A 57671-nucleotide genomic window follows, 5' to 3' on the forward strand; every position below is an offset into this window, starting at 1 on the left:
GAGGCTGGGCTGGTGGAATACATCCAGTACTACAACCAGGAGCGCATCAAACCGAAACTGAAAGGTCTGAGCCCGGTAGAGTACCGGGAGCGGGCCCAATCGGCCGCCTGATCCCGTCCAAGTCTCGGGGGTCACTTCACCCTGGGGGCTTGGCCGCGGCATCCATGCCGCGGACACCCCGCCATCCGACACCACCCCACCTTCGACAGATTTCCGGTGACGGCGAGATGCATCAGGGGTCAGATCCGTTTCCTCCGGGAAACGGATCTGACCCCTTCCATGTTCATGGAGGCCCATGAAGTGCATCCACGCATGGCGTGGATCTACACAAGCATGACGCCGGGGCGGCCCGGACTCAGCCGTTGGCCATCCACTTCAGGATCAGGCCAGTGACATAGGCCAGCCCGGTGCCGGTGGCGTAGCCCACCGTGCCCAGCAGCACGCCCACCGGAGCCAGCGTCGGATGGAACGCCGCAGCCACCACGGGGGCCGAAGCGGCTGCGCCGATGTTGCCCTGCGAACCGATCGCGAAGAAGAACAGCGGCGCGCGCAGCAGCTTGGCCACCACCCACAGCACCAGCACATGCGTGGCCATCCAGATCGCGCCGAGCAGGAACAGCCACGGCCGGTCCAGCAGCGACAGCAGGTTCATCTGCATGCCGATGCAGGCGATCAGGAAGTACAGGAACACCGTGCCCAGCCGCGAAGCGCCTGCGGCTTCCAGCCGGCGCGCACGAGTGAAGCTCAGGCCCAGGCCCATCGCTGTCGACAGCAGGATCACCCACACGAACTGGCTGTCCAGGCTGAACTGGCTAGCCCAGCTGACATTGGTCTTGAACCAGCCCGCCAGCGGCGCGGCGATGGCATGGGCCAGGCCGACGCCGCCCAGTGCCACGCCGACGATCACCATCAGGTCGGTCATGCTGGGAATGCGCGCGTTCTGCGCCTCGTAGGCGCTGATACGCGCCTTCATCTCGTCGATGGCACGGGTATCGGCACCGTTGCGGGTATCGATCTGCTGCGCGCGGTTGGCCAGGAACAGCAGGATGGCCATCCACAGGCTGGCGCAGGCCACGTCGACCACCGCGAACTGGCCGAAGGTGGTGGCATCGGTGCCGAACACTTCACGCATGGCCACCATGTTGGCGCCGCCGCCGATCCAGCTGCCGGCCAGCGCCGCCATGCCGGCCCAGGTATCACCGGCCACGGTTTCGGGGTGGATCAGCTTCATCAGCTGGAACGAGACGATGGCGCCGAGCATGATGCCGGCGGTACCGGCGCAGAACACGATCAGCAGTTTCGGGCCGAGCTTGGCAATACCCTTGAGGTCGATCGACAGGGTCAGCAGGACCAGCGCGGCCGGCAGCAGCACGTCACGCGCGACCGGGTTGTACAGCGAGGTGTTGTGGCCGTCGATGACACCGGCGGTGTTGTAGATGGCGGGGACGAAGTAGCACAGCAGCAGCGCCGGCACCCAGGCGAAGATCTTCTTCAACAACGGGGTCGGGCCACTGGCGGCCCAGAAGATCAGGGCCAGGGTGGCGGCAATCAGGCCCAGGCCAACGATGTCGTTGCTGATCAGGGCAGTAGCGGGTTCGGTCGGCATGGGATCCTCTGTCGATCGAAAGAGCGGGAAAAAAAAGCGCCGCATGAAGCGGCGCACGCCGAGATTAACATTGTCTTCACGCCGGGTCATGCTGCAGTGCCGGCTGCCCTTTCCCGGAGCCACTCCCATGCAGCTCGGCGCCTTCTCCGTCAGCCTCTCGGTCAGGGACCTGGCGGCCTCCCGCAGCTTCTACGAAGCACTGGGCTTCTCGGTGACCGGCGGCGAGCCGGCGCAGAACTGGCTGGTGATGCGCAACAACGGCGTCATCATCGGCCTGTTCCAGGGCATGTTCGAGGGCAACCTGCTCACCTTCAACCCGGGCTGGGACCAGCACAAGCAGGAACTGCCCCACTTCCAGGATGTGCGTGAACTGCAGGCGGAACTGGATGCGAAGGGCATTGAACTGACGGTGCGTATCGACCCTCATGGGCGGGGCACCGGCTACCTGCAGTTGGCCGATCCCGACGGCAATGTGATCCTGATCGACCAGCACGTGGCGCGGCCGAACGGCCGGTAATGCGAACGGACATTGCGTGGGCAGGCGTCGACCTTGGTCGACGGGCAGCATGCCAACCAAGGTTGGCATCTACCAGGACGGCCGGTTCAGGCCGGACGTGAAGCGCTGAAATCGAGCGTGGCGCGCGTGCCACGCGGCTCGCAGGGCTGCAGCTGCAGGGTCCAGCCAAGGTGCTCGCAGAGCCGGGCGATCAGGTCCAGGCCGATGCCGCCGCCACGGTCGGCGCGCTCGCCGCGGGCCATCCGCGCGTGGATCGCCGCAATCTCCTCCGGGCTCATGCCATGTCCCGGGTCCTGCAGGGTCAGCACCGCCGACGAGCTCAGGCGCAACTCAATGTGGCCACGCCCGCTGTTCTCGATGGCATTGCGCAGCAGGTTGCCGATCGCGGCCTGCACGACGGCCAGCGGCGCGACAATATCCACCGGGGCCGCCTGGATGCCGATGCTCAGGTCCTTGTCACCGAGCAGGTGGCGATGGTCGTCGACGATTTCCGGCAGCAGCTGGTCCAGGGCGATGCGCTCGGCGCGCGCGGCCAGGCGCGCCGGGTCACGCGCCAGCACCAGCAGCAGTTCGATCAGCTGCTCCACGCTCTGCGCGGTGCGCAGCACGCGTTGCATCTGCTGGCGCGCGCGCTCGGGCAGGCCCGGCTGTTCCAGTGCCAGCTCTGCGGCACCGGTCATCACCGCAATCGGCGTACGCAGCTCGTGGCTGGCGGTGCTGATGAACACCCGCTCGCGTTCGACAAACTGCTCGTTGCGGTCCAGATAGTCGTTCAGTGCATCGGCAATGGTGTGCAGCTCGGAGCTGCCGCGCGGGTCGACCTCGATGCGCTGGCCCTCGACGCCCGGCCGCAGCGCGGCGATGTGCTGCGCCAGCAGGCTCAACGGGCGCACCATGCGTTCCATGCCGAACGACGCCATCAGCACGGTGACGAAGATCATGATCACCCCGGCCAGCATCACCCAGCGCGTGGCGAACTGTTCCAGGTCATGGAAGTCGGAAATGTCCAGCGCCAGCGCCACCCGCCCCATCGAGCCGGTGTCACGCACCATCACCGCAGTCTGCCGCCCGTTGATTGGCACCCCGTCATGCAGCCCCGGGTGCAGCAGGCGCACGCTTTCCGGCATGTTGCCTTCATCGAAGCGGAACAGGCTGAGCGTGTCCGAGTCCTGCCAGCGATAGTGCGGCTCGTGCTCGGTGTGCTCGACGATGCTGTCCAGTTCGGAATTGAGCAGCGCGCGCCAGGCAGCGTGCTCCGCATGTTCATGCACGTAGTTGCCGACGCTGAACACCGCGATCGACAGCAGCGCCAGATAGCCCAGCAACCACCACACCACGCGCCGGTACAACGGCCCCGGCTTACTCGCCTTCATCATCATCCTTGCCGGCATCGCTGGGCGTGGTCACGGCCAAGCGGTAACCCACCCGCGGCAGGGTATGGATCAGCTTCTCGGCGAACGGTCCGTCCACACTGCGGCGCAGCTCGTAGACATGCGAACGCAGCAGGTCGCCATCCGGTGGTTCGTCGCCCCACAGAGCGAATTCCAGCTGCTGGCGGGTCACCGCGCCGGGGCTGGCGCGCATGAGCACTTCCAGCAGCTTGCGGCAGGCCGGGTACAGGTGCAGCACCTGGGTGCCGCGCTGGGCTTCCAGGGTGGCCAGATCCAGCACCAGATCGCCCACCTGCAGGCGCTTGCGCGGGTTGCGGCCCTGCGCACGCAGCAGCAGCGCTTCCAGCCGCACCTCCAGCTCCGGGAGTGCGAACGGCTTGGTCAGGTAGTCGTCGGCACCGGCGCGGAAGCCGGCAATCTTGTCCGGCAGCTCGTCACGCGCGGTCAGCATGATCACCGGCACTTCCGATGCATGCTCGGCGCGCAGCCGGCGCAGCACCTCCGGGCCCTCCATGCGCGGCAGCATCCAGTCCAGGATGACGGCGTCATACGGATGGCTCCCGGCCAGGTGCAGTCCGGTGATGCCATCCGGCGCCACGTCGAGCACGTGCCCGCGCGACTCGAAATAGTCGAACAGGTTGGCCACCAGCTGGCGGTTGTCCTCGATCACCAACAGACGCATGCACGAAACATCCACGGAAGTTCGTACCATGGTAGCGCCGCACATGTCGGAATGCGGTCGCCCCGGCGCCGCTCTGACGCTTTTCCCACCCCTGCCACCTCAGAATGGCCGTTTTGCTCCCGGAGCCTGCCGTGCCCGTAGCCCTGCCCCGCCGTTGGCGCCTGCCCCTGTTGTGGCTGCTGATCATTGCTGCGCTGGCAGCGGGGATCGGCCTTCGGCAGCCGCAGCCGCCGGACGAGCCGCGCTTCGTGCTGGCGGCCCGGACCATGGTCGAGAGCGGGCAATGGCTGCTGCCGCACCGTGGCGTGGAACTGTATGCGGAGAAGCCACCCGTCTTCATGTGGCTGCAGGCCGCCGCCTACGAGATCGTCGGCAGCTGGCAGTGGTCCTTCCTGCTGCCGTCGTTGCTGGGCGCCCTGCTCAGCCTGTGGCTGGTGTCGGACCTGGCGCGGCGGCTGTGGTCGCCACGACATTCCATCTACGCCCTCGCTGCGCTGTTCTGCACCCTGCAGTTCGGGCTGATGGCCAAGCGTGCGCAGATCGACATGGTGCTGGTGGGCATGACCACCGTGGCCCTCTGGGGCCTGATGCGTCATCTGTGTGAACGCCGCAACCTGCCCGCCCTGTGGCTGGCCGGCTTCGCCGCAGGCGTCGGCACGGTGACCAAGGGCGTGGGGTTCCTGCCGCTGCTGATGGTGCTGCCCTGGTTCGGCTGGTGGCTGTACCAGCGCCGCCGCGGACGCACGGTGGAAGGTCCGCATCCGGCAACCCTGCTCTGGCTGATCCCGGCCTTCCTGCTGGGTGTCGGGGTGTGGCTGGCGCCGCTGGGCTGGGCCCTGCTGCACACGCCCAGTGCCGAACTGCAGGCTTATGCGCACGAGCTGCTGTTCAAGCAGACCGGCACCCGTTATGCCAATGCGTGGCACCACCGGCAGCCCGCCTGGTATTACCTGCAGGTGATCCTTACCCTGTGGCTGCCGGGCAGCCTGCTGCTGCCGATGCTGTTCAAGCCCTGGTGGCGCCGTATCCGCCGTGGCGACCGCCGCCAGTGGCTGCTGCTGGGCTGGGCCGTGCTGGTACTGGTGTTCTTCAGCGCCAGCCCGGGCAAGCGCGAGGTGTATCTGTTGCCGATGCTGCCGGCGATGGCACTGGCGGTGGCGCCGCTGCTGCCCGGCCTGCTGCGCCGCCTGTGCGTGCGCCGCTACCTGTTCGGCTACAGCGTGGTGCTGATGCTGGCCACTGGCACGCTGGGCGTGATGCTGCTGACCGAACACGCTTGGGCGGTGGCCCAGCTGGAACGCCGCGCCATGCCCGATACCCTGCTGCCGGTGCTGGGCGATGGCCTGCTGACCTTCGCCATCGCGCTGGCCACGCTGATCGTGTGGTTGCGGGTGCGCCGCGCGGCGACGCTGGTGCTGCTGACCCACGGCATGCTGTGGATGCTCTACGGCCTGGTACTGATCCCGGCGCTGGATCCCTATGCATCGGCGTCAGCGCTGATGCGCCGGGTCGGCGCGCGGATCGGACCGGATGCCGAACTGGCGCTGGTGGCCTGGCGCGAGCAGAACCTGCTGCAGGCCGACCGCCCGGTACGCGAATTCGGCTTCAAGCGGCCCTGGGCAGAGCAATGGCATGACGCCGGCCCTTGGCTCGCTGAGGCGCCGGACAAGCGCTGGCTGCTGGTGCTGGACGATGCGATGAGCCCCTGCGTGGATCCGGCCAAAGTGATCGACATCGGTGTTGCCAACAGGAATCGTTGGCAACTGCTTCCCGGTACCGCATGGAACCCGGAGTGCCACGCCGAGCGGACAGGATCGACCGCCGAAGAAGACTGAACGTTGACACGTGCCGGACGAACATTAACCCGGCACGAACGAGCATCCGACCCTTCTCCGACATCCAGGTGACGAGCATGACTGCGGATTCCCGAACCGCCCCTTCCCAGCATGCCCGTCCGTCCCCTTGATTCGGTAGCGCCGCTTGCGACATCACCACTGGCGTCTCGATTTGCCGTAACTCACCTCTGGCTGCCTGTCGCAATCGGTCTGCCATTGTTTACGCTGCTGATGCACTTCGGCGGCGATCAATGGGTGGCCGATCACCTGTTCCGTCTTGAAGGCAGCCACTGGGCGCTGCAGGACGCCTGGATCACCCGCAGCGTCGTGCACAAGGCCGGCAAATGGTTGAGCACGGCGGCGGCGCTGGTCGTGATCCTGCTGTGCTTCCACCACTGGCGTAAGGGTCGCGATCGCACCCTGCAATGGGCGCTGCTTTATGTCGTGATTGCCATGGCACTGGGCACCGGCGTGATCTCCCTGCTGAAGTCGCTGGTGCCGATGGAATGCCCGTGGGACCTGCTGCGCTACGGTGGCCACCAGCCTTTCATCGGTCTGTTCACCCTGCGCCCGGAAGGCATGCCAGCACAGGCCTGCTTCCCGGCAGGCCACGCCAGCGCAGGCTATGCGTGGCTCTGCCTGTACTTCTTCGCGTTGCTGTGGCGGCCGTCCTGGCGCTGGACCGGGCTCTGGATCGGCCTCGGCACCGGCCTGGTGTTCGGGATCAGCCAGCAGTTGCGGGGCGCCCATTTCCTTTCGCATGACATTGCCAGCGCGTTGATATGTTGGCTGCTTTCGTTGGGCCTGTATGTTCTGATCCACCGTCAGCTGGACCGTCCCCACCGCCAGGAGGCAAACGCATGAGTGCATCGGTCCAACGCCCCGCCCGCCTCCCCGCCCTTGCGGGTCTTCGCAACTGGCGGCCGCAGCTCTCCACGGAAGCACTGATCGCGCTGACCAGCCTGTTCTTCGCGGTGGCCGGCAACGGCCTGTTCTGGCACAGCGCGATGGCGAGCCATCCGGGCAGCCTGCGTTACGCGCTTTCGCTGCTGCTGTTGCTGCTGGGTGCGCACGGCGTGCTGCTGGGCATCCTGGTCTGGCGCTGGAATGCCAAAGTGGTAATCAGCCTGTTGCTGCTGGTGACGGCGTTCGCTGCGCACTACATGAGCCGCTACCACATCTATCTGGATGCGGACATGCTGCGCAACGTGCTGGCGACCGACCCCAAGGAGAGCCGCGAGCTGATGACCGTATCGCTGCTGTGGCCGGTGCTGCTGCTGGCCGTACTGCCGATGGTGGTGCTGTGGCGCGTGCAGCTGCGCCGACGCAGTTGGGGCCGCAGCCTGCTGTGGCGACTCGGCTTCCTGGTCGTGGCGGCGACGACCGCAGTTGGCGGTGCGCTGATCTCGTTCCAGGATGTCTCGGCGCTGATGCGCAACCAGCGCGAAGTACGCTATCTCGCCACCCCGGCCAACGTGCTGCTCGGTATGCCGCGCGCGCTGCGTGGCGACAACCCGGTGCAGCGCGCGCCGAAGCTGCCGATCGGCACCGACGCCAAGGCCACGCCACGCGCCCCGGTCAGCAAGCCGCGCCTGCTGGTGATCGTCATGGGCGAAACCGTGCGCGCGCAGAACTGGGGGCTCAACGGTGGCCGCAGCACCACCCCGGAGTTGGCCCAGGCACCGGTGATCAACTTCCCCGACATGCACTCCTGCGGCACCAGCACCGAAGTATCGCTGCCGTGCCTGTTCTCGCCGTGGGGACGCCACGACTACGATGAAAAGAAGATCCGCGCACACCAGTCGCTGCTGCACGTGCTGAACCGCGCCGGCATCGCGCCGTTGTGGCGTGACAACCAGTCCGGCTGCAAGGGCGTCTGCGAAGGGCTGGAGTTCCAGTCGCTGTCCGATGCGACCACGCCGGGGCTGTGCGCCGATGGCCGCTGCATGGACGAGATCCTGCTGCAGGACCTGGCCACCCAGGTGCGTGCCAAGCCCGGCGACCGCGTGGTGGTGCTGCACCAGCTGGGCAACCACGGCCCGGCCTACTTCGAGCGTTACCCGGCAGCCTTCGCGCGCTTCAAGCCAACCTGCGACACCCGTGACATCGGCCGTTGCTCTCGCGAAGAGATCACCAACAGCTATGACAACGCGGTGTTGTACACCGATCATTTCCTGAGCAAGACCATCGGCACCCTGCAGGGCATGCAGGATTACGACACGGCGATGATCTACCTGTCCGACCATGGTGAATCGCTGGGCGAGAAGGGCCTGTTCCTGCATGGCGTGCCGTATGCGATCGCTCCGGCCGAGCAGACCCGCGTACCGATGACGATGTGGTTCTCGCCGGGCTTCGCCAGCAGCCGTGGGTTGGACCTGCAGTGCGTGCGCAAGCGTTCGGCGGCGTATACCGACCACGACAACCTGTTCCCGTCGGTGCTGGGCCTGATGCAGGTGAAGACCTCGCTGTACGAGCGCGATCGCGACCTGTTCGCCAACTGCGAAGGTTGAGGGTTGTTCGGCAGGGCTTGCAGCCCTGCACCTGCGGTAGTGCCGGCCGCTGGCCGGCAGCCTCGACAGCAACAGCAACAGCAACAGCAAAAGCAAAAGCAAAAGCAAAAGCTGGCATTCCGTGGATTGGCGGGGTGGGTCCGGTTGCGGGGGACGCTGCAAGTACGTCCATGTAAGCTCGGTCGCCGCATCCATGCGGCTCACGCCCCCGCAACCGGACCCACCCCGCCTTCGACAGATTTCCGCGATCTGTTGGAACGACCTTGGGGTCGGATCCGTTTTCCTGAGGAAAACGGATCCGACCCCATTTTGATTTTCGATACCTGACAGATGTGTCGACCAAGGTCGACACCCACCAACGGCCGCCGCGATCTGTCAGAGGTGGGGCGGTGTGGGCTTGCAGGACCGTTGGCGCCATGGATGGCGCCATCGAGCCCCCATGGATGGGTTTACGGCGTGTCCTGCAAGCCCACACCGCCCCGCCATCCCACGGATAGCCCGCTTCTGCTGTTGCTTTGGCCGTTGCCGTTGCTTCTGCGGGTGCAGGGCGCAGCCCTGCCGAACCCTACCGACTTCCGCCACTTGCGGTCGCAGCCACTGCCCACTAGCCTTCGGCCGTCGTTCACCACCCAAGGACCGCCCGTGAAACACCGTCATCTCCTGCTGGCCTCGGCAATCGCCGCCGCCACGCTGGCCCTGGCCGCCTGCAAGAAGGAAGCTGCCCCAGGCACCGATACCGCCAGCAGCAGCGCCCCGGCCGGCGAAACCGCCGACCAGTTCGTGGCCCGCATCAATGCCGAATTCAAGGCCGCCTACCCGGAGATGACCTCGGCGCAGTGGCTGTCTTCCACCTACATCAACAGTGATTCCGAACGCATCGCGGCCAAGGCCAACGAGCGCTCGCTGACCCAGCTCAACAGCTGGATCGAGCAGGCCGCCAAGTTCGATGGCAAGCCGATGAGCGAGGACAGCAAGCGCGCGATCCACCTGCTGAAACTGATGTCCTCGATGCCGGCGCCGCGCGATCCGGCCAAGCTGGCCGAGCTGACCCAGATCGCCACCCGCATGGAAGGCAGCTACGGCGCTGGCAAGTACTGCACCGACGCCAACGATCCGAACTCCTGCCGCCAGCTGGGCGAGCTGGAACAGGTACTGGCGCGCAGCCGCGACTACGACAAGCAGCTTGACGCCTGGCAGGGCTGGCACAGCACCACCAAGAGCATGCGCGGCGACTACCAGAAGTTCGTCGGCCTGGTGAACGAAGGCGCCAAGGGCATGGGCTTCACCGATGCCGGCCAGATGTGGCGCAGCGGCTACGACATGCCGCCGGAGCAGATCGGCCCGGAAACCGACCGCCTGTGGGAACAGGTCAAGCCGATGTACGAGCAGCTGCACTGCTACGCGCGCGGCAAGCTGGACAAGACCTATGGCAAGGACAAGGCCGAAGTAGGCAATGGCCTGATCGCCGCGCACCTGCTGGGCAACATGTGGCAGCAGGACTGGTCGAACCTGTGGGACCAGCTGGAACCGTACCCGGGCGCCGGCAGCCTGGACATCACCGCGGCGCTGGAAAAGCAGTACCAGACCAACCTGAGCGCGGCGCTGGCCAAGGCCGGCAAGGATGCCAACGTGGCCGCGCAGTACAAGGCGCAGCGCGAGGCCGAACTGCGTACCGCCAAGCAGATGACCGAGCGCGCGCAGGACTTCTACGTGTCGCTGGGCATGCCGTCGCTGCCGCAGTCCTACTGGGAAAAGACCCAGTTCATCAAGCCTGACGACCGCGACGTGGTCTGCCACGCCAGTGCCTGGGACATGAACATGGAAGGCGACGTGCGCACCAAGATGTGCATCAAGCCGAACGAAGAGAACTTCACCACCATCTACCATGAGCTGGGCCACATCTATTACGACCTGGCCTACAACCCGCTGCCGCCGCTGTTCCAGGGCGGTGCCAACGATGGCTTCCATGAAGCGATCGGCGACACCATCGTGCTGGCGATGACGCCCAAGTACCTCAGCTCGATCGGCCTGGTCGATGCGCCGACCGAAAGCCGCGAGGCGGTCATCAACAACCAGATGCGCATGGCGCTGTCAGGCGTGTCGTTCCTGCCGTTCGGGCTGATGATCGACCGCTGGCGCTGGGGCGTGTTCGATGGCTCGATCACTGCCGACAACTACAACAAGGCGTGGTGGGACCTGAAGGCCAAGTACCAGGGCGTGGCGCCGGCCAGCACCCGTGGCGAAGAGTTCTTCGATCCGGGCGCGAAGTACCACGTGCCGGGCAACACTCCGTACACCCGCTACTTCCTGGCGCGCATCCTGCAGTTCCAGTTCTACAAGGGCCTGTGCGACGCGTCCGGCTACAAGGGCCCGCTGCATGAGTGCACCTTCTACGGCAACAAGGAAGCCGGCCAGAAGTACTGGGCGATGCTGAGCAAGGGTGCCAGCCAGCCGTGGCAGGCCACGCTGAAGGAGCTGACCGGTACCGACAAGCTCGATGCCGGCCCGATGATCGAGTACTTCACCCCGGTCAACGAGTGGCTGAAGCAGCAGAACGAAGGCCAGATGTGCGGCTGGCAGGCCAACGCGGCCCCGGCGGCGAAATGAAAAAAGGGGCGGGTCCGAAAGGATCCGCCCCTTTCCGGTAGTGCCGGCCGCCGGCCGGCAACTGCACGGTGGAAATCCGTCTGGCAGCCAGCCAGCGGCCGGCTCTACCGCAACAGCGGTCAGCTGTTCTTCTTCGCGGCCATCGCTGCGGCCAGCTCGGCCTTGAATTCCTCGAAGGTCTGGCCCTTCTCCCTGGCTTCGGCCTGTGCGGCATCGCGCAGCGCGTCGGAGTACATCAGGCGCACCGGCGTGCCATTGCGTTCGTGCAGCTCACCGGCCTGCATGATCAGCGCCAGCACCTGTGCGGCGCTTTCGCTGTGGCCGGCAATGCGGCCATCCATGCCCAGCACCCATTCGCCGTCGCGGCGCACGACACCGGCCAGCAGGGTGCGCTGTGCATCGCGCAGTTCCGCATGCGGCTCCACCGGCGAGGCCTGCGCGGCGGCCTTGTTGGCGGCCTGCTTTTCCTGGCGACGGCGCTGGTCGCGGCGGGTCTTGGAGCTGGTGGACATGGTGCGGTACCGCTGCGAAGGGGGGCGCAAGGATAGCGCACCCCGCCCGCAGCACCGCTTCACACCCCTCAGTCCAGCACTTTGCCGTGCCGCCAGTAGCCCATGAAGGTGATCGCGCGGCGGTCCAGCCCGCAGTCGCGCACCAGATGGCGACGGATCGCCATCACCGCCCCCGCCTCGCCCGCCACCCAGGCGTACAGCGGCCCGGTCACCCGGGTATCGGCCTGCTCCCAGAGGATCTGCGTATCGACGTCGATCTCCTCCAGCGCATCCCCGGCAGTCACGCCCGAGGTCGCTGCCAACCGCGCCTGGACCGCCTGCAGCAACCGCTGTCCGTAGGCGGCCTGCCCGCGCGGCAGCCAGACCAGCTCGGCGCTGGAGGGCGCCCTCAGGTGCACCGCATCACCGGCCTGCGCCACCTCCAGCAGCGCCAGCGTGCGCGGTGGGTCGACCATGGCCGCCAGCTCCTCGAGGATGCCGGCCACCGCAGGCAACGCGGTTTCATCGGCCACCAGCAGCACCTGGCCGACACCGGCCGGTGGCTTCCACTCCCAGCCCTCGCTGCTCCCGGCACAGTCGGCGTCCGGGGCCAGCAGCACCACGCGGTCGCCAGGGCGGGCGTGCATGGCCCAGCGCGAGGCGGGGCCGGTTTCGCCATGGATGACGAAATCGACGTCGACCTCGCCCTGCTCGGCGCGCAACTGGCGGATGGTGTAGGTACGCATCGGCGGGCGCTTGTCGTCCGGCAGGGCCCGGTAGCGTGGGTACCAGTCTTCACCGCTGGGGACCTGCGGCACCTCCTGGCCGGGCAAGGGGAAGAACACCTTGATGCGCTGGTCAGGGCCTTCGGTCTTCATCCGCGCCACGTCGGCACCGGTGAACACCATGCGGTCCAGGGAAGGGGAAAGAACGCGGCGCTCCTTCAGCGCCACCTCGAACAGGCGGTAGGTCTGCTGCGCAGCCATGGGGAACCTCATGCAACGACATCGGATTGGCTGGCTGTCGTGCATCCACGCACCGGCTGGCTGGAGTGCCCAGCCTAGTCCGGTCGTTCCTCTTCGCAAGCGTTGCGGGCAAAGCGGCCGGCCCTACCCCTGCGCGCTGCTCAATGGCCCGTGCAGGCCGCCTGTGCCGCGCGTTCACGCTGGTGTTCCCAGTACCAGAACACGAAGCCGGCGGCGAAGAACGCGGCCTGCCCCAGCGCCAGGTGCAGCGGGCTGGCGCTGAGCAGCGGCGACACCACGCCGGCCACCACCGTGCTGATCATCAGCTGCACGAAGGCCTGCAGCGACGAGGCCAGGCCGCGCTGATGCGGGTACATGTCCAGCACCGCCAGCGCCAGGATCGGGAAGATCAATGCCATGCCCATGCCGCCCAGGAAGATCGGCAGCACCGCCCACGGCAGCACGAACTGCGGCGACAGCGCCACGTAGCCGACATTCAGCAGCACCGACAGCGCACACAGGCCGAAACCAATGGACACCTGGCGGGTGGGCGTGGTGTGCCCGGCCATGCGCCCGGACAGGAACGAGCCGGTGGTCATGCCGCCGATGGTGGGGATGAACAGCCAGGCAAAACCACCCTCGCCCAGATGCAGGTGCTGCATCACGAACACCGGCGCCGAGGAGATGTACAGGAAAATGCCGCCGAAACCGATGCTGCCGGCCAGCGCCAGGCGCAGGAACCGCGGGTTGAAACCGATGCGCACGTAATCACGCAGCAGCACGCGCGGTGACAACGGCACCCGTGCCTCCACCGGATGGGTTTCCGGCAGGTAGCGTGCGGTGGCCGCCAGCAGGAGCAGCGCAAACATCACCAGGAACCAGAAAATCAGTGGCCAGCCGGCGCCACTGAGCAGGATCCAGCCGCCGATGATCGGTGCGATGGCCGGAGCGATGCCGAACAGCATCGATACCTGGCTCATCAGGCGCTGCGCGTCGTGTCCGTGGTACAGGTCGCGGATCACCGCGCGGCCGACGATCATGCCGACGCCCGCTGACAGGCCCTGCAGCGCGCGGAACGCCAGCAGCGTGGTCAGGTCGGTGGACAGCGCGCAGCCGACCGAAGCGCCGACGAACACCACCAGGCCACCGAGAATCACCCGCTTGCGGCCCCAGGCGTCGGACAGCGGGCCGTGCGCAAGGCTCATCAGGCCGTAGAACAGCAGGTACACGCTGATGGTCTGCTGCACCGCCACCTCGTCCACAGCCAGGCGCTGGGCCAGCTGCGGGAACGCCGGGAAGATGGTGTCGATCGAGAACGGACCGAACATGGCCAGGCCGGCGAGCAGCAGGGCCATGCGGCGGGTGGAGGGAGCAACAGCGGCGGTCATGGGAAAGGCGTCCGGCAGGGCCATGCGCGGCACGCACGGCGGGCGCCGGTCCCCTGCAGCAGGGACGGCGCCAGATGAATTCGGGTATCCGCCCATCATAGGTGGGGATTGCGCCTGATGCCATGCAGCAGTGCACAAAACGCACGGACGGGCCATCGGCCATTCAGGCGCGGCCTCCAGGACCGAAGGCGGCCGCCGCGCCCGCAACGGGCTATAATCGGCGGGCAACACGGTGGGAGAAGCGGAATACCGCTGCCGAAGGCGCAACGCCCGTAATCGCTCAGGCCCGATACCACCCGTAACACAACTCTGGAGAGACCGGTTCGATCCGGCGCCGAAGGGGCACGAAGCTGCGGTCCGCCGCGCTTTTAAACTCTCAGGCAAAAGGACAGAGGGGCGCCCCGCAGACCGCCGACCGGCGGCTTGTGCCCGTGCGTGTGCCCTTTCCTGACGGATCCTTCGCCATGTCCCAGAACACCCCTTCCCTGCGTGAGCTCGAGCACCACAACGCGTTCGTCGAGCGCCACATCGGCCCCAACGACGCCGAGATCGCGCAGATGCTCGACGTCGTCGGCCACGCGTCGCTGGATGCGATGACCGACGCCATCGTGCCGGCCAAGATCAAGTCGCCGGCACCGCTGGCACTGCCGGAGTCGATGACCGAAGTGCAGGCACTGGCGAAGATCCGTGCGATCGCCGACAAGAACACCGTGCTGCGCAGCTTCATCGGCCAGGGTTACTACGGTACCCACACGCCGAACGTGATCCTGCGCAACATCCTGGAAAACCCGGCGTGGTACACCGCCTACACCCCGTACCAGGCGGAAATCTCGCAGGGCCGCATGGAAGCGCTGATCAACTTCCAGACCCTGTGCGCCGACCTGACCGGCATGGAAATCGCCAACGCCTCGCTGCTGGACGAAGCCACCGCCGCCGCCGAAGCGATGACCCTGGCCAAGCGTTCGGCCAAGTCGAAGTCGGACACCTTCTTCGTGCACGACGCCGTGCACCCGCAGACCCTGGAACTGCTGCGTACCCGCGCCGAGCCCATGGGCATCGTGCTGCGCGTCGGCACCCCGGCCGAAGCGCTGGAAGCAGAAGCCTTCGGCCTGCTGCTGCAGTATCCGGACACCTTCGGCCAGGTCGGCGACTACAAGGCGCTGGTCGATGCCGTGCACGCACGCGGCGGCCTGGTGGCCGTGGCCACCGACCTGCTGGCCCTGACCCTGCTGGCTGCCCCGGGCGAATGGGGCGCGGACATCGTGGTCGGCAACAGCCAGCGTTTCGGCGTGCCGTTCGGCTTCGGTGGCCCGCACGCCGCCTTCATGGCCTGCCGTGACGCCTACAAGCGCTCGATGCCAGGCCGCCTGATCGGCGTTTCGATCGATGCCCAGGGCAACCCGGCCTACCGCCTGACCCTGCAGACCCGCGAACAGCACATCCGCCGCGAGAAGGCCACCTCCAACATCTGTACCGCGCAGGTGCTGCTGGCGGTGATGGCCTCGATGTACGCCGTTTACCACGGCCCGGAAGGCCTGACCCGCATTGCCCGCCGCACCCATCGACTGGCCTCGATCCTGGCCGCAGCGCTGCGCAATGCCGGCGTGCAGGTCGGTGGCGACTTCTTCGACACCCTGCACGTCACCGGCGTGCATGCCGATGAAATCCATGCCAAGGCACGCGCCGCCGGTTACAACCTGCGCGCGATCGACAGCGACTCGGTCGGCATCAGTCTGGACGAGACCACCACCCGCGCCGACATCGTCGCCGTGGCTGCGGTGTTCGGTGCCTCGCTGGACGTCGACGCGCTGGATGCCAGCACCGCCGACGCGCTGCCGGCCGGCCTGCTGCGCCAGTCCGCGTTCCTGACCCACCCGGTGTTCAACACCCACCACAGCGAGCACGAACTGCTGCGTTACCTGCGTTCGCTGGCCGACAAGGACCTGGCGATGGACCGCACGATGATCCCGCTGGGTTCGTGCACCATGAAGCTCAACGCCACCGCCGAGATGATCCCGGTGACCTGGCCGGAGTTCTCGCAGATCCACCCGCTGGTGCCGGCCGACCAGGCGCTGGGCTACAAGGAACTGATCGACACGCTGGAAGCGATGCTGGTCGAATGCACCGGCTACGACGCGGTCAGCCTGCAGCCGAACTCCGGCGCACAGGGCGAGTACGCCGGCCTGCTGGCGATCCGCGCCTACCACCGCTCGCGCGGCGAAGGCCACCGCGACATCTGCCTGATCCCGGATTCGGCGCACGGCACCAACCCGGCCTCGGCGCAGATGTGCGGCATGAAGGTGGTGGTCACCAAGACCGATGCCAACGGCAACGTCGATGTGGAAGACATCCGCCTCAACGCCGAGAAGTACAGCGACCGCCTGGCCGCGATCATGATGACCTACCCGTCCACGCACGGCGTGTTCGAGGAAGAGGTGGTCGAGATCTGCGAGATCATCCACCAGCACGGCGGCCAGGTGTACACCGACGGCGCCAACATGAACGCCCTGGTCGGCGTGGCCAAGCCCGGCAAATGGGGTTCGGACGTTTCGCACCTGAACCTGCACAAGACCTTCTGCATCCCGCACGGCGGCGGCGGCCCGGGCGTCGGCCCGTGCGCGGTCAAGGAGCACCTGGCCCCGTTCCTGCCGGGCAAGCTGGGTGACAACGGCCCGGTCGGCATGGTCAGCGCCGCCAGCTTCGGCAGCGCCTCGATCCTGCCGATCAGCTGGATGTACATCGCGATGATGGGCCGCGAAGGCCTGCGCAAGGCCACCCAGGTCGCGCAGCTCAACGCCAACTACATCGCCAAGCGCCTGGCCCCGCACTTCAAGACCCTGTACACCGGCCGCAACGGCCTGGTGGCACACGAGTGCATCCTCGACGTACGCCCGCTGGAGAAGACCAGCGGCATCGGCGCCGAGGACGTCGCCAAGCGCCTGATCGACTTCGGCTTCCACGCCCCGACCCTGAGCTTCCCGGTGGCCGGCACGCTGATGGTCGAACCGACCGAGAGCGAATCGCTGCACGAGCTGGACCGCTTCATCGACGCGATGATCCAGATCCGCGAGGAGATCACCGCGATCGAAGACGGCCGCCTGGACCGCGAGGACAACCCGCTGAAGAACGCGCCGCACACCGCCACCGCGGTGACCGCCAGCGAGTGGACCCACGCCTACCCGCGCGAACTGGCTGCCTTCCCGCTGGCCAGCCTGAAGCAGAGCAAGTACTGGCCGCCGGTGGCACGCGTCGACAACGTGTACGGCGACAAAAACGTGATGTGTGCCTGCATCCCGGTCGATGCCTACAAGGATGATGAAGTCGAGGCTTGATTCCTCGCGGTATCGGTAAAGAGAACGGCCCGCGCAAGCGGGCCGTTTTCATGAGGGCGGGTGGACCAGGGTCCACATCCACGGTAATCCCGATCACGGGTCCGGCATCTGCCCCAGGCTCAACTGCCACGACACGCCGAAGCGATCCTGCACCCAGCCGTAGCGGTTGCTGAAGTCATAGTCGCCCACCGGCATCAGCCAGTGGCCGCCCTCGCCCAGCACGCGCGCGGCGCGCTCGAACTGCTCGGCGCCGGAGCACTCGACGAACAGCGAGATCGACGGGCTGAAGGTGAAATCGTGCACGTCCAGGCTGTCAAAGCACAGGTAGTGGGTGCCACCGAGCAGGAAGATGGCCTGTCGGACCTGCCCGGGCACGCCGGCACCGGCGCCGTCCGGATGGCGCTGCATTGCCAGCAGGCGGAAATCGGCGAAGGCCTCGGCGTACAGGGCCAGCGCGGCCTCGGCCTGGCCGGTAAACATCAGGAAGGGGCGACTGCGCAGCATGCGGTACTCCCGGTCGACGGGCCGATGACGGCCCACACGATCAGGATGGCACGGCAGATGTGCAGCCCCCGTGGTAGTGCCGGCCGCTGGCCGGCAGCTTCAGTCACGCCTCGCGCATGCGCCGTGCGATGGCGCTGCCGGCGGCGATCGTGGCGGTCAGCGCCACCATCGACAGGAACTGCAGGCGGGTGTGCGACTCGCTCAGCAGCAGGCCGAAGATCAGCGCCAGGATCGCCAGCGCGCAGCAGGTCAGCCACGGGAAGCCCGCCATGCGGAACGGCAGCCGGGTACCCAGGCGATCCGCGCGGCGGCGCAACACCAGTTGCGAGACCAGCGACAGCGTCCACACCAGCAGGCAGGTGGAACCGACGATGTTCAGCAGCACCGGCAGCACCCGGTCCGGGAACAGCAGTTCCATCACCGTGGCGGCGAAACCGAACAGCACGCTGGCCAGCACGGCAATCACCGGCACCTGGCGCGGATCGGTCCAGCCCAGCACGGCCGGGGCTTCGCGGCGCTGCGCCAGTGAATACATCATGCGCGAGGCGCCGTAGAGGTTGGCATTGAGTGCCGACAGCAGCGCGATCACCGCGATCAGGGTGATGGCGGTGCCGGCGCCCGGAATACGGGCAATGTCCAGCACGGCGGCGAACGGCGACTTCAACGCTTCGCTGGTCCACGGCACGACGGCGATGATCACGCTCAGCGAGCCGATGTAGAACACCAGGATGCGCCACGCCACGGTGCGGATGGCACGGGCGATGCTGCGCTCCGGATCTTCGGTCTCCGCCGCCGCAACGGCCACGATCTCGGTGCCACCGAAGGCAAAAACGACAACCAGCAGTGCAGCGCCAATACCCGCCAGGCCCTTCGGCGCGAAGCCACCATGCTCGGTGAAGTTGCTCAGGCCCGGCGAGGTCACCTGCGGCAGCCAGCCCATCAGCAGCGCCACGCCGATGGCGATGAAGGCCAGGATCGCCGCCACCTTGAGGATGGCGAACCAGAATTCGAACTCGCCGAAGTTCTTCACCCCGAGCAGGTTGATCGCGGTGAAGAACAGCATGAAGGCCAGCGCCGCCATCGGTACAGGTACTGCTGGCCAGACCGTGGCCAGCAGCCCGGCCGCTCCCACCGCCTCGGCGGCGATCACGATCACCAGCTGCACCCACCACAACCAGCCGACGGTGGCACCGGCGGTGGCGCCCATGGCATCGGCGGCATAGACCGAGAACGCGCCACTGGTCGGTTTGGCCGCCGCCATTTCGCCCAGAGCGTTCATCACGATGATCACCAGCGCGCCGGCGACCAGATACGACACCAGGACCGCCGGACCGGCCGCCTGCACACCCACGCCCGAGCCGAGGAACAGGCCGGCGCCGATGGCGCTGCCCAGGCCCATCATGATCAGCTGGCGGGGCTTGAGCGAATGTCCGAGGCGGGACGGCGAAGCGGTCGGAATCGAGTTGGGCATCGGCAGGGCTGGCGGCGGGCTACAGGGGCGACACCTTACCCTGTCCCATGCCCGCGGGGATAGGCACAGCGCAGCAGGCGGCTCAGGCCAGTGCCGGCTCTCCGACACTGCCACCAATACGGGCACGGTAGGCACGCGGCGAGAAACCGGTTTCAGCCTTGAACTTGCGGGTAAAGGCGCTCTGGTCGCTGAAACCGCAGGCCTGGCCGATGCTGGCGATGCTCTCGTCACCGTGCAGCAGGTGCATGGCCATCTGGATCCGCAGCCGGGTCAGCACCTGCTGCGGGGTCATCTGGAACACCTTGCGGAAGCTGCGCTCCAGCTTGGACAGCGAAAAGCCGGTGATGTCCAGCAGGGTCTGCATGCGCACGTTCTCGGCGTAGTGCGCGTTGAGGTGGGCCAGCGCCAGCCGCAGCTGCTCGTACTGGGTACCCAGGCTGTCCTTCTGGCCAAGGTCGCGGGAAATGCCGATCAGGCCCTCGATGGCCCCATCGACCACCAGCGGACGCTTGCAGGTCAGGCACCAGCCCGGTTCGCGGTTGGCGAACAGGTGCAGCTCCATCAGATTCTCGATCACCTCACCGGCCAGCACGCGGGCGTCCTGGTCCACGTAGTCGGCGCTCAGCCCGGTCGGGTAGATCTCCGCCGCGGTACGCCCGATCACGTCCTTGCGGGCGCGCAGGCCCAGCCGCCGCAGCATGGTCTGGTTGACGTGGGTGTAACGCCCCTGAAGGTCCTTGATGAAGAACAGCACATCCGGGATGGCGTCGAACAGGGCTTCGATGTCGGCGGGCTCGACTCGCATGGAACAAGCATACCCGAGCCTGCTTTTGCCTGTACGTTCACCTTTGCCGGACCTCGGTTTAACGGGCCCGGTTCCAGTGTCGTGGTTCTCTTTGAGCATCCGGAGCCAACGTCAATGGCCGCCAGCAAGCCGACCGGCAAGCGCGCAACCACCCACGCCGAGAACCACCACCGCGGCAACGGCGATGAACTGCACCAGCAGGCCGGGGGCAGTCATCCGGCGATGACCACCGATCAGGGCATCCCGGTGGCAGACAACCAGAACTCCCTGCGCCAGGGACCTCGGGGGCCTACGCTGCTGGAGGACTTCATCCTGCGCGAGAAGATCACCCACTTCGACCATGAGCGCATTCCCGAGCGCATCGTGCACGCCCGCGGCAGCGCTGCGCATGGCTACTTCGAGTTGACCCGATCACTGAAGGCGCATACCCGCGCGCGCATCCTGACCGAGGTTGGCGTGAAGACACCCGTGTTCACCCGCTTCTCGACCGTGGCCGGTGGCGCAGGTTCGGTGGACACCCCGCGCGACGTGCGCGGCTTCGCGGTGAAGTTCTATACCAGGGAGGGCAACTGGGACCTGGTCGGCAACAACATCCCGGTGTTCTTCATCCAGGACGCCATGAAATTCCCGGACCTGGTGCACGCGGTGAAGATGGAACCGGACCGTGCCTTCCCGCAGGCCGCGTCGGCCCATGACACGTTCTGGGACTTCATTTCGCTGATGCCCGAATCGATGCACATGATCATGTGGGCGATGAGCGACCGCGCCATACCGCGTTCGCTGCGGATGATCGAAGGCTTCGGTGTGCACAGCTTCCGCCTGCTGAACGAGGCCGGCGAGTCAACGTTCGTCAAGTTCCACTGGCGGCCCAAGCTGGGTATCCAGTCCACGGTCTGGGACGAAGCGCTGAAGCTGCAGTCGGCCGACAATGACTTCCATCGCCGTGACCTGTTCGAGGCCATCCAGCGCGGCGACTTCCCGGAATGGGAACTGGCGGTGCAGTTGTTCACCGAAGAAGACGCCGACGCATTCCCGTTCGATCATCTGGACCCGACCAAGATCATTCCCGAATCGCTGGTGCCGTTGCAGGTCATCGGACGCATGGTGCTGGACCGCTGGCCGGACAACTTCTTCGCCGAGACCGAGCAGGTGGCTTTCTGCCCGGCCAACGTGCCACCGGGCATCGACTTCAGCAACGACCCGCTGCTGCAGGGGCGCCTGTTCTCCTACCTGGACACCCAGCTGCTGCGCCTGGGCGGCCCGAACTTCCACCAGATCCCGGTGAATGCGCCCAAGTGCCCGTTTGCCAATCATCAGCGCGACGGCCACATGCAGATGCAGGTTCCCAAGGGCCGGGTGGCCTACGATCCCAGTTCGCTGCAGGAGGACACCCCGCGCGAGACGCCTGCCGGATTCCGCAGCCATGCCAGCGCCGACGATGGCCGCAAGGGTCGCACCCGCGCGGAGAGTTTCGCCGACCACTACAGCCAGGCCCGCATGTTCTTCCGCAGCCTCGAAAAGCCGGAGCAGGCGCACCTGGCATCGGCGCTGGTGTTCGAGTTGTCCAAGGTGGAAACGCTGAAGGTGCGGGTACGCACCGTCAGTCACCTGCGCAACATCGATGACTCACTGGCGCAGCGCGTGGCCGATGGTCTGGCGTTGCCTGCACTGCCCGACCCGGCGCCGACCGCTACCCCAGTGCGGGACATGCCCCCCGCCCCCGAAGTGCGGGTGATCGGTCGCAACAAACCCACCCTGCAAGGGCGCTGCATCGGCATCCTGTTCGATGAGGGTTCTGATGCCCGGATCATTGCCAGCCTGAGCAAGGCAGCCAGGAAAGCAGGTGCGGATGTGAAGCTGGTCGCCCCCAGAGTGGGTGGCGCCACGCTCAGCGATGGCGCGCTGCAGGCGGCGGATGGGCAACTGGCGGGCACCCCGTCGGCCGTGTTCGATGCAGTAGCCGTGGTGCTCAGCCCGGAAGCGGCGAAGGCCTTGTCGAAAGAGAGTGCAGCCATCGAATTCGTCAGCCAGGCGTGGGCGCACCTGAAGGCCATCGCCAGCGATGCGGGCGGCCAGACGCTGCTGAAGGCGGCAAGGGTCGGCAACGACGCCGGCATCGTCGAAGCGGAAGACGCCAAGGCATTCCTGGCGGCGGCCGCCACCCGCCAGTGGGCGCGCGAACCCAAGCTGCGCCTGCTGGCCTGACTACAACAACAGGAGAACTGTCATGCCCCGTGGTGACAAATCCGCATACTCCGATAAACAGAAGCGCCAGGCCGAGCACATCGAGGAAAGCGAGCGCGAGCGCGGTGCCAGCGAAGGCACTGCCGAGCGCATTGCCTGGGCGACCGTGAACAAGCAGGATGGTGGTGGCAAGCGTAGCGGCAGCGCGCGCAAGGGTACGAAGAAGGCGACCAGCAAGAAGGCTGCCAAGAAGGCGCCTGCCAGGAAGTCGGGCACAAAGAAGGCCACGACCAAGACGACGGCGGCGAAGAAGGCACCGGCTCGCAAGACAGCCACAAAGAAGACCGCAAAGAAGACAGCGGCCAAGAAGGCCGGTACAGCCGCCTCGCGCAGTGCTGCAGCGAAGAAGGCGGCGAAGACACGTGCGGCGAAGAAGACCGTGCGCAAGGTGGCGGCGAAGAAGGCCGCGCGTACCCGCGCGCGCGGCTGAGTCCTTCGATCAGGGCGACAGCGTCCTCATCCACGCGGCAACTTCGGCTGCGGCTGCGTCAGCGCGTGCCTGCAGCAGCAGATGCGGCCCTTCCAGCGAAACATGCCGGGCATCCGGCAAAAGGGCCTGCAGTTCTGCCACGCTGGGCGGCCACAGCAGGCGGTCATGGCACGCGTGCAGGCACAGCGTCGGCACGTCGATTGCCGGCAGCAATGCGCGTACGTCGACGCGCAGGGTCGCTGCGGCGCGTTGCCGCAGTGTGGCCGCCGGAATCCGGGCCAGCGCATCGCGCAGCATCGACAGGTGCTCGCGGGTGCGCCACCGCCCCAGCAGAAGGCGCGCCAGCAACGCCACGGGAGGCAGAGGCCAGGCCGGCGTCAGCAGGGCTGCGCTGGCTGCCGGCAATGGCACCGGCCGACACGCAAAGGTCGCGGCAAGCACCAGTCCGCGCAGCCCGGCGGGCTGTCGCGTGGCCAGTTCAACCGCCAACGGGCCCGAGAAGGACTCGGCAAGCAGGATGAAGGGATGGCCGGGCAGCTGCGACCACAGCCGTTGGGCCAGCGTGGCGTGATCCTGCCCTCCCTGCGCAGGCAGCGTAATCGCCTGCGTCGTCAGCCCATGAGCCTGGAGTGCTGACAGAAACGGGATCGACAGCCTGCCGGAGCCATCCAGCCCGGGCAGCATCAGCACGTGCTGCGGCGTGGGTGATGCTGAATCACAGCCCGGCTTTTCCTCGCTCCCGATTCCCATGTCACCTCCTTTGCTGGCAAGCATCGCCCACATCGGCAGGCAGCGGAACCTCCGCTCCGGCTCTTCTGCTGCTTTGCCGGTCAAGGTTGAGCGATACTCCCCGCTCTGCCGCGGGACGCGGCTGCCAAGGAGAGCCTCTGATGCGATGGACCTACGCGCTGGCCATGATGGCCATGATGCTGCCACTGAACAGTTCCGCCAACGATGGCTGGATAAACGGGGCAGGCAAGGCGATGCCGGAGACCGATGCCATGAAATCCAGCGGTGGCTTTGCGGCATCGCTGCTGGTCACCTCCGATGCCGACTGGCAGGCCAAGTGGGAGACCCCGCCAGAGACCACTCCCGGTTTTACCCAGGCCGACGAAGTCCAGCCGGGCGGTGAATTGTTCCTGCTGACATTCCTGTCCAACCCGCAACTGGATGAGAACCGCGTACCCAAGGTGCACTGCGATCTGCGCATGCTGCGCCCGGACGGCAGTACCAGCATCGACGAACGCGATGTTCCCTGTTTCACCGCTGCCCTGCCCGGCCCGCCAACCCTGTTGTACATGACCAACCTGCACCTGAAGTTCGTGGCCGAGGCCAGTGATCCGAAAGGCACGTGGACTGCGCAGGTGGTGGTCAGGGATCTGCTGCGGAATGTGAGCCTGCCTCTGCAGGCTCACTTCGACGTCCGTTGAACGGAGGCATGCGGATGAAGATGCGGCGATTACTGAGCTGGACCGGTCTTGCGCTTTGCGTGGTCTACCTGCTGTTGACCGCATGGCTGGTTCACGGCGCGCAGTCGGATGCGGACCCGAAGGGGGCCTATATCCTGATGTCGCTCCCCATCACCCTGCAGTCTGCTGCACTCGATGCCATCGGCGCAGGCAGCCTGCTGTACGGCAAACCCTGGTCGACCGCGTATGCAGTACTGGTTCCGCCAACACTGCTGTTGCTGTACGCAGCCGGCTGGCTGATCGAACGCGCCGCGCGCGGCCGCTAGCCAGCGGCACCGACCGGTTGCGTGCATGCGGTGCCCTGCATGCGGGGCATCACATGCAGAGCGTCATCCAACATCCAGTCGCAGGTTGCTTACGCCGCCTGCGCAGGCACGATGGGCATGCGCGCGCCCTGCTCCACCTTGAACACCGCCACCGACGTGGTCAGCGCATGCGCCTGTTCCTCCAGCGCGCGGCTGGCGGCGGTGGCTTCTTCCACCAGCGCAGCGTTCTGCTGGGTCACCTGGTCCATCTGCACCACCACCTGGTTGACCTGCTCGATACCGGCGGCCTGTTCCTTGCTGGCCGCTGCGATGTCGCTCATCAGCTGCGTGGTGCGCGAGCTGGCCTGGGCCACGCGGGCGATCGCGGCTTCCGATTCAACGGTCACCGCCAGGCCACTCTTCACCTTGGCAGCAGCGTCTTCGATCAGCTCCTTGATCTCCTTGGCGGCGACACCGGCACGCTGTGCGAGCGTACGTACCTCGCTGGCGACCACGGCAAAACCACGGCCCTGCTCACCTGCACGCGCGGCTTCAACCGCAGCATTCAGCGCCAGGATGTTGGTCTGGAACGCGATGCCGTCGATCACGGTGGAGATTTCCGAGATGCGTGCCGAGGACTGATCGATCTCACCCATCACCGACGCCATCTGCGCCATCGCCTGCTCGGTTTCGCGTACGGCGGCACCGGCGGCATGCGCTTCACTGTCGGCCTGACGAGCGAGCTCGGCATTCTGGCGCACAGTCGAGGTCAGTTCCTCCATCGATGCGGCGGCTTCTTCCAGGTTGGCGGCCTGCTGCTCGGTGCGGCGCGACAGGTCGTTGTTGCCGGCAGCCAGTTCCTGCGCCGCGTTGTTGATGCTGTCGGCGGCCACCTGGATGCCACGCACGATGCCGGTCAGCTGCGCGGTGGTGGTGTTGGCGTCGTCACGCATGCGGGCGAATACACCGTCGTACTCGCCGTCCATGCGTGCAGTCAGGTCGCCGTGCGAGATCGCACGCAGCACATCGGAGACATCAGCGATGCTGGCCTGCGAACTGGCCATCATGCCGTTGAGGTGCTCGACCATCGCCTTGAACTGGAACTGGAACGCAGCGGCGTCGCCACGCATGCTGAAATCACCGGCGCGCGCGGCCCGGGCCAGTGCGTCGATCTGCGCGTTGATCGCCATCAGGCTCTGCTTCACTGCGGCCAGAGTGCGGGTCAGCGTACCCTTCTCGCCCGGGTAGTCCGGCAGGTCGCGGCTGAGGTCACCGATGGCGTAACGCTGCATCACTTCAGCCATCAGCAGCTCCACCTGCACGTGCGATTCGACCAGGCTGTTGGTGGCCTGCACCATGCGGCCGAAATCGCCGGGGAAGGCGCTGGCGTCCATGCGGTAGCGGATCGCACCCGCCTCGTGCTGTTCGGCCATCTGCAGCTGTGCGCCGATCGCCGCCTGCACACTCTGGCGCACGCTGGCCATCGCCTCACCCAACTGGGTCAGTTCGTCACGGCCGCCGAGGCGGAACTCCTGATCCAGCTGGCCCCTGGACAAGCGCTCGGCCAGGTTCACCGCGCGGGCCAGCGGGCCGGTCAGGCTGCGCCCGATCATCACCGAGGCGGCGATGCCGACCAGCAGTGCAACGCCGCCCAGCACCAGCAACTGCAGCAGGCTACGCTCGCCCAGGCGGATTGCCTCGGCAGCAGCCTCACGGCTTTCCTTCTCCTCGAAGTCCACGCCATCGGACAGCGCCTTGTTCCAGCCGTTGGCGGCTTCCTGCACCGGGCCCAGGGTCAGCGCCACGGCGCCCGGGTAGTCGCCCTGCTCCATCAGTTCGCTGGTCTGCTTGTTGAGCGGACGCGCGATGGCACGCTTGGCGGCGATGGTTTCGGCAATGGCCTTGCCCTCGGCGTCGCTGGGCAGCGCCTGGTAGGCCGTCCAACTGGCCTCATAGCGCTTGACCAGATCGGCGATGCGCTGCTCATCATGGCCACGGTCATCGCCCTGGCGGATCAGCATCTCGCGGCGAACGACCATCATCTGGTTGTTGGCATCGAGCATCTGCGACAACAGGCGCACCTTGGCCACGCTGACATCGACCACCTGCTGCATCGCGCGCTTCTGCACGACACTGGCGGTGGCGCCGGTGGCCACCACGGCCGCAACCAACAGCAGCAACAGGCCAAAGCCCAGCCCAAGACGCCAGGCAACCCTGACATTCCTCAAGTAGTTCATCGGTACATCCAAAACGGGGGGATGTGGCGTTATCGGCGGCCCGCCAGGCAATCTTGATCGCCAACCGCCAACGGCGTGGGGCACCATTCACCTTGGTGAGCCCTTGGCCGGCGGCACCCGCGCGGGGACGGTGGCGCAACGACCCGACTGCTCATGCAGACGTCAGATCTCTTTCACGGCGGCTCGGCGCGGCCTGCAGGCAAGGTGGTGGCGTCATCTGCTGGAGTTCCCAATGCCATTACCCGTGTACCGATCCACCCTGCTCGCTCTCTCGCTGCTGGCATCGCCGGCGTTCGCGCAGGCACCGCCGCCTGGACTGCCCGCCCCCATCGCCGAGAAGGCCGGACCGGACACCGCAGCACGTTCCGCCCTGCATGCCCAGGTGCTGCTGGATCGCGCGAATTTCTCGCCCGGCCAGATCGACGGTGAAGTGGGCAGCAACCAGCGGCGCGCGGTGTCGGGTTTCCAGGCAGCGCACGGCCTGACCGTCACCGGTGAACTGGACGACGCGACCTGGCAGGCCCTGCAGGCTGATACGGTCACCCCCCTGGCCAGCTACACGCTGACCAGCGAGGATGTCGCCGGGCCGTTCCAGGCGGTGCCGAAGGGCCCCGCCGCACAGGCCAAACTGAAATCGCTGGGCTTCAACAACGTCGAAGAGTCGCTGGGCGAACGCTTCCACGCATCCCCTGAGCTGTTGAAGCTGCTCAATCCGGGCGTGGATCTGAGCAAGGCGGGCAACCGCATCCAGGTGCCCAATATCGCACCATCGCCGCTACCGAAGGCGGCCAAGGTGGTCGTCGACAAGTCCGATTCCAGCCTGCAGCTGCTGGATGCGCAAGGCAAGGTGATCGCTCAGGTGCCGGTTTCCTCCGGCAGCCAGCATGATCCGCTGCCGATCGGCGAATGGAAGATCCTGGGCGTGTATCGCGACCCGCCGTTCCACTACAACCCCAAGCTGTTCTGGGATGCGCGCAAGGGCGAAAAGAAGGCGACACTGCCGCCGGGCCCGAACAATCCAGTCGGCCGGGTCTGGATCGACCTGTCCAAGCCACACTACGGCCTGCATGGCACGCCCGAGCCCGGCCATGTCGGCAAGACCGAGTCACATGGTTGCGTGCGCATGACCAACTGGGATGCGCTGCGCGTGGCCGATGCGGTGGATACCTCCGTCCCCGTGGTGATGCAGGAGTGAGCCGATGCGTCTTTCGCAGCTGATCGTGCTGGGCGTGCTGCTGGGACTGGGGGCCGGCTGGTGGCTGCGCCGCGATGCAGGCGAGCCGGTAGCCGCCTCGCTGCCGGAAGCACAACCGGCAGCCGCTGTGGCGCCGGCCAAGGGATCGGTAGCGCCGCTCGACACGGCCCCTGCCCCCGCCGCCATCGCACCGTCAGCCGCGCGGACTGCGGATGCGCCGTCGGGTCTGCTGCTGCCGGTACAGGGCGTCCTGGCCTCCCAGCTGCGCGACACGTTCACCGATGCGCGTAGCGAAGGCCGCGTGCACGATGCCATCGACATCATGGCCACCGCCGGTACGCCGGTGCTGGCAGTGGCCGATGGCACGGTGGAAAAACTGTTCAACAGCGAGCGCGGTGGCCTGACGATCTACCAGTTCGAGCCCAGTGGCCGCTGGTGCTACTACTACGCGCATCTGCAGCGCTACGCCGATGGCCTGGCGGAGAAGCAGGCAATCAAGCGCGGAGACGTCCTCGGCTATGTCGGCAGCACCGGCAACGCCAGTGCCGAGGCTCCGCATCTGCACTTTGAAGTGCACGTGCTGGGGCCGGAGAAGCAGTGGTGGAAGGGGGAATCGATCAATCCGTATCCACTGCTGAATCCGCCTGCTTCGAAGCCCGGTGCTGCCAGCGCCGCAAGGTGAACGTGAACACCGCCAAGGCAGCCCCTGGAATCAACAGGAGCAGTGCCGCCACTTTCCAGAAGAAGAACGGCCACAACCAGACATAATCCAGGTGAGTCAGCTTCAACAGGTCCAGTGGCGGCTGCAGCTCGACGGTGGCCGCGCGATCGGCCAGCGCCGGGTCCACCTCCAGCACGGTTACCCGCATCCATGAGCGGCCGCGTGGCAATGCGTCGCCACGGCCATAGCCGAAGTAGGACGCCATGAGGCCGCTGGACTCAACCGAAGCCAGCCCACGATTGATACCCTGCCCGGCCACTCCCGAACGCTCCCCTGCGCGGAAGTCTCCATGATCGGTCGGAGTTTCGATGCGCAGCAGCACCTCGGGGTCAGCCTCCGTACCGTCCGCGGCATAGCGCAGGTGCAGCCGCAGTTGATCATCGATGAGGCGGTAGACGGTGATCTGGGCGGTTGCGCCAGGGCTCAGCACCAACGGCACCGTCTGCGTGCGCGAAGCCAGGGTATTGGCAGCCGCGCCCAGCACCAGTACCAGGCAGGCGATGCCCCACAGGCTCCACACCATCCACAGGGTGATCCGCACGACCGTCTCGCCCTTCACGCTGACGTCCTGGTCATCGCTTTGCTTCCCCGCTGGCCCTGGCGACACAGTAACGAAAAAGCCCCGCTTGCGCGGGGCTTTTCCTGTCACCTACGCCGGGCAGCGCCCGGCGTTATCTCAGGCAAACGGATCCTGCAGGACCATGGTGTGGTCGCGGTCCGGGCCGGTGGAGACGATGCTGATCGGGCAGCCGGCCAGCTCTTCCAGCGAACGCAGGTAGGCGCGCGCAGCCGGCGGCAGGTCGTCCCAGTTGGTGATGCCGTGGGTGTTCTCGCTCCAGCCCGGGAACTCCAGGTACACCGGCGTGCACTCTTCCCAGCCCTGCGCGTCCAGCGGCGCGTACTCGGTGCGCTTGCCGTTGTATTCGTAGGCGATGCAGACCTTCAGCTTTTCCATGCCGTCCAGCACGTCCAGCTTGGTGATGCACAGGCCGCTGATGCCGTTGATGGCCACGGCACGCTTCAGCGCGACGATGTCCATCCAGCCGCAACGACGCGGACGGCCGGTCGACGCACCGTACTCGGCGCCGCGGTCACGGATGCCCTGGCCGACTTCGTCGTCCAGCTCGGTCGGGAACGGGCCACCGCCGACGCGGGTGGCGTAGGCCTTGGCGATGCCCAGCACGTAGTCGATCGAATCGGCGCCGACGCCGGAACCGGCCAGCGCGCCACCGACGGTGGTGTTGGAGCTGGTGACGTACGGGTAGGTGCCGTGGTCGATGTCCAGCAGCGCGCCCTGCGCGCCTTCGAACAGCACGCGCTTACCCTGCTTGCGCAGGTCGTGCAGGATGCCGGCCACGTCGGACTTCATCGGCTGCACGTATTCGCCGAAGGCCAGCGCTTCGTCGAAGGTCTTCTGGAAGTCGACCGCATCGGTGTTCAGATACTTGGTCAGCACGAAGTTGTGGTAATCCAGCGCGGTGCGCAGCAGCTCTTCCAGCTGCTTCGGGTAATGCAGGTCGGCGATTCGGATGCCGCGACGCGCCACCTTGTCTTCGTAGGCCGGGCCGATGCCACGGCCGGTGGTGCCGATCGCCTTGCCACCGGCAGCGCGCTCGCGCGCCTGGTCCAGGGCGATGTGGTACGGCATGATCAGCGGCGCGGCCGGGGAGATCTTCAGGCGCGAACGCACTTCCACGCCGGAGGCTTCCAGCTCGGCGATTTCCTTCTGCAGCGCGGCCGGCGAGATCACCACGCCGTTGCCGATCAGGCACAGCGCGTCGTCACGCAGGATGCCCGACGGGATCAGGTGCAGGACGGTCTTCTTGCCATTGATGACCAGGGTGTGGCCGGCGTTGTGGCCGCCCTGGAAGCGCACGACGGCGCCGATTTCCTCAGTGAGCAGATCGACGATCTTGCCCTTGCCTTCATCGCCCCACTGGGCACCCAACACTACGACAGACTGACCCATGACGGGCTCCTCGATTTGTTGCGGCCATCGGGGCCGCGGACGGGTAAACCGTGGCAGGGCTGGCCAGCACCTGCAAGGCGGCTCCAAACGGGGAGCGGCCGGCGATGGAAGGCCCAGACACGGAAAAAGCCGAACGGGGAGGCCCGTCCGGCTTTTGTGCATTATCCGGGTTTCCGGGGTCGGGTGCCACCTTTCCGACGGGCGGCTTTACCGGCCGGTCAGCCGCCCCGCCCGGTCGTGCCGGCCGCTCAGGCCCCGCCCGGTAGTGCCGGCCGCTGGCCGGCAATCCCGGGTTGCCGGCCAGCGGCCGGCACTACCCTTTCAATGCCGCACCCACCACAGCAGGCTCAGGCCGGCCAGCAGCACCAGCCCACCGAAGCTGCGCAGGGCCGGGCTGGGCAGGTCCAGCAGACGTTCGGCCATGCGCTTCCAGGCGAACGGTGCGACGAACAGGAACAGGCCTTCCAGCACCGCGACCAGGCAGACAGCGGCAAACAGATCTTTCATGGGGGACTCCGGAAAAAGCACGGGGCCCGGCATATGCCGGGCCCCGTGGGGTACTGCCCTGCGACCTCAGCGGTCGTTCTTCAGGTACTGCAGGAACGGGTCGTTCTTGTCCAGCACGATCACGCCGTTGCCGTCGGTCATGGAGCCACGGTAGGCCTCCAGGCTGCGGTAGAACGCATAGAACGACGGATCGGCCGAGCCGGCCTTGCCGTAGATGCGCGCCGCCTCGGCATCGCCTTCACCGCGCAGGCGCTGGGCATCACGCTCGGCCTCGGCGATCAGCACGGTGCTGTCACGGTCGGCCTGGGCGCGGATGGTCAGCGACTGCTCCTCGCCCTCCGCACGCAGCTTTGCGGCTTCCTGCTTGCGCTGGGCGCGCATGCGCTCGTACACGTCGTTGATCACCTGGCTGTCGGTCGGCAGGTCCACCTGCTTGATGCGCAGGTCGATCATCTGCATGCCGAGGCCGGCCACCGCTTCGTTGATCCCCTTCAGCTGCTCGGCGATCAGCTCGCTGCGGTCGCCGGAGACCAGCTGCTGCAGGGTGCGCGAGTTGATCTGGTTGCGCAGCGAGTCGGTGATGATCGGTGCCAGGCGGGCGTTGGCGATGCGCGGATCGCCGCCGGTGGCACGGAAGTAGTCACCCACGTTGGAAATGTAGCCGATGGCGAAGAAGTCGACGCTGACGTCCTTCTGCTCGGCGGTGAAGTAGCGCGCCGGCGCGGTGTCGAGCACCTGGAAGCGGCGGTCGAAGACCTTCACCGTTTCCACCACCGGCACCTTGAAGTGCAGGCCCGGCTTGATGTCCGAACGCACCACCTTGCCCAGGTTCAGCACCATGGCGGTCTGGTCCTCACGGACCACGTACACCGAGCCGAGCAGGCCCAGCACCACCGCCACGATCACGGCGATCCAGATAGGACTCTTCATCGGCTGCCCTCCTCACGGCCGCTCGGTCGCCCGGTCGGGCGGCCCACCGGCCGGCCCGGATCACGGGAAGCTTCCGTCGCTGCACCCGGCAGCGACGGCATCACCACGTCCGGGTTGGCCACTGCGGCCGGAGCCGACGTGCTCGGACGGGTATCGCCGCTCATCGGCACGTAGATCAGCTGGCGGCCATCGCCACCGATCACCTTGCGGTTCTCGCTCAGTACCTGCTGCACGGTCTCCAGCCACAGGCGCTTGCGGGTCACTTCCGGGGCGTCCTTGTACTGGGCCTGCAACAGGCTGAAGCGCTGCGCGTCACCCTCGGCCTTGGACACCACGGCCTGCTTGTAGCCTTCGGCGGTGGTACGGGCGCGCGAGGCCTGGCCCCGGGCTTCCGGCACGACCTTGGCGGCGTAGGCCTGGGCTTCGTTGATCAGGCGTTCCTTGACCTGCTGGGCACCGTTGACCTCGTCGAAAGCCGGCTTCACTTCTTCCGGCGGACGGGCATCCTGCAGGGTCAGGCCAGTCACGGTCAGGCCGGTCTTGAACGCCTTCAGCAGCGCCTGCAGGCGCTCCTCGGCGGCCACGGCCAGCGGGCCACGGTTGTTCAGCACGGCGTTGAGATCGGCGCGGCCGACTTCCTCGCGTACGGCGCTCTGCGCCGACTGCTCCAGCACCTGGTTGGCATCGACGGTGCCGAACAGGTACTGCTGCGGGTCGTCGATGCGGTACTGGACGTTCAGCGAGACGTTGACGATGTTCTCGTCGCGGGTCAGCACCGGCACCTGGATCGAGAAGGTCTTGATCTCGGTGGCGTTGACCTTGGTGACCGATTCGATCGGCCACGGCAGCTTGAAGTTCGGGCCGGGCTGCAGGATGCGCGAGAACTGGCCGAAGCGCAGCACCACGCCACGCTGCTGTTCGCCGATCAGCTGGAAGCTGGAGAACAGCACCAGCAGCACCACGGCTGCCACCACCCAACGCACGATGCCGCCGTCGAACAGGTCCTTCAGCGGCCCGGGCAAACCGCCCCAGCCACCACCATTGCCACCGCCGCGTGACCCGAACGGCCCGCGTCGATTGTCCTCGGGGCCTTGTCCGCCCTTGTTGCCGCCGGGTGTATTCCAGGCCATGCACGCTCCATCAAGATTTGGGCTGCGGCGCGGGCCCTTCCCGCACCGCCAGCCGTGAAACCATCACCGATCATACAAGATGGGGCGGATCGGCAGGATCGAAAGGGGGGCAACGGGGTAAGGTGGCGTTTTCCTCGAAGTCAGGCAACGCCGATGGCCCCCACCACCCCGTTCACCGCCTTCCGCATCGAAAACGACGACGCCGGCTACCGCAGCGGCCTGGTCCGGCTCGGGGTCGACGACCTCAACCCCGGCCAGGTGCTGATCCGCGCCCACTGGTCCTCGGTCAACTACAAGGACGCGCTGGCCGGCACCGGCAAGGGGAAGATCCTGCGCCGCTTCCCGCTGGTGGGCGGCATCGATGTGGCCGGCACCGTGGTCGCCAGCACCGACCCGGACTGGCGTGAAGGCGACGCGGTGCTGGCCACCGGCTGCGGCCTCAGCGAGACCCGCGACGGCGGCTACAGCCAGTACGTGCGGCTGGAATCGCGCGCGGTGATCGCCCAGCCGGCCGGGCTGACCCCACGCGAGGCGATGGTGCTGGGCACCGCCGGCTTCACTGCGGCGCTGGCCCTGCTGCGCATGCAGGACAACCGCCAGACCCCGGAACTCGGCCCGCTGGCGGTCACCGGTGCCAGCGGCGGTGTCGGTGCGCTGGCGCTGTCCATCTTCAGCCGTGCCGGCTACAGCGTGCACGCGGTCAGCGGCAAGCCGGACCAGGCAGGATTCCTGCGCAGCATCGGCGCCACCGAGGTACTGCCGCGCGACGCGCTGGCCGACACCGGCGCGCTGCAGTCGGCCCGCTTCGGGGGTGGCCTCGATAATGCCGGAGGCGACATGCTGGCCAGCCTGCTGGCGCAGACCGTGCCCTACGGCAGCGTGGTCAGTGCCGGCCTGGCTGCCAGTCCGACGCTGGACATGACGGTGATGCCGTTCATCCTGCGCGGTGTCTCGCTGCTGGGCGTGTCCTCGGCCAATGCGCCACGCGGACTGCGTGAGGAAGTGTGGTCGCGGCTGGGGAGTGACTGGAAGCCGCAGCACCTGGACCGCATCTGCACCGCCGAAGTCGGCCTCGATGGCCTTCCTGCCGTATTCGAACGGATGCTGGCGGGCGGTTCGCTGGGTCGCACCGTGGTGCGGATCGACTGAACGTCGCAGGCAGGCGACGGACGGCAGACGCGGCCCTCCCGCCGGTAATGGGCCCGCACTACACTGCGGGCATTACATGGGGAACAACATGGCACGCATTCTGATCGTCGACGACTCACCGTCGCAGCTGTTGGGGATACAGCGCATCGTCGAGAAGCTCGGGCACCAGATCCTGACCGCCACCGATGGCGCCGCCGGGGTCGAAACCGCCAAGGCCGAGCTGCCCGACCTGGTCCTGATGGACGTGGTGATGCCCAACCTCAACGGCTTCCAGGCCACCCGTACCCTCGCCCGCGACGAGGCGACCCGGCATATCCCGGTGATCCTGGTGACCACCAAGGACCAGGACACCGACCGCATGTGGGGCATGCGCCAAGGCGCCAAGGCCTACATCACCAAGCCGTTCTCGGAGGACGAGCTGTCCGAGGTGCTGGAGCGCGTGTTCGCGGGCCAGGGCTGAGACGCGCGCGGTAGTGCCGGCCGCTGGCCGGCAACCACGCATCACCGTCCAGGGCAATGAAGTTGCCGGCCAGCGGCCGGCACTACCTTCAAATGGTCTCGCCGAACGCCTTGGCCAGATTGCGGTACGCCTTCTTCTGCGCCTCATCGGTCGCAGCCGGGGCCACGATCTCGATCTCGACGATCTGGTCGCCATCCGGGTTGCCCGGCAGGCCACGCCCGCGCAGGCGCAGCTTGCGGCCGGCATCGGAATCGGCCGGAATCTTCAACTCCACCGCACCACCCAGGGTCGGCACGCTGATGCTGGTGCCCAGCGCGGCCTGCCACGGCGTGAGCGGCAACGTATAGAGGATGTTGCGGCCATCGACCTCGAACTGCGGGTGGGCGGCGTATTCCACTTCCAGCAGCAGGTTGCCGCCATGGTTGCCCTGCCCTGCCAGGCGGATCACCTGGCCCGGGCGGATGCCCTTGGGCACGCGCACGTCCAGCTGCTTGCCGTTGACGGTGATGCGCAGGCTGTCGCCGCTGTAGGCCGCTTCCAGTGGCACCGACAGCTTGGCGCGGGTATCGCGGTTGGGCGCATGGCCCTGGCTGCTGAAGCCCGGACCGGCCCCCGCGCCCGCTCCACCGCGCTGGCGCGCGAACAGGCTTTCGAAGAAGTCGCTGAAGCCGCCGTTGGGGCCGCCGCCACCGAACACTTCCTCGAAATTGAAACCACCGGCGCCGCCGTAGTTCGGCGGCACGTTGAACTCCTCGCCCGGGCGATAGCCCTGCGCGCGCAGCTGGTCGTAGGCCGCGCGCTTTTCCGGATCACGCAGCGCCTCGTAGGCCTCGTTGACCGCCTTGAACTTGTCTTCGGCCCCAGCCTCCTTGCTGACGTCCGGGTGGTACTTGCGTGCCAGCCGGCGGTAGGCGGTCTTGATCTCCGCCTCGCCCGCGCTCGGTTCCACCCCCAGGGTGGCGTAGTAATCCTTGAATTCCATCCAGCTACCTCGATTCGCTTCGGCCGCGCCGGTGGCGCCGCCCCGGGTTCATTCTACGCGCCTGCGAGGCTACGCCGCCCCTCGTGCGGCCCCGGTGAGGCCGACTGATCCTGCGCAATGCGGCTGCCATCCCCGTGCGCCACGCTGTGGCTGGAAGCCCCTGCCACAACGCCGGAAGATGGGGCCTGCACACCGGGTTTCCAATGTCTTGACGCCCCTGTCCCATCCGGCCCACTAGCCTGCCCCAGCAAGGAGTTCCCATGACCATCCATGTCGGCGACCGCATTCCGGAAGTGACCCTCAAGCGCATCCGCGAGGGCATTGAAACGCTTGATACGCATTCGTTGTTCGATGCGCGCAAGGTGGTGCTGTTCGCCGTGCCCGGCGCGTTCACCCCGACGTGCTCGGCACGTCACCTTCCCGGCTACGTCGAAAAGTTCGAGGCCTTCCGCCAGCGCGGCATCGACGTCTACTGCATGGCCGTCAACGACCCGTTCGTGATGAAGGCCTGGGCCGCCGACCAGAGCGTGCCCGACGGCCTTCTGATGCTGTCCGACGGCAATGCCGAGCTGACCCGCGCCCTGGGTCTGGAGCTTGATGCGAGCGCGTCGGGCATGGGAATCCGCTCGCGTCGTTTTGCCCTGTACGTCGACGACGGCGTAGTTCGAGAGGCCTGGGTTGAACAGCCCGGCCAGTTCGAAGTGTCTTCGGCCGAGTACGTGCTGGAGCATCTCCCCACCTGATTCCCCACCGCAGAAGGAAACGGCCAGCCATGTCCAGCAAGCCAGCCAAAGCCAGCAAGCCCGCCGCGAACGTTCCTGGCATCAGCGATCGCGCAACCCTGCGCGAGCGCGCCCGGCGCAACCTCGAAGACGGCGCGATCACAGACAGCTACAGCGCTGACCGCGAGGTGGTGATCAAGCTGCTCAACGACGCACTGGCCACCGAGTACGTCTGCGTTCTGCGCTACTACCGGCACTACTTCATGGCCAAGGGCATGCTGGCCGACGCGGTCAAGGCCGAGTTCCTGGAACATGCACAGCAGGAACAGGCGCATGCCGGCAAGCTGGCCGAGCGCATCGTCCAGCTGGGCGGCGAGCCCGACCTCAATCCGGATACGCTGACCGCGCGTTCGCACGCCGAATACAAGGAAGGCAGCGACCTGCGCGACATGGTGCGCGAGAACCTGGTGGCCGAGCGCATCGCCATCGACAGCTATCGCGAGATGATCAACTTCATCGGCGACCGCGATACCACCACCAAGCGCATCCTTGAAGAGATCCTGGCGCAGGAGGAAGAGCACGCCGACGAGTTCGCCGACCTGCTGGATGGGTGGATCGGGGAATAGCGGCCCCGCACACGCCTTGGCAGATGCCCACCCTGGTGGGCGCATTCATCGCGTGCCAACCAGGGTTGGCACCTACCGCAGGACGTTGAACCTTACCTGTGTCCACGCGCCATCTGCCGCCAGCGCGGTCAAGGTGTGCGCGCCCGGCTCGGCGAACTCGCGCTGCATCAGCTGCGCACCGCGCGTCTGCGCGATCCAGCGTCCATCGAGCAACCAGTCCACCGCCTGCTCGCTGCCCAGCGCGCGCAGCTGCAGGCGTACGCCATGTTCCGAATTCGGCGCGCGCGCCAGCGTGGCGCCATCGTTGAGCCCATCGATGTGCAGCGCGACGCTGGCCTCGCGGCCATCATCACGGCAGTCCGGCGACAGCGCCGGCAGCTGCGAGGCTTCGCGCGTGGCCTTGGACAGCCACGGCGACAGCAACGCTGGCCAGCGCGCGATCTCGCGCGCGACTTCTTCGTGCGGCAAGCGGCAATCGGCTGACACGCGCAGACCGGTACGCGCATCGGCAAGGTAGCGCTGCCGACCCGGTTGCCAGCGCCGTGCCTCGCGTTCGGGGAAGGTCGGTGGTGCCGCGCCTTCCAGCAGATAGGCTGGCATCAGCCGCTGGCAGAGCGCAGCAGGCAGGCCTTCGGCACGCTCACCGGTCGGCCAGCAGATGTCTTCCTGGCTGACGCTGGCCGGCATCGGCGCAGCGGCCGAGTCACCGCGCTGGCGCGGCAGGCTGTCCACCACCTCGAACATCAGCGGCAACGCGGTCACCGCGCCGTACTGGCCCGGTAGCGGTGTGCCGTCCGGTCGACCCACCCACACGCCCACGGTGTAGTGGCGGGTGCTGCCGATCGCCCACGCATCGCGGTACCCGTAACTGGTGCCGGTCTTCCACGCCACGCGCGGGCGGCCACCGACATCGAACGTCCCGACGCTATACCCCGGCCGCGGATTCGATTCCAGCATCTCGCGCACGATCCAGCTGGCGCCCGGCGAGGCCAGGCGACGCTCGATCATCGGTTCGTCATCGGTGTAGCGCACGCGCCCGGCGATGCCGTTGCGGTTGAGCGCGGCGAACGCACCGACCAGATCTTCCAGCCGCGCACCGGTGCCGCCCAGGATCAGCGACAGGTTGGGCGTGCTGCCCGGCGGGAAGCGCAGCTGGATGCCGGAGTGCGACAGGCGCGCAGCAAAGCGCGCCGGACCGACCCGCTGCAGCAGGTCCACCGAGGGCACGTTGAGTGACAGCCGCAGCGCGCTGGAGGCGCCGATCGGTCCATTGAAGGCCATGTCGAAGTTGCCGGGGCGGTAGCTGCCGAAACTCTGCGGCGCATCGACCAGCAGGCTTTCCGAATGGATCAGGCCATCGTCCAGCGCCATTGCATACAGGAACGGCTTGAGCGTGGACCCAGGCGAGCGCCAGGCCTGCACCATGTCCACGTGGCCGAGCCGATGGCGGTCACCGAACGCCAGCGTGCCGACATAGGCACGCGCCTGCAGGGTCTGGTTGTCGACCACCAGCAGGGCCGCCGAAGTGCGCTCGGGCAGCGTGGAGAAGTAGCTGGCCACGCGTTCTTCCAGGGTGCGCTGCAGGCCGATGTCGATACTGCTCTGGATGCGTGCCTGGCCCGGATGCGCCGAGTGCAGGCGCTGCGCCAGCAACGCGGCATGCAGCGGCGGCCGCAGCGAGCGTGCGACCACGTTCTCGATGCGCGCATCTTCCACCTCTTCCGCTGTCCACGCGCCCAGCTCGGCCATGCGTGACAGCACCTTGTCGCGCGCCTTCTGCGCCGCTTCCGGATGGCGGTCCGGGCGCAGCCGGCTCGGCGCCTGCGGCAGCACCGCCAGCAACGCGGCCTCGGCATGCGACAGCTGCGCCGCCGGCTTGCCCAGGTAGGCCCAGCTGGCCGCTTCCACGCCCTCGATGGTGCCGCCGTAGGGTGCGCGCTCCAGGTACAGGGCCAGGATCTGCTGCTTGCTCAGGTGCACTTCCAGCTGCACCGCACGCAGCATCTGCTTGAGCTTGCCCCAGGGCGTGCGCGTATGCGGATCGAGGATGCGTGCGACCTGCATGGTCAGGGTCGAGCCACCGGACACGATGCGACCACCGCGCAGCAGCTGGCCACTGGCACGCAGGATCGCCAGCGGGTTGATGCCCGGATGGCGCCAGAACCAGCGGTCTTCGTAGGTCAGCAGCGCCTGCAGGTACAGCGGCGAGACGCTGTCGGTCGATGCCGGATAACGCCACACGCCCTCGGCGTCGGCGAACGCACGCAGCGGCGTGCCATCGGCAGCCACCACCAGGGTGCTGGTATCGCGTTGCTTCGGCAGCGGCGGCGGGAAGGCGAAATCCAGCACCAGCAGCAGTGCCAGCGTGGCGGCCGTACCCCAGCGCAGCCACGGCCACAGCGGCCGCAGCCGGCGGCGCAGGGTCGCCAGCCGGGTGGTCATCGTGTTCGTCATTGCAGCGTGCCGCATTGGAGCTTGCCAGCTGGACGGGCCGCACCGTCGCGGCCCGTCCGCGCGGTCACGGCTGTACCACCGTGATCGTGGTCGGGTTGCTGCGGCCGACGCCGCGCAGCTGCGGCCGGTACATGTCCTCCACCAGCGGCGGCGGCACCGAGTAGGTACCCGGGGTCACCGCGCGCACCAGGTAGAACACGTTGGCCTTGCTGCCACGCGAGAGCTTCAGCGCGGCCACGTAGCGGTCGTCGCGGAATTCCTCGTGCTTGGTATCGGCCGCTTCACCCCGGTCGCTGATGGTGATGCCATCGACCACCACGTCGGCCCACTGCTTGGCATCGCCCAGGTTGAAGTTCTCGATCTCCAGGCCGGCCGGCAGGAGGTCGGTCAGCAGCGCATCGGGCATCGTGGTGTCGGCAGTGACGGTGACGCGCACGATCAGGGCTTCGCCTTCCTTCAGCGGGCGCGGTGACCACGGCTTGCCATCGGTGCCGTAGTAGCTGCGCTCGACGCCCAGCACGCTGTTGTCCGGTGCCGGTGCGCTGCGCGGGATGCCGGCCACGTCGATGCTGGCGAACATCGGCGGCTGGCCCTGCGGGGTGAAGCGCACGCCGCTGGCGAGTTCATTTGCGCTGAAGTTGCGGCCGAACAGCTTGCGTTCGCCGATGGCTTCGGTGTTGCCACCGATCACCAGTTCACCGGCCACCAGCGCCTTCTGGTTGGCGGCGAGCGCCTTGCCAAGGCGGGCAATCGCCACCTGTTCCTGTGTGCTCAGCCACATCCAGCCGGCATTGCGGCGCGCATCCAAGCCACGGCCGAGATCGACCGCACGCGCATCCCAGGCCGGCTTGGCCAGCTTGTTTTCATGGGTCAGCGCGATCATCAGCGCGTCATCACGGATCGCACTGCCGTAGTCGCCGAAGTACGACGGGCGTTCGCTGCTGGACTTGGCGAAGGCCGCCGCCAGCGCGGCCTGACCACGCTTGGCATCACCCTGCAGCGACAGCGCCACACCCAGGTGGACCAGCGACAGGCCGCCGACCGCCTTGCTGCGCTCGTTGTCGTACAGCGTGCGCAGGGTACCCAGCGGCGCACGGTTGACCCGGGCCAGCACGTAGCCCGAGTACGCCTGGTTGGCGAACTTCAGCTTCTCGCGGTCGTCCTGCCCATAGAACTGGTTGCCACCGGACAGCAGATCCTCGCTGAGGCGGTTGAGCGCCTTCTGCAGCACGTTGTCGGGCACCGCAAAACCGGCGTCCTTGGCATCGAGTAGGAACTCGGTGATGTACGGGGTCAGCCACGGGTTCACGTAGCCGTCGTCACCCCACATCGAGAAGTTGCCATTGGCCACCTGCATCGACGCCAGGCGGCCAAACGCACCTTCCATGCGCTCGCGACGGGTCTTGGCATCCAGCCCGTCGGCACCGAGCATCGACGAAGTGGCCTGGTCCAGGATCAGCGCGGCGTAACCCTTGCTGGTGGTCTGCTCGGCACAGCCGTACGGGTAGTTCAATGCACCCTGCAGCGCACTGGCGAACGGGATCGGCGGCAGCGGGCTGACCAGCAGGCGGGCATTCACCGACTCGGCCATCAGGCCATCGGTCAGGCTGTTGTCGAGGCTGACCGCGGCCAACGGATCAAGCGTGCGCACCTGCGAACGCAGCACCTGCGGCCACGCCGCACGCACCGGCAGGTCGTAACGGCGATCGGCCTTGAAGCCGTTGCCGTCCACCCGCACCCGCACCTTGGCCACGCTGTGGCCCTCGCGTGCCGAAAGCGGGAAGCTCAACGTGGTCTTGGCGTCGGCATTCAACTGCACGCTGCGGCTGCCTTCGCCCAGGTTCAGCGGGCCCTCGCTTTCCACCTTCACGTTGAACTGGCCCGGCTTGCCGGTGAAGTTCTGCACATCCAGGGTCACGGTGCTGCGGTCGCCCGGAGCGAGCACGCGCGGCATGCTGGCTTCGGCGAGGATCGGCGCACGCACAACGGTTTCCACGTCGCGCTTGCCGTACTGGTCATCGCTGTAGACCAGTGCCGACACCCGCAGGGTGCCGTTGAAGTCCGGCACCTTCAGGCGGATGCGGGCGATGCCCTTGGCATCGAGCTGCACCGGGCCAGAGAACAGGTCCACGGTCTGCACGCGCGCGGTCGGGCGCTTGGCCTGCGGCAACGCCTGCAGCGCCATGTCGCCACCGAACTTCAGCTTGCCGGCACCGCCGTCAAAGCTCTCGATCACCCGGCTGTAGATGTCGTAGGCATCGATGCCGAGACGACGCTGGGCGAAGAAGTGCGCACCGGCATCTGGCACCGGGAAGCGGGTGATGTTGAGGATGCCCACGTCCACCGCCGAGACCGTGACGTGCGCCATTTTGCCGGCCAGCTGCGGTGCGCTGACCGTCACCGGCAGGTCCTGTTCCGGTCGCATCTGCTTGGGCGCTGCCAGGCCGACGGCCACGGTGCGGCCCTTGCGGTCCATCGGTACGTGCACCACGCCCACCGCACGGGCCGGGGTGATCTTGCTCGGCGCACTGCCGCCGCGGAACACCAGCGCGGTGATGTAGACGTCGTGGCGCTCCCAGTCAGCAGTGACCGGAATCTTGAAGGTCGAACCCGGCTTGGCGTCGATGTCCTGCACGTACAGCATGCGATCGGTCTCGACCATCAGGATGCCCTTGCCGGCGTGCGGCGGGGTCACCGTCACCTCAAGCGTGTCGCCTGCCTTGTAGCCGGTCTTGTCCAGGCCCAGCTTGATCTTGTCAGGGCGCGCGTCCAGGCCGCGGTTGTCATCACCCCAGCTCCAGCCGGCGCGGAAGGGGTAACGGCTGGTCAGGCCGGTGGACGGGTCGAACACGTCCACCCGGTACTCGCCCCACTCCACCGGGAAATCGAAGGCGACCGCACTGCTGCCGGCATCGACGGTGCGGGTTTCCTTGTTCTCGAAACGGCGGGTGAAATCGTAGTCCCAGCGGTTGTCGTTGAAGGTCCAGTGGTAGTCGCGCAGCTCGCGCACCAGGGTGATCTTCAGGCCCTTGGCCGGCTGCGGCGTACCAGCAGCATCCACGCGCATCAATTCGAAGCGCGCGTTGCCGTTGGAATCGGCACCGTCCTCCGGGTTGAACAGCGGGCGTACACCGACCAGGGCGTTGGCCGGCCACATCACCCGCTTCAGGGTACGGGTGACCGTGCGGCCACCGGTTTCATACAGGCTGCCGGACAGCACTACGGCAATCGGCGCCTTGGCCTTGGCTGCCTCTTCCGGCAACGCGATGTCCTCACGCAGCTGGCCGTTGCCCGGCAGCGTGGTATCGATCACGTCCTTGGCCTCGCGCGGCAGCTGCAGGGTCGGGTCACCGAAGAAATAGCCCGGCAGGCCCTCCACCGGCTTCTGCTCGGCGGCCACCGCCATGCGCGCGGTGAAGCGGTTGCCATCGGCCGGCGCGCCATACAGATAGGCGCCATTGGCCTGCAGGCGCAGGTCCTCACCCGGCTTCAGCGTCTTCTGCGCGCTGTCCAGGTCCAGCTTCATGCGTTCCGGCAGGAACTCCTCGATGCGCAGGGTCATGCCCTGGATCGCTTCCTTGCTGGCCGGGTCGGTGCGGAACTCGATCTGCCAGCGCCCGGTCGGCGCCTCGGCGGGAATGACCTGCTCGAAGTTGATGTAGCCCTGGTCGCCCGGCTGCAGGCGGGTCTCGCGGAAAGTCTTGCCGTCGGGCTGCTTCAGGCGCAGGAATACCGGTTGCGCCTTGACCGGCTTGCCGTCGTTGTCGCGCAGCAGGGCGGACAGGCGCACGGTCTCGCCCGGGCGGTACAGGTCACGACCGGACCAGGCGTAGACGTCGAACCAGGCATTGTCACGGCCGGCCACGGCGAATTCGCTCAGATCCAGCGCCGGCTGGTTGAACGGCAGGAAGCTGGTGTCCTTGCCGGTGCTGGCGACCAGCACGTGGGTGGCATCCAGGGTGTAGTTCAGCAGCGCATTGCCATTGCCGTCGGTGCTGCCCTTCAGCACCACCTCGCCCTTGGCATCGAGCACGCGCAGGTCGATGCCCTTCAGCGGCGCGCCGTCCTTGAGGCCGGCGGTATGGACGAACAGCTTGTCCTTGTAGGCGCGGGTATGCAGGCCGATGTCGCTGACCGAGAAGAACGCGGTATCGAACTCGCCTTCGTAGTCACCGGTGCGCTTGAGCAGGGCGAAGTACAGGCCCGGCTCCTGCAGTTCCTTGATGTCCTGGGTCGGCAGGTAGGTCAGCACCCGCTCGTTCTTCTTGCCCCCCAGGATGAAGCGGTTGACGTAGACCGGCTCTGCCAGCTTGTTGATCGGGCTGCGCTCGTAGTCGCTGCTCAGCTCCCAGCTGCCACGGCGGCCGCCGCGCTGATACTGGCTGAAGAAGGTCGGCAGGTCCTTCTCGCGCACGCGCAGGAACTCGACATCGACCTCCGGCACGTTCACCGAGACCACCGGCAGGCCGCGGCTGTCCTTGGCCGGCAGCACGCTGCCCTGCGAAGCGAAACCGACCACCGGCTTCAGCTCGCCGCTGAACACCTTCTGCTTCAGCTCCTTGCCCAGCCGGCTGCCATCGGCGGCCAGCAGGTCCGACGAGACCACCAGGCTGAACTCCTTGCCGGCCTCGACGAACGGGTAGCGCAGGGTCAGGCCGTCATCGGACAGCGTCCAGCTGCTGTCGTCGGTGCCGACCTTCTCTTCGAAGCGCACCAGCTTGTCGAAATCCTGGGTACCGACCAGCGGGCGCGAGAACTCCAGCGCCAGCGACAGGCCGTCATTCTTCTGGTCCGGGTAGGCACGCAGCAGGGTGAATTCCTTCACCTGCTCGGCCTTGGTGGTGATGGCTTCACCGCTGGCCTTGGGCAGCTGCCCGCTGTCATTGCGGCAGCCGGCCAGGCCCAGCAACAGGCCTCCTGCCAGTACCACCGCCGCCCATCCCCACCGCTTCCGCCGTGCCGGACCGCTCATGTCGTCACTCCTTGATCGAGGCGGCCATTATAGGCAGGCCGCGTCAAGGTGTTGACGCGATTTCGGCAATTGCCCCAAGTGCGGGTAGTGCCGGCCGCTGGCCGGCAACCGGCATGGCAGGTTGGATGGAATTGCCGGCCAGCGGCCGGCTCTACCGATCGCCCTAGCCCGGCAGGTACAGGTCCACGTAGTCGGTCACCGGCATCGCCGCCAGCGCCACCAGGTCCAGCGATGCCGCCAGGATGCGCTGCTGCTGGGCGGTCGGGAAGCGATGGGCCAGGTGCCGGCGGAACTTGTCCATCAACAGCGGAATGCCTTCCTCGCGACGGCGCGCGTGGCCCAGCGGGTACTCCACCAGTACCTCGGGCAGCTCGGTGCCATCGGTGAAGCGCACGCTCAGGCCGTTGGCGATGCTGCGCTTGTCCGGGTCCAGGTAATCGGCGCTGAGCTGCGGGTCTTCATGGCAGGCCATCTTCGCGCGCAGTGCGTCGATGCGCGGGTCGGCGGCAACGTCGTCCTCGTAATCCTCGGCCGTCAACCGCCCGTGCAGCAGCGCGATGGCGACCATGTACTGCACGCAGTGGTCGCGGTCGGCCGGGTTATGCAGTGGGCCCTGCTTGTCGATGATGCGGATGCAGGCTTCCTGGGTCCGGATCGCGATGTGCGCGATGTCCTCGACCCGCCGCCCCATCGCACGCAACTGCTGGTGCAGCATGACCGCGGCCTCCACTGCGGTCTGGCCGTGGAACTCGGCCGGGTAGCTGATCTTGAACAGCACGTTCTCCATCACATAGCTGCCCAGCGGTCGCCCCAGCGTCAGTGCCTGACCGCGCATGGACACGGCCTCGAAGCCCCAGGTTGGCGCGCTGAGCACGCTGGGATAGCCCATCTCACCACTGGCCGCCATCAAGGCCAGGCGCACGCCACGGCTGGTCGCATCGCCGGCCGCCCAGCTCTTGCGCGAGCCGGTGTTGGGAGCGTGCCGGTAGGTGCGCAGCGCTTGGCCATCGACCCAGGCCAGTGACAGCGCATTGAGCATGCGCTCGCGGTCCAGCCCGAGCAGTTGGGCGACCACGGCCGTGGTCGCCACCTTGACCAGCACCACGTGGTCGAGCCCCACCCGGTTGAAGGAGTTCTGCAGCGCCAGCACGCCCTGGATCTCGTGCGCCTTGATCATCGCCAACAGAACGTCGTGCACGGTCGGCGGCGGACGACGCAGGGCCTGCGTGTTGCGCCCCAACCAATCGCAGACGGCAAGAATGCCGCCCAGATTGTCTGAGGGATGGCCCCACTCGGCAGCCAGCCAGGTGTCGTTGAAATCCAGCCAGCGCACCATTGCGCCGAGATTGAAGGCGGCCTGCACCGGGTCCAGCACGTAGTGCGTGCCCGGCACGCGCGCGCCGTTGACCACGCTGATGCCCGGCACCAGTGGACCGAGCAGCTTGCTGCAGGCCGGGAAAGAAAGTGCCTCCAGTCCGCACCCAAGCGTATCGAGCAGGCAGTGGTGCGCGGTCTGGAACGCCAGCGGTGAGTCGATGCGTGCGTCGCGCACGTAATCGACGATGTCCACCAGCAGCGCATCCCACGCTGCACGCTCGTTGGATGGGGTGTGGCTGTCGGACATCGTCAATCTCCTCGTTGCGGTGCACGGTTGCCCGTGCACCATGCCAACCAAGGTTGGCATCTACCAAAGCAATCGATCTCTGCGGCCCGGTAGTCGCCAACCTTGGTTGGCGTTTACCAACGCATCACTCGGCCGGTACCCGCACCTTGCCTTCCATCAATACGCGGGCGCTGCGGCTCATGATGGCCTTGGTCACTGTCCACTGGCCGTCAACGAGACCTGCCTGTGCACCCACGCGCAACGTGCCCGAGGGATGACCGAACGTCACCGCTTCGCGTTCGCCGCCGCCGGCGGCGCGATTGACCAGCGTGCCCGGGATCGCCGCCGCAGTGCCGATCGCTACGGCGGCGGTACCCATCATCGCGTGGTGCAGCTTGCCCATCGACAACGCGCGCGCATGCAGGTCGATCGCCGAGGCCGGGATGGCCTTGCCACTGGACGACACATAGTCCTGAGCCGGTGCAACGAACGCCACCTTCGGCGTGTGCTGGCGCGTCGCCGCGTCCTCCAGGTTCTTGATCAGACCCATGCGCAAGGCGCCGTAGGCGCGGATCTTCTCGAAGCGCTCCAGCGCTCTCTTGTCCTCGTTGATCGCCGGTTGCAGCTCGATACCGGTGTAGCCGAGGTCGGCGGCGTTGAGGAAGATGGTCGGGATGCCGGCGGTGATCATGGTCACCTCGAAGCTGCCCACGCCGGGCACGTCCAATGTATCGACCAGATTGCCGGTCGGAAACATCGCGCCCGCATCACCGTCATCGGACGGATCGATGAATTCCAGCTGGATCTCGGCCGCCGGGAAGGTCACGCCATCCAGCTCGAAATCGCCGGTCTCCTGCACTTCGCCATCGCGCATCGGCACGTGGGCGATGATGGTCTTGCCGATGTTGGCCTGCCAGATGCGTACGGTGCACAGGCCATCGCGCGGCACCCGGGCCGGATCGATCAGCCCATGGGCGATCGCGAACGGACCCACCGCGGTGCTGAGGTTGCCGCAATTGCCGCTCCAGTCGACGAAGGCGGTATCGATCGAGACCTGGCCGTACAGGTAGTCCACATCGTGGTCCGGCACCGAAGCGGTGGAGATGATCACGCATTTGCTGGTGCTGGACGTTGCACCGCCCATGCCATCGGTCTGCTTGCCATACGGATCGGGCGAGCCGATCACGCGCATCAGCAGCGCATCGCGTGCGGCGCCCGGCACCTGCGCGGCCTCGGGCAGGTCCTGCAGGCGGAAGAACACGCCCTTGCTGGTGCCACCGCGCATGTAGGTGGCGGGAATACGGAGTTGCGGGAGGAAGGTCATGGATCAGTATCCTGGATGCGACGAACCAATATCGGGGTTGAGCTTCTCGTCTTCGAACAGTGCTTCCATGCCCCGCGAAGCATTCCAGATGCGCACGATGGAAACGTGCGCAGGTAGCTCCACGTAGTAGATCAGGTAGCCGTTGAAGCGACGAACCGGATGAAAACGCAACGGCGCTGGCAGCGAGGGCAATAGACCCGCATGCAGTGCGGAACCAGCACCCGGGTGGGCCTCGATCAGCTTTACAACGGATTCCACCGCATCGATGAAGCCGATTTCCAGCACTTCTCCGCCCTGATCTGCATACCAGCCTGCGGCCTGGTCAAGATCTCGAACCGCTGCGGGGGACCAGTGCGAGGGCTTCACTTGCGGTTCCGTGCACGCTCACGCAGCTTGTCAAAGTGATCCGGCGCCAGAGGCGCCGAAGGTCCCGACGCCAGCCCCTCGGCAATCAGCTGCTTGAGCAGTTCTTCGGCCTTGCTGCGCTGGCGCTGGCGGATCAGGTCACGCACATAGTCCGACGTACTGGAGTAGCCGCCTTCGCGCACTTCTTCGTCCACGAACTGCTTGAGCGGATCGGTCAGCGAAATGTTCATGGTGGCCATGAAACTCTCCTTTGGCAGTTTTTGCCAAGCCAGTGTGCGCCCTGCCCTGGGGTCGGACAAGCCCGCCCCCGGCCTCCGGGGGCGGGCATTCAGCCGGCTATCACGCCACCTTGGCGCCTTCCAGGAAGTCCTGGGCGAAGCGCTGCAGCACGCCGCCGGCCTCGTAGATCGCCACTTCCTCGTCGCTGTCCAGGCGGCAGGTGACCGGCACCACCACATCCTGGCCGTCACGGCGGTGGATGACCAGGGTCAGCTCGGCACGCGGGGTACGCTCGCCGACCACGTCAAAGGTCTCGGTGCCATCGATCCCCAGGGTCAGCCGGGTGGTGCCCGGCTTGAACTCCAGCGGCAGCACGCCCATGCCGATCAGGTTGGTGCGGTGGATGCGCTCGAAGCCCTCGGCCACGATCGCCTCCACGCCGGCCAGGCGCACCCCCTTGGCGGCCCAGTCACGCGAGCTGCCCTGGCCGTAGTCGGCACCGGCGATGATGATCAGCGGCTGCTTGCGCTGCATGTAGGTCTCGATCGCCTCCCACATGCGCATCACCTTGCCTTCCGGCTCTACGCGCGCGAGCGAACCCTGCTTCACGCTGCCGTCGTCATTGCGCACCATTTCGTTGAACAGCTTCGGATTGGCGAAGGTGGCGCGCTGCGCGGTCAGGTGGTCACCGCGATGCGTGGCGTAGGAATTGAAGTCCTCTTCCGGCAGGCCCATCTTCGCCAGGTATTCGCCGGCGGCACTGGACGCCAGGATCGCGTTGGACGGCGACAGGTGGTCGGTGGTGATGTTGTCCGGCAGCACCGCCAGCGCGCGCATGCCTGCCAGCGTGCGCTCGCCGGCCAGTGCGCCCTCCCAGTACGGAGGACGACGGATGTAGGTGCTCTGCGGGCGCCAGTCGTACAGCGGGCTGACCGCGGTGCCGTGCTCCACGCGCACGTTGAACATCGGGTTGTAGACCTTGCGGAACTGCTCGGGCTTCACCGAGGCCTTCACCACCGCGTCGATCTCGGCATCGCTGGGCCAGATGTCCTTCAGGCGCACTTCGTTGCCGTCGGCATCCACGCCCAGCACGTCCTTCTCGATATCGAAGCGGACGGTGCCGGCGATGGCATAGGCAATCACCAGCGGCGGCGAGGCCAGGAAGGCCTGCTTGGCGTACGGATGGATGCGGCCATCGAAGTTGCGGTTACCCGACAGCACAGCCGTGGAATACAGGTCACGGTCGATGATTTCCTGCTGGATCTTCGGATCCAGCGCACCACTCATGCCATTGCAGGTAGTGCAGGCGAAGGCGACGATGCCGAAGCCGAGCTGTTCCAGGTCGGGCAGCAGACCGGATTCTTCCAGGTACAGCTGGACGGCCTTGGAACCCGGCGCCAGCGACGACTTCACCCACGGCTTGCGCTGCAGGCCGCGCGCGTTGGCGTTGCGCGCCAGCAGTGCGGCGGCGATCACGTTGCGCGGATTGGAGGTGTTGGTGCAGCTGGTGATGGCCGCGATGATCACCGCGCCATCGGGCATCAGGCCCTGCGCCTGCTCGGCCTTGCCCGCTTCCAGCTTGGCCTCGTCGGCGATGCCGCGCTCGGCCAGCTCGGCAGTGGCCACGCGCTTGTGCGGGTTGGACGGGCCAGCCATGTTGCGCACCACGCTGGACAGGTCGAAGTGCAGCACGCGCTCGTACTGCGCGGTCGCCAGATCGTCGGCCCACAGACCGGTGGTGCGTGCGTAGTTTTCCACCAGCGCTACCTGCGACTCCTCGCGCCCGGTCAGGCGCAGGTAATCGGTGGTCTGTGCGTCGATGTAGAACATCGCGGCGGTGGCCCCGTATTCGGGGCACATGTTGGAGATGGTGGCACGGTCACCGATGGTCAGTGCCGCGGCACCCTCGCCGAAGAATTCAAGCCACGCGCCGACCACGCGTTCCTTGCGCAGGAACTCGGTCAGCGCCAGCACCACGTCGGTGGCGGTGATGCCCGGCTGCGGGCGGCCAGTCAGTTCGACACCGACGGTGTCGGGCAGGCGCATCCACGACGCGCGGCCCAGCATCACGTTCTCCGCTTCCAGACCACCCACACCAATGGCGATCACACCCAGCGCATCCACGTGCGGGGTGTGGCTGTCGGTGCCCACGCAGGTGTCCGGGAAGGCCACGCCGTCCTGCACGTAGATCACCGGAGACATCTTCTCCAGGTTGATCTGGTGCATGATGCCGTTGCCCGGCGGAATCACATCCACGTTCTGGAATGCCTGCTTGGTCCAGTCGATGAAGTGGAAACGGTCTTCATTGCGACGATCTTCGATCGCGCGGTTCTTCTCGAACGCCTGCGGATCGAAACCACCGCACTCCACCGCCAGCGAGTGATCGACGATCAGCTGCACCGGCACAACCGGGTTGACCTTGGCCGGGTCGCCACCCTTGTCGGCGATCGCATCGCGCAGGCCGGCCAGGTCCACCAGCGCGGTCTGGCCGAGGATGTCGTGGCAGACCACGCGCGCCGGGAACCACGGGAAATCGAGGTCGCGACGGCGCTCGATCAGCTGCTTCAGCGAATCGCCGAGCGTGGCCGGATCGCAGCGACGCACCAGGTTCTCGGCCAGCACGCGCGAGGTGTACGGCAGGGTGGCGTAGGCGCCGGGCTGGATCGCATCGACAGCGGCACGCGCGTCGAAATAATCCAGCGCGCTGCCGGGGAGGTTCTTGCGGTAATCGGTATTCATGGGCTGGCGGAGTACTTGGGGCGGGCCGGGTGCCGGCGGTGCGGCGGCGAAAGCACCCGGCCGGCACGCGGCCGGCCGGATGGGTACGGCAGGTGGATCAGACGCGCTTGTCGATGGCGACGAAGTCGCGGTCTTCCGGACCGATGTAGTTGGCGCTCGGGCGGATGATCTTGCCGTCGATACGCTGCTCGACGATGTGCGCGCTCCAGCCGGCGGTGCGGGCGATCACGAACAGGGGAGTGAACATCGCGGTCGGCACGCCCATCATGTGGTAGCTGACGGCGCTGAACCAGTCCAGGTTCGGGAACATCTTCTTGATGTCCCACATCACCGATTCCAGGCGCTCGGCAATGTTGTACATCTTCATGCTCGACTGCTCTTCGGACAGCTCGCGGGCCACGTCCTTGATCACCTTGTTGCGCGGATCAGAGACGGTGTAGACCGGGTGGCCGAAACCGATCACCACTTCCTTGCGCTCGACGCGGGCCTTGATGTCTTCCTCGGCCTCATCGGGACTGTCGTAGCGCTTCTGCACTTCGAACGCCACTTCGTTGGCGCCGCCGTGCTTCGGACCGCGCAGCGCGCCGATGCCACCGCAGATCGCGCTGTACATGTCGCTGCCGGTGCCGGCGATGACGCGGCAGGTGAATGTCGAGGCGTTGAACTCGTGCTCCGCGTACAGGATCAGCGAGGTGTGCATCGCCTTCACCCACGATTCCTGCGGCTTCTCGCCGTGCAGCAGGTGCAGGAAGTGGCCGCCGATCGAGTCATCGTCGGTTTCCACGTCGATGGCACGGCCGTTGTGGCTCCAGTGGTACCAGTACAGCAGCATCGAACCGAGGCAGGCCATCAGCTTGTCGGCGATGTCACGCGCGCCCGGATGGTTGTGGTCGTCCTTCTCCGGCGCCACGCAGCCGAGCACGGACACGCCGGTACGCATCACGTCCATCGGGTGTGCCGACGGCGGAAGCTCTTCCAGCGCCGCCTTCACCGCAGCAGGAATGCCACGCAGCGACTTCAGTTTGGCCTTGTACGAAACCAGCTCGGCTCGGGTCGGCAGCTTGCCGTGCACCAGCAGGTAGGCGATTTCCTCGAACTCGCTGGTGTTGGCCAGGTCCAGGATGTCGTAGCCACGGTAGTGCAGGTCGTTGCCACTACGGCCCACGCTGCACAGCGCGGTGTTGCCGGCAGCGGTGCCGGACAGGGCGACGGACTTCTTCGGCTTGAAGGTCGGGGTTGCGGTCGTATCGTTCATGTTTCCCTCCGAAAACTTGATGGTGCAGGGTACTGCTTATTTCTTGGCGGCGAACCGTGCATCGAGCTGCTGCTCGAAGGCGTGGTAGCCGATGCGGTCGTAGAGTTCTTCGCGGGTCTGCATGGTCTCCACCACATTGCGCTGGTGGCCATCGCGGCGCACCGCCTGGTAGACGTTCTCGGCGGCCTTGTTGGCGGCGCGGAAGGCCGACAGCGGGAACAGCTGGATCGCAACGCCGGCAGAAGCCAGTTCATCGCGGCTGAACAGCGGGGTGGCGCCGAATTCGGTGATGTTGGCCAGCACCGGCACCTTCACCGCGTCGACGAAGCGGCGATAGGTGTCCAGGTCGTAGGCCGCCTCGGCGAAGATGCCGTCGGCACCGGCCTCGACACAGGCGATGGCGCGCTCGATGGCCTTGTCCACGCCGTCCACCTGGATGGCATCGGTACGCGCGATCAGGAAGAAGTCCGGATCGGTCTTGGCATCGGCAGCCGCCTTCACGCGGTCGACCATTTCATCCTGCGAGACGATTTCCTTGCCCGGGCGGTGACCGCAGCGCTTGGCGCCGACCTGGTCTTCGATGTGGCAGGCGGCCGCGCCGGCCTTGATCAGCGACTTCACGGTGCGCGCGATGTTGAACGCGCTCGGGCCGAAGCCGGTGTCGATGTCGACCATCAACGGCAGGTCGCAGACATCAGTGATGCGGCGCACGTCCACCAGCACGTCTTCCAGGGTGTTGATGCCCAGGTCCGGCAGGCCCAGCGAGCCCGCGGCAACACCGCCGCCGGACAGGTAGATGGCGCGGAAGCCGGCGCGCTTGGCCAGCAGGGCGTGGTTGGCGTTGATCGCGCCGATCACCTGCAGCGGCGATTCGGCAGCCAGCGCCTCACGGAAGCGGGCACCGGCGGAGAAAGGAGTGGAAGCGGTCATGCGGCAATCCAGGTTGAAGTACGGGAAAGAGAGCGCAAGCACCATGCCAAGCTGCAAGCCGTTGATTTCACGGGAATGACGCCCATGCAACAGCGAAACATATGAAACATTGAAACAGATGTATCATGAAACATCCCGTCCAACGCGCGCCGCCATGCACCTGCCCCGCTCGCCCCTGCGCCACGCCGATGCCGACCCCAGTCGGCCGGTGATCTGGACCGTCAGCGTCTCGCGGCTGACCGGTCTTCTCGGCGACGTCATTCCCGAGTTCGATCGCCGCGCGCGTATCGAGCAGATCAACCTCGGCTTCGAGGAAGCGGTGGACGTGATCGGCCAGCGCCTGCGCCGCGAGCACTGCGACGTGGTCATCGCCGGCGGCTCCAACGCGGCCTGGCTGCGCGGCCGGCTGGAGCTGCCGCTGGTGCCGATCCAGGCCAACGGCTTCGACCTGATGGAAGCCTTGGCGCGCGCACGGCGGATCGCCGGCCGTATCGGCCTGGTCACCCACGCCAGCGACGTGCCGGTGTTCAGCAACTTCCAGCAGAGCTTCGGCCTGGACATCGAGCATCGCCGCTTCGTCACCCGCGAGGACGCCCGCGACTGCATCGCCGACCTGCGCGCCAACGGCATCGAGGTGATCGTCGGCACCGGCATGGCCATCGACCACGCCGAACAGGCCGGCCTGCCCGGCGTGCTGCTGTACTCGGCAGATTCGGTACGGCAGGCGTTCGAGCACGCGTTGGAACTGACCCAGACCCTGGCCCGCTCCGGCGGCAGCCGGCCCGCGCCGCGCCGCCGCGCCGCACCGCGCAGCGATGCCCACGACCTGCTCGGCGACAGTGAGGCCATGGCACAGGTGCGCGCACAGATCGCGCTGTACGCCCCGCATGACAGCACCGTACTGGTCACCGGCGAAACCGGCACCGGCAAGGAACTGGTGGCGCGCCAGCTGCACGCCGCCAGCGGACGCCGTGGCCGCTTCGTGGCACTGAACTGTGGCGCGATCAGCGAATCGCTGCTGGAAGCGGAGCTGTTCGGCTACAGCGATGGCGCCTTCACCGGCGCACGCCGTGGCGGCCGCGTCGGCCTGGTCGAGGCCGCTGACGGCGGCACCCTGTTCCTGGATGAAATCGGCGAACTGCCGCTGCCACTGCAGACCCGCCTGCTGCGGGTGCTGGAAGAACGCGAGGTACTGCGTGTCGGTGCCACCGAGCCGACCCCGGTCGACCTTCGCGTGGTGGCCGCGACCCTGCAGTCGCTCGAGCAGCGCGTGGCGGCCGGCAGCTTCCGCCGCGACCTGTATTACCGCCTGGCGGCGCTGCGCATCGCCCTGCCCGCACTGCGTGCCCGGCGCGGTGACATCCCGCTGCTGGCGCAGCATTTCTTCCGCCAGCTGCGTGGTATCGACGCGCCACTGGATGCGGAGGCACTGGCGGTGCTGACCACCGCCGAGTGGCCAGGAAACGTGCGCGAATTGCGCAATCTGGTGGATCGGCTGCGCATCCATTGGCAACCCGGTGAAGGGCTGATTGATGCCGCGCGACTGCTGCAGCTGGCACCCGAACTGGTGAATGAGGGCGCCGCTGCGCTACCGGTGGAAAGCAACGGCAAGCGGCCGCCGCGTGCGCAGTTGGAAACGCTGTTGCAGGAACACCGCAATGACCGCGAGGGCATGGCACAGGCGCTGGGCGTATCACGCACCACGCTGTGGCGCTGGCTGCGCGCGGAGAATCTGTAGAGTCGAGCCATGCTCAACTCCATGGAAAAGCCGAGCATCAATCAACGCTACGTACCGCTTGCCTCACCGAGATACCACATCATGAAGCCATGGAACCTCTCCCACCGAGGCTGCTCTTGTCCCGTCACAAACTGATCGTGGCGAGCCAGGCAGTAGTCATGTACCTCTTCAGTAGACATATCGTACAAATACATTCCCTCACCCTCGTCAGATGACAGCGGAAGAAAATTAGCTGGGAGCTCGTAACGATCCCAAACGTACTCAGCCTGGTCTGGAATCTTCGGAATTCCAGGGCCAACGATACGCAACAACTCAAGCCTACCGCTCACGGAAGGCAGCGCGCCATTGATCGCCATGTAGAACATCCACATATCGCAGTGAGGAGCAACGCCCAAGCGACGCATGACCTCGGCCGCCGAAGCGCAATCAGGATTCCGACGATCCGGGCACGCGCGAACCACGCGCTGGATCAGATCATTCATCCGCATTCAATTGCCTCCGCATCACTCAATGTTCAACGCGCCCAGCGCACTTCTATCGCGAACCGTCCACTCCCAACTGCGGCAATCCACAACAGCAACACACCCAGCGGCACCTCGCTCAGGTAGAAGAACCAGCTCAACCAATCCGGTACGCTCAGTCCCGCAGGAATGCGCGCGATGCCATCGGTCAGCGCCGCCACCGCACAGATCCCCGCCAGCAGCAGGGCCGAAGGCCGGCTGAGCAGGCCCAGCACCAGCAGGCCGCCCGCAATCCATTCAATGCAGCCGAGTACCGGCGCACTGAACACCGGGAACGGGATCCCCGCATCAACCAGCGTATGCACCATGCGTTCGCGGCCCGCATCGGTGAACACCTTGTTCCAACCGGACACGCAGAACATCACCCCGGCGACGATGCGGGCGATCAACAGCAGGAACGCTTCCACGCCGTGACGCGGCGGCGGCACCGCAAACAGGCAACGCCAGGAGGGCATGGCAACTCCGGAAGTCGAGATCATCCATCGGAGTGTGCCGGTTATGGGCCTGCTCGCAGATGAAGCAAGCCGGTCCATTTGCGACAGCCTGCTCTTGTGGAGTCGAGCCCTGCTCGACTGCCTCATGCGTCGGCCAGCAGAAGCTCGATTTCCTCCACCTGCACCACCGGCACCTGCCACGGATGATGCGGCACGATGCCCTGTTCGAAGATGCGCTGCAGCCGCTGCGGATCGCGCGGCAGGCAGAATTCCAAGCGTACGCTGTCGACCACTTCGGTGCGCCCCGCCTCACCCTGCACGGGCGACGCACCCACGCGCGGGCGGAACTGTTCGAACCCCGGCGCCGACCACCACATACCGTGCTCGTAGTCGCCGGCCGCCAGCGCGTCCACCGCCAGGATGCCCTGCTTCACCGCGCCCAGTGCTGCCGACGGCACGAACACCACCACGCGGTACAGCGCCACGCGATTCACGCCGATGGCTCCAGCGGCATGCGGAAATAGACGACCCGTTCGGTCTCTTCGAAGCCGCAGGCCCGATGCGCGGCGTGAGCCTGCACGTCTTCCACGCGACTGTCCGAAGCCAGTTCGCGGCAGCCCGCATCGCGCGTCCACGCCTGCACCGCCGCCAGCAGGGCGCGGCCGACGCCGCTGCCTTGCCACTGCGGCTGCACGTACCAGCCCTCCAGGAACCCCACCGGCGAAGACTCGGTACCGTTCACGTAGTCATGGCGCAGGCGCACTTCAGCGAAACCAACCGTCTCGCCATCCGCGGCACAGGCCAAGAACACAGCACCTTCGGCATCTGCCAGCGACTGCGTCAGCTCCTCCAGCGGATCATCGGCATCAGTCCACAGGCCGAGACGCAACCGCGCCCATGCGGCCGCATCGGCCGGCGTGGCCTGGCGGATCATGGGCGCGCTGTCGATCACGGGTACAGCAGGCGCTTGCTCCAGCGCCCTTCGGCGCCGGCTTCATAGCACCAGCGTTCGTGCAGGCGGAACTGCGCGCCGTACCAGAACTCGATGCGGTCGGGCACCACGCGCAGGCCGCTCCAGCCTTCCGGGCGCGGCACGTCCTTGCCCTCGAAGCGGGCTTCGACCTCGGCCACGCGCGCATCGAATTCCTCGCGCGTTGCCAGCGTCTTCGACTGCTGCGAGGCCCACGCGCCAATCTGGCTCATGCGCGGGCGGCTGGCGAAATAGGCATCGGCTTCGGCATCGGCGACCTGCTCGACACGGCCTTCAATGCGCACCTGGATACCGGCTTCGCGCAGGCTGCGCCACAGGAACAACAGCGCGGCCTGCGGATTGGCCTGCAGCTCCTGGCCCTTATGGCTGTTCAGGTGGGTATAGAACACGAAACCACGCTCATCGAACGCCTTCAGCAGCACGGTACGTGCAGAGGGACGGCCGTGCGTATCGGCGGTGGCCACGGTCATCGCGTTCGGCTCGACCTCGCGGCTCTGTTTGGCCTCTTCGAACAGGCCGGCAAACGTGGACAGGGCTTCGGCGTACAGGTCGCTCATGATTGCGTTCTTCTCACACGGATTGGGCTATTGTGGCTGCATGGCCGCTGCTGCGTATATGCCCCAGGTGAAAGGATTCCCCGAAACATTGGCCGAACAGGTGCTGGACGATGCACTGGGCAACGCTGCAGCGGTTCCAGTATTGGCGATCAGCGGCCTGCAGGGGAGCGGCAAATCGACGCTGGCCGCGCAGGTGGTGGCGCGCGCCCAGTCGCGCGGCCTGAACGCCGCCACGCTGTCCATCGATGACGTCTACCTGACCCGCGCACAGCGGCAGCGGCTGGCCCGCCAGGTGCACCCGCTACTGATCACCCGAGGCCCGCCGGGCACCCATGACCTGCCGTTGGCCCATGCAGTGCTGGACGCCGTGGCCACACGCCAGCCCTTCGCGATGCCGCGCTTCGACAAGCTGGCCGATGAACGCCTGCCCGAAGCGCACTGGCCGCGC

General features: G+C 66.7%; 50 protein-coding genes and 1 riboswitch (1 of these 51 running past the window's edge). Of the genes, 19 read left to right on the forward strand and 31 right to left on the reverse strand.

All coding sequences use genetic code 11. The annotated features are described in order from the left end of the window. The coding region (locus AC5P67_RS18505; RefSeq protein WP_495213687.1) for an IS3 family transposase at positions 1–111 on the forward strand (111 nt) is incomplete at its 5' end. A gap of 244 nt (positions 112–355) precedes the next feature. On the opposite strand, the gene AC5P67_RS18510 is transcribed toward AC5P67_RS18505, so the two are convergent. Beyond that, positions 356–1606, reverse strand: coding sequence for a DUF819 family protein (locus AC5P67_RS18510; RefSeq protein WP_012480981.1), 1251 nt, complete (start codon positions 1604–1606; stop codon positions 356–358). A gap of 127 nt (positions 1607–1733) precedes the next feature. Between AC5P67_RS18510 and AC5P67_RS18515 the strand changes: the two genes are divergently transcribed. Continuing rightward, positions 1734–2123 carry a VOC family protein gene (locus AC5P67_RS18515; protein WP_062607893.1) on the forward strand — a complete coding sequence of 130 codons (390 nt, stop codon included), beginning with the start codon at positions 1734–1736 and terminating at the stop codon, positions 2121–2123. Between the two features lie 86 nt (positions 2124–2209). Here the strand turns inward: AC5P67_RS18515 and AC5P67_RS18520 are convergent, their stop codons facing one another. Together AC5P67_RS18520 and AC5P67_RS18525 are read right to left on the reverse strand one after the other, a co-directional pair. Then, complete coding sequence (locus AC5P67_RS18520; RefSeq protein WP_111118569.1) at positions 2210–3496, reverse strand: sensor histidine kinase; 1287 nt, start codon at positions 3494–3496, stop codon at positions 2210–2212. Next, the gene (locus AC5P67_RS18525; protein WP_005410617.1) at positions 3483–4196 is read right to left on the reverse strand and encodes a response regulator transcription factor; all 714 of its coding nucleotides are present in this window, start codon (positions 4194–4196) and stop codon (positions 3483–3485) included. The genes AC5P67_RS18520 and AC5P67_RS18525 overlap by 14 nt, the downstream gene beginning before the upstream one ends. Positions 4197–4327: 131 nt before the next feature. Here AC5P67_RS18525 and AC5P67_RS18530 point away from each other — a divergent pair, with 131 nt between their 5' ends. The 4 genes from AC5P67_RS18530 to AC5P67_RS18545 all read left to right on the forward strand — a co-directional run bounded on the left by AC5P67_RS18530 (position 4328) and on the right by AC5P67_RS18545 (position 11148). After that, positions 4328–6031 (forward strand): ArnT family glycosyltransferase, encoded by a 1704-nt coding sequence (locus AC5P67_RS18530; RefSeq protein WP_005410618.1) that lies wholly within the window; start codon positions 4328–4330, stop codon positions 6029–6031. A 111-nt stretch (positions 6032–6142) separates the two neighbouring features. Beyond that, positions 6143–6895, forward strand: a complete 753-nt coding sequence (locus AC5P67_RS18535; RefSeq protein WP_495215066.1) for a phosphatase PAP2 family protein — start codon at positions 6143–6145, stop codon at positions 6893–6895. Then, positions 6892–8541 (forward strand): phosphoethanolamine transferase, encoded by a 1650-nt coding sequence (locus AC5P67_RS18540; protein WP_133050363.1) that lies wholly within the window; start codon positions 6892–6894, stop codon positions 8539–8541. The genes AC5P67_RS18535 and AC5P67_RS18540 overlap by 4 nt, the downstream gene beginning before the upstream one ends. Positions 8542–9183: 642 nt before the next feature. After that, on the forward strand, positions 9184–11148 hold the full coding sequence (locus AC5P67_RS18545; RefSeq protein WP_005410621.1) for a M2 family metallopeptidase: 1965 nt from the start codon (positions 9184–9186) through the stop codon (positions 11146–11148). 119 nt (positions 11149–11267) lie between these two features. On the opposite strand, the gene AC5P67_RS18550 is transcribed toward AC5P67_RS18545, so the two are convergent. The 3 genes from AC5P67_RS18550 to AC5P67_RS18560 all read right to left on the reverse strand — a co-directional run bounded on the left by AC5P67_RS18550 (position 11268) and on the right by AC5P67_RS18560 (position 13992). Then, positions 11268–11660, reverse strand: a complete 393-nt coding sequence (locus AC5P67_RS18550) for a hypothetical protein (protein WP_005410623.1) — start codon at positions 11658–11660, stop codon at positions 11268–11270. Between the two features lie 68 nt (positions 11661–11728). Continuing rightward, entirely contained in the window at positions 11729–12625 is an 897-nt protein-coding gene (locus AC5P67_RS18555) for a siderophore-interacting protein (protein ID WP_088436294.1), read from the reverse strand. A 140-nt stretch (positions 12626–12765) separates the two neighbouring features. Further along, complete coding sequence (locus AC5P67_RS18560) at positions 12766–13992, reverse strand: multidrug effflux MFS transporter (protein ID WP_024956946.1); 1227 nt, start codon at positions 13990–13992, stop codon at positions 12766–12768. 299 nt (positions 13993–14291) lie between these two features. Further along, a riboswitch (glycine riboswitch) is annotated at positions 14292–14394 on the forward strand. Between the two features lie 62 nt (positions 14395–14456). Here AC5P67_RS18560 and gcvP point away from each other — a divergent pair. Continuing rightward, on the forward strand, positions 14457–17324 hold the full coding sequence (gene gcvP, locus AC5P67_RS18565; RefSeq protein ID WP_024956945.1) for an aminomethyl-transferring glycine dehydrogenase: 2868 nt from the start codon (positions 14457–14459) through the stop codon (positions 17322–17324). Between the two features lie 93 nt (positions 17325–17417). Here the strand turns inward: gcvP and AC5P67_RS18570 are convergent, their stop codons facing one another. The 3 genes from AC5P67_RS18570 to AC5P67_RS18580 all read right to left on the reverse strand — a co-directional run bounded on the left by AC5P67_RS18570 (position 17418) and on the right by AC5P67_RS18580 (position 20104). Then, the gene (locus tag AC5P67_RS18570) at positions 17418–17828 is read right to left on the reverse strand and encodes a VOC family protein (RefSeq protein ID WP_005410627.1); all 411 of its coding nucleotides are present in this window, start codon (positions 17826–17828) and stop codon (positions 17418–17420) included. A gap of 103 nt (positions 17829–17931) precedes the next feature. After that, on the reverse strand, positions 17932–19299 hold the full coding sequence (locus tag AC5P67_RS18575) for an amino acid permease (protein WP_005410628.1): 1368 nt from the start codon (positions 19297–19299) through the stop codon (positions 17932–17934). An 82-nt stretch (positions 19300–19381) separates the two neighbouring features. Continuing rightward, positions 19382–20104, reverse strand: coding sequence for a helix-turn-helix transcriptional regulator (locus tag AC5P67_RS18580; RefSeq protein WP_005410629.1), 723 nt, complete (start codon positions 20102–20104; stop codon positions 19382–19384). Positions 20105–20218: 114 nt separating this feature from the next. Between AC5P67_RS18580 and AC5P67_RS18585 the strand changes: the two genes are divergently transcribed. Beyond that, the gene (locus tag AC5P67_RS18585) at positions 20219–22309 is read left to right on the forward strand and encodes a catalase (protein WP_005414177.1); all 2091 of its coding nucleotides are present in this window, start codon (positions 20219–20221) and stop codon (positions 22307–22309) included. A gap of 22 nt (positions 22310–22331) precedes the next feature. Further along, the gene (locus tag AC5P67_RS18590) at positions 22332–22778 is read left to right on the forward strand and encodes a hypothetical protein (RefSeq protein WP_133050362.1); all 447 of its coding nucleotides are present in this window, start codon (positions 22332–22334) and stop codon (positions 22776–22778) included. A 9-nt stretch (positions 22779–22787) separates the two neighbouring features. On the opposite strand, the gene AC5P67_RS18595 is transcribed toward AC5P67_RS18590, so the two are convergent. Continuing rightward, on the reverse strand, positions 22788–23528 hold the full coding sequence (locus AC5P67_RS18595) for an alpha/beta fold hydrolase (protein WP_005414175.1): 741 nt from the start codon (positions 23526–23528) through the stop codon (positions 22788–22790). Between the two features lie 140 nt (positions 23529–23668). Here AC5P67_RS18595 and AC5P67_RS18600 point away from each other — a divergent pair, with 140 nt between their 5' ends. Both AC5P67_RS18600 and AC5P67_RS18605 read left to right on the forward strand, forming a co-directional pair. Beyond that, on the forward strand, positions 23669–24208 hold the full coding sequence (locus AC5P67_RS18600; protein WP_495215069.1) for a hypothetical protein: 540 nt from the start codon (positions 23669–23671) through the stop codon (positions 24206–24208). A gap of 14 nt (positions 24209–24222) precedes the next feature. After that, positions 24223–24513, forward strand: a complete 291-nt coding sequence (locus AC5P67_RS18605) for a hypothetical protein (protein ID WP_005410634.1) — start codon at positions 24223–24225, stop codon at positions 24511–24513. Positions 24514–24602: 89 nt separating this feature from the next. Here AC5P67_RS18605 and AC5P67_RS18610 read toward each other — a convergent pair whose 3' ends face one another. Beyond that, positions 24603–26729: a methyl-accepting chemotaxis protein gene (locus AC5P67_RS18610; RefSeq protein ID WP_005410635.1), complete on the reverse strand. Its 2127-nt coding sequence runs from the start codon at positions 26727–26729 to the stop codon at positions 24603–24605. Between the two features lie 232 nt (positions 26730–26961). Between AC5P67_RS18610 and AC5P67_RS18615 the strand changes: the two genes are divergently transcribed. Continuing rightward, positions 26962–27924 (forward strand): L,D-transpeptidase family protein, encoded by a 963-nt coding sequence (locus AC5P67_RS18615; RefSeq protein ID WP_005410636.1) that lies wholly within the window; start codon positions 26962–26964, stop codon positions 27922–27924. 4 nt (positions 27925–27928) lie between these two features. Beyond that, on the forward strand, positions 27929–28606 hold the full coding sequence (locus tag AC5P67_RS18620; RefSeq protein ID WP_133050360.1) for a M23 family metallopeptidase: 678 nt from the start codon (positions 27929–27931) through the stop codon (positions 28604–28606). Here AC5P67_RS18620 and AC5P67_RS18625 read toward each other — a convergent pair. The 5 genes from AC5P67_RS18625 to hflK form a co-directional block, all read right to left on the reverse strand. Next, a complete protein-coding gene (locus AC5P67_RS18625) occupies positions 28542–29204 on the reverse strand; it encodes a hypothetical protein (RefSeq protein ID WP_495215070.1) in 663 nt (220 codons plus the stop codon). The genes AC5P67_RS18620 and AC5P67_RS18625 overlap by 65 nt on opposite strands. Before the next feature lie 117 nt (positions 29205–29321). Further along, entirely contained in the window at positions 29322–30614 is a 1293-nt protein-coding gene (locus tag AC5P67_RS18630) for an adenylosuccinate synthase (protein WP_005410639.1), read from the reverse strand. Between the two features lie 321 nt (positions 30615–30935). Then, positions 30936–31121, reverse strand: a complete 186-nt coding sequence (locus AC5P67_RS18635; protein WP_005414170.1) for a DUF2065 domain-containing protein — start codon at positions 31119–31121, stop codon at positions 30936–30938. 66 nt (positions 31122–31187) lie between these two features. Further along, positions 31188–32051 carry a protease modulator HflC gene (hflC, locus tag AC5P67_RS18640; RefSeq protein ID WP_005414169.1) on the reverse strand — a complete coding sequence of 288 codons (864 nt, stop codon included), beginning with the start codon at positions 32049–32051 and terminating at the stop codon, positions 31188–31190. Next, positions 32048–33181, reverse strand: a complete 1134-nt coding sequence (gene hflK / locus AC5P67_RS18645; protein ID WP_133050357.1) for an FtsH protease activity modulator HflK — start codon at positions 33179–33181, stop codon at positions 32048–32050. Before hflK ends, hflC begins: the two co-directional genes overlap by 4 nt. A 153-nt stretch (positions 33182–33334) precedes the next feature. Between hflK and AC5P67_RS18650 the strand changes: the two genes are divergently transcribed. Both AC5P67_RS18650 and pilH read left to right on the forward strand, forming a co-directional pair. After that, positions 33335–34330, forward strand: a complete 996-nt coding sequence (locus AC5P67_RS18650; protein ID WP_005410643.1) for a YhdH/YhfP family quinone oxidoreductase — start codon at positions 33335–33337, stop codon at positions 34328–34330. Positions 34331–34418: 88 nt separating this feature from the next. Then, positions 34419–34790 (forward strand): twitching motility response regulator PilH, encoded by a 372-nt coding sequence (gene pilH / locus AC5P67_RS18655; protein ID WP_005410644.1) that lies wholly within the window; start codon positions 34419–34421, stop codon positions 34788–34790. Positions 34791–34878: 88 nt separating this feature from the next. Here pilH and AC5P67_RS18660 read toward each other — a convergent pair whose 3' ends face one another. After that, positions 34879–35772, reverse strand: coding sequence for a DnaJ C-terminal domain-containing protein (locus tag AC5P67_RS18660; RefSeq protein WP_005410645.1), 894 nt, complete (start codon positions 35770–35772; stop codon positions 34879–34881). Between the two features lie 260 nt (positions 35773–36032). Between AC5P67_RS18660 and AC5P67_RS18665 the strand changes: the two genes are divergently transcribed. Beyond that, the gene (locus AC5P67_RS18665; protein ID WP_005410646.1) at positions 36033–36515 is read left to right on the forward strand and encodes a peroxiredoxin; all 483 of its coding nucleotides are present in this window, start codon (positions 36033–36035) and stop codon (positions 36513–36515) included. Positions 36516–36544: 29 nt separating this feature from the next. Then, entirely contained in the window at positions 36545–37120 is a 576-nt protein-coding gene (locus AC5P67_RS18670; protein ID WP_005410647.1) for a ferritin-like domain-containing protein, read from the forward strand. A gap of 72 nt (positions 37121–37192) precedes the next feature. Here AC5P67_RS18670 and pbpC read toward each other — a convergent pair whose 3' ends face one another. The 9 genes from pbpC to prpB form a co-directional block, all read right to left on the reverse strand. Further along, a complete protein-coding gene (gene pbpC / locus AC5P67_RS18675) occupies positions 37193–39574 on the reverse strand; it encodes a penicillin-binding protein 1C (protein ID WP_495215072.1) in 2382 nt (793 codons plus the stop codon). A gap of 64 nt (positions 39575–39638) precedes the next feature. Next, positions 39639–44546, reverse strand: coding sequence for an alpha-2-macroglobulin family protein (locus AC5P67_RS18680; protein WP_133050354.1), 4908 nt, complete (start codon positions 44544–44546; stop codon positions 39639–39641). Between the two features lie 163 nt (positions 44547–44709). Then, positions 44710–46170 carry a bifunctional 2-methylcitrate dehydratase/aconitate hydratase gene (locus tag AC5P67_RS18685; protein ID WP_495215073.1) on the reverse strand — a complete coding sequence of 487 codons (1461 nt, stop codon included), beginning with the start codon at positions 46168–46170 and terminating at the stop codon, positions 44710–44712. A gap of 124 nt (positions 46171–46294) precedes the next feature. Further along, positions 46295–47473: a 2-methylaconitate cis-trans isomerase PrpF gene (gene prpF, locus AC5P67_RS18690; RefSeq protein ID WP_043034518.1), complete on the reverse strand. Its 1179-nt coding sequence runs from the start codon at positions 47471–47473 to the stop codon at positions 46295–46297. A gap of 3 nt (positions 47474–47476) precedes the next feature. After that, a complete protein-coding gene (locus tag AC5P67_RS18695) occupies positions 47477–47839 on the reverse strand; it encodes a type II toxin-antitoxin system RelE/ParE family toxin (RefSeq protein WP_005414161.1) in 363 nt (120 codons plus the stop codon). After that, the gene (locus AC5P67_RS18700) at positions 47836–48078 is read right to left on the reverse strand and encodes a type II toxin-antitoxin system ParD family antitoxin (RefSeq protein ID WP_005410653.1); all 243 of its coding nucleotides are present in this window, start codon (positions 48076–48078) and stop codon (positions 47836–47838) included. The genes AC5P67_RS18695 and AC5P67_RS18700 overlap by 4 nt, the downstream gene beginning before the upstream one ends. Positions 48079–48178: 100 nt before the next feature. Next, on the reverse strand, positions 48179–50797 hold the full coding sequence (gene acnD, locus AC5P67_RS18705; RefSeq protein WP_308310185.1) for a Fe/S-dependent 2-methylisocitrate dehydratase AcnD: 2619 nt from the start codon (positions 50795–50797) through the stop codon (positions 48179–48181). A 97-nt stretch (positions 50798–50894) separates the two neighbouring features. After that, positions 50895–52052 (reverse strand): bifunctional 2-methylcitrate synthase/citrate synthase, encoded by a 1158-nt coding sequence (gene prpC, locus AC5P67_RS18710; RefSeq protein WP_005410655.1) that lies wholly within the window; start codon positions 52050–52052, stop codon positions 50895–50897. A gap of 36 nt (positions 52053–52088) precedes the next feature. Beyond that, positions 52089–52982: a methylisocitrate lyase gene (gene prpB, locus AC5P67_RS18715; protein ID WP_495215075.1), complete on the reverse strand. Its 894-nt coding sequence runs from the start codon at positions 52980–52982 to the stop codon at positions 52089–52091. A 154-nt stretch (positions 52983–53136) separates the two neighbouring features. On the opposite strand from prpB, the gene prpR reads away from it, so the two are divergent. Continuing rightward, on the forward strand, positions 53137–54720 hold the full coding sequence (gene prpR, locus AC5P67_RS18720) for a propionate catabolism operon regulatory protein PrpR (protein WP_495215077.1): 1584 nt from the start codon (positions 53137–53139) through the stop codon (positions 54718–54720). Positions 54721–54767: 47 nt separating this feature from the next. On the opposite strand, the gene AC5P67_RS18725 is transcribed toward prpR, so the two are convergent. The 5 genes from AC5P67_RS18725 to pdxH all read right to left on the reverse strand — a co-directional run bounded on the left by AC5P67_RS18725 (position 54768) and on the right by pdxH (position 57223). Then, complete coding sequence (locus AC5P67_RS18725) at positions 54768–55202, reverse strand: SMI1/KNR4 family protein (RefSeq protein ID WP_227860269.1); 435 nt, start codon at positions 55200–55202, stop codon at positions 54768–54770. Between the two features lie 32 nt (positions 55203–55234). After that, positions 55235–55696, reverse strand: coding sequence for a DoxX family protein (locus AC5P67_RS18730; protein ID WP_043034514.1), 462 nt, complete (start codon positions 55694–55696; stop codon positions 55235–55237). A 122-nt stretch (positions 55697–55818) separates the two neighbouring features. Next, positions 55819–56169, reverse strand: a complete 351-nt coding sequence (locus AC5P67_RS18735) for a YqfO family protein (RefSeq protein ID WP_005410659.1) — start codon at positions 56167–56169, stop codon at positions 55819–55821. Next, positions 56166–56609 carry an aminoglycoside N-acetyltransferase AAC(6')-Iz gene (aac(6')-Iz, locus tag AC5P67_RS18740; RefSeq protein WP_043034537.1) on the reverse strand — a complete coding sequence of 148 codons (444 nt, stop codon included), beginning with the start codon at positions 56607–56609 and terminating at the stop codon, positions 56166–56168. The genes AC5P67_RS18735 and aac(6')-Iz overlap by 4 nt, the downstream gene beginning before the upstream one ends. Positions 56610–56623: 14 nt before the next feature. Beyond that, on the reverse strand, positions 56624–57223 hold the full coding sequence (gene pdxH / locus AC5P67_RS18745) for a pyridoxamine 5'-phosphate oxidase (protein ID WP_012481012.1): 600 nt from the start codon (positions 57221–57223) through the stop codon (positions 56624–56626). Positions 57224–57263: 40 nt separating this feature from the next. Between pdxH and AC5P67_RS18750 the strand changes: the two genes are divergently transcribed. Further along, positions 57264–57671: the start of a hypothetical protein gene (locus AC5P67_RS18750; protein WP_060380704.1), read on the forward strand. Its footprint extends 420 nt past the window's final position; only the first 408 of its 828 coding nucleotides appear in the window; its start codon is at positions 57264–57266; its stop codon lies beyond the right edge, outside the window.

This window comes from Stenotrophomonas sp. YJH_SMC_21, from assembly GCF_059369555.1.

Bases quoted from the DNA above. Each gene is read 5' to 3' on its own strand.
- AC5P67_RS18510 (WP_012480981.1), bottom strand. From the start codon at position 1,606: ATGCCGACCGAACCCGCTACTGCCCTGATCAGCAACGACATCGTTGGC.
- AC5P67_RS18515 (WP_062607893.1), top strand. From the start codon at position 1,734: ATGCAGCTCGGCGCCTTCTCCGTCAGCCTCTCGGTCAGGGACCTGGCG.
- AC5P67_RS18520 (WP_111118569.1), bottom strand. From the start codon at position 3,496: ATGAAGGCGAGTAAGCCGGGGCCGTTGTACCGGCGCGTGGTGTGGTGG.
- AC5P67_RS18525 (WP_005410617.1), bottom strand. From the start codon at position 4,196: ATGCGTCTGTTGGTGATCGAGGACAACCGCCAGCTGGTGGCCAACCTG.
- AC5P67_RS18535 (WP_495215066.1), top strand. From the start codon at position 6,143: ATGCCCGTCCGTCCCCTTGATTCGGTAGCGCCGCTTGCGACATCACCA.
- AC5P67_RS18540 (WP_133050363.1), top strand. From the start codon at position 6,892: ATGAGTGCATCGGTCCAACGCCCCGCCCGCCTCCCCGCCCTTGCGGGT.
- AC5P67_RS18550 (WP_005410623.1), bottom strand. From the start codon at position 11,660: ATGTCCACCAGCTCCAAGACCCGCCGCGACCAGCGCCGTCGCCAGGAA.
- AC5P67_RS18555 (WP_088436294.1), bottom strand. From the start codon at position 12,625: ATGGCTGCGCAGCAGACCTACCGCCTGTTCGAGGTGGCGCTGAAGGAG.
- AC5P67_RS18560 (WP_024956946.1), bottom strand. From the start codon at position 13,992: ATGACCGCCGCTGTTGCTCCCTCCACCCGCCGCATGGCCCTGCTGCTC.
- gcvP (WP_024956945.1), top strand. From the start codon at position 14,457: ATGTCCCAGAACACCCCTTCCCTGCGTGAGCTCGAGCACCACAACGCG.
- AC5P67_RS18570 (WP_005410627.1), bottom strand. From the start codon at position 17,828: ATGCTGCGCAGTCGCCCCTTCCTGATGTTTACCGGCCAGGCCGAGGCC.
- AC5P67_RS18575 (WP_005410628.1), bottom strand. From the start codon at position 19,299: ATGCCCAACTCGATTCCGACCGCTTCGCCGTCCCGCCTCGGACATTCG.
- AC5P67_RS18580 (WP_005410629.1), bottom strand. From the start codon at position 20,104: ATGCGAGTCGAGCCCGCCGACATCGAAGCCCTGTTCGACGCCATCCCG.
- AC5P67_RS18585 (WP_005414177.1), top strand. From the start codon at position 20,219: ATGGCCGCCAGCAAGCCGACCGGCAAGCGCGCAACCACCCACGCCGAG.
- AC5P67_RS18590 (WP_133050362.1), top strand. From the start codon at position 22,332: ATGCCCCGTGGTGACAAATCCGCATACTCCGATAAACAGAAGCGCCAG.
- AC5P67_RS18595 (WP_005414175.1), bottom strand. From the start codon at position 23,528: ATGGGAATCGGGAGCGAGGAAAAGCCGGGCTGTGATTCAGCATCACCC.
- AC5P67_RS18600 (WP_495215069.1), top strand. From the start codon at position 23,669: ATGCGATGGACCTACGCGCTGGCCATGATGGCCATGATGCTGCCACTG.
- AC5P67_RS18605 (WP_005410634.1), top strand. From the start codon at position 24,223: ATGAAGATGCGGCGATTACTGAGCTGGACCGGTCTTGCGCTTTGCGTG.
- AC5P67_RS18610 (WP_005410635.1), bottom strand. From the start codon at position 26,729: ATGAACTACTTGAGGAATGTCAGGGTTGCCTGGCGTCTTGGGCTGGGC.
- AC5P67_RS18615 (WP_005410636.1), top strand. From the start codon at position 26,962: ATGCCATTACCCGTGTACCGATCCACCCTGCTCGCTCTCTCGCTGCTG.
- AC5P67_RS18620 (WP_133050360.1), top strand. From the start codon at position 27,929: ATGCGTCTTTCGCAGCTGATCGTGCTGGGCGTGCTGCTGGGACTGGGG.
- AC5P67_RS18630 (WP_005410639.1), bottom strand. From the start codon at position 30,614: ATGGGTCAGTCTGTCGTAGTGTTGGGTGCCCAGTGGGGCGATGAAGGC.
- AC5P67_RS18635 (WP_005414170.1), bottom strand. From the start codon at position 31,121: ATGAAAGATCTGTTTGCCGCTGTCTGCCTGGTCGCGGTGCTGGAAGGC.
- hflC (WP_005414169.1), bottom strand. From the start codon at position 32,051: ATGAAGAGTCCTATCTGGATCGCCGTGATCGTGGCGGTGGTGCTGGGC.
- hflK (WP_133050357.1), bottom strand. From the start codon at position 33,181: ATGGCCTGGAATACACCCGGCGGCAACAAGGGCGGACAAGGCCCCGAG.
- AC5P67_RS18650 (WP_005410643.1), top strand. From the start codon at position 33,335: ATGGCCCCCACCACCCCGTTCACCGCCTTCCGCATCGAAAACGACGAC.
- pilH (WP_005410644.1), top strand. From the start codon at position 34,419: ATGGCACGCATTCTGATCGTCGACGACTCACCGTCGCAGCTGTTGGGG.
- AC5P67_RS18660 (WP_005410645.1), bottom strand. From the start codon at position 35,772: ATGGAATTCAAGGATTACTACGCCACCCTGGGGGTGGAACCGAGCGCG.
- AC5P67_RS18665 (WP_005410646.1), top strand. From the start codon at position 36,033: ATGACCATCCATGTCGGCGACCGCATTCCGGAAGTGACCCTCAAGCGC.
- AC5P67_RS18670 (WP_005410647.1), top strand. From the start codon at position 36,545: ATGTCCAGCAAGCCAGCCAAAGCCAGCAAGCCCGCCGCGAACGTTCCT.
- pbpC (WP_495215072.1), bottom strand. From the start codon at position 39,574: ATGACGAACACGATGACCACCCGGCTGGCGACCCTGCGCCGCCGGCTG.
- AC5P67_RS18680 (WP_133050354.1), bottom strand. From the start codon at position 44,546: ATGAGCGGTCCGGCACGGCGGAAGCGGTGGGGATGGGCGGCGGTGGTA.
- AC5P67_RS18685 (WP_495215073.1), bottom strand. From the start codon at position 46,170: ATGTCCGACAGCCACACCCCATCCAACGAGCGTGCAGCGTGGGATGCG.
- prpF (WP_043034518.1), bottom strand. From the start codon at position 47,473: ATGACCTTCCTCCCGCAACTCCGTATTCCCGCCACCTACATGCGCGGT.
- AC5P67_RS18700 (WP_005410653.1), bottom strand. From the start codon at position 48,078: ATGGCCACCATGAACATTTCGCTGACCGATCCGCTCAAGCAGTTCGTG.
- acnD (WP_308310185.1), bottom strand. From the start codon at position 50,797: ATGAATACCGATTACCGCAAGAACCTCCCCGGCAGCGCGCTGGATTAT.
- prpC (WP_005410655.1), bottom strand. From the start codon at position 52,052: ATGAACGATACGACCGCAACCCCGACCTTCAAGCCGAAGAAGTCCGTC.
- prpB (WP_495215075.1), bottom strand. From the start codon at position 52,982: ATGACCGCTTCCACTCCTTTCTCCGCCGGTGCCCGCTTCCGTGAGGCG.
- prpR (WP_495215077.1), top strand. From the start codon at position 53,137: ATGCACCTGCCCCGCTCGCCCCTGCGCCACGCCGATGCCGACCCCAGT.
- AC5P67_RS18725 (WP_227860269.1), bottom strand. From the start codon at position 55,202: ATGAATGATCTGATCCAGCGCGTGGTTCGCGCGTGCCCGGATCGTCGG.
- AC5P67_RS18730 (WP_043034514.1), bottom strand. From the start codon at position 55,696: ATGCCCTCCTGGCGTTGCCTGTTTGCGGTGCCGCCGCCGCGTCACGGC.
- pdxH (WP_012481012.1), bottom strand. From the start codon at position 57,223: ATGAGCGACCTGTACGCCGAAGCCCTGTCCACGTTTGCCGGCCTGTTC.